The sequence below is a fragment of the Paenibacillus lacisediminis genome (assembly GCF_046567315.2).
On the sequence record NZ_JBKIAX020000016.1, the window covers coordinates 1 to 57,671 of the forward strand.

Here is a 57,671-nt window from a genome sequence, read left to right on the forward strand (position 1 = left end):
GCATGAGGTGTTCCATCCAAGTTGAAACTTTATTCGAAAGAGCGATTAGCTCAATCAGTTACTGACGAGAATTTTAATTCTCATTTAATACTCACTCGTTGTTCAGTTTTCAAAGATCAACTTTTTTGTTCGCCGCCGTATCTCAGCGGCAACTTTTATAATATATCACCCTCCGCAGGAAATTGCAAGACCTTTTTTTCTAGCAACTATTTCTATTTGTTCGGCCGTCTTGCGTTTTGCAGCGGGTGATTATTAATATACCTCAAATGCAGGTGCAATATCAACCCTAGGAAAGAACTTCCTCGATATGCAGCTCTCTTTTCAGTACAAGATTCACGATTTCCCCTTTTACCGAAACCATCGGGCGAGTCGGGTGATTGCGGTCGGAGAACACGATTTCGCCTAAGCTGCCATCGCTAAGCCGTACACGCGTCCCGTTATGAAATTGGGTCACCTTGTCAACAAATGTTTGGACTACGCCGGGATCCAGCTTTCCGAAGGCCTCAGAACGGATTTCTTCCAGCACTAGATAAGGAGACTTGGCTTTACGGTAACGCCGGTTTAACGTCATGGCATGGAAAATATCCGCGACGCTTACGATTTTGGCGTAGATATGGATTTTCTCCCCGGTCAACCGGAACGGATATCCGGTGCCGTCCATCTTTTCATGATGCTGGAGCGCCGTCAATCTGACCCCTTCATTAATCGCCGCCGTTTTGCGCAGCTGCTGATAGCCGTAAGTCGTATGCATCCGCATTTCCTCCGCTTCGGCAGAGGTTAACGGGGACGGTTTATACAAAATCATCGGATCGATTTTCGTATTCCCAATATCATGCAGCAAACCGGCAAAAGCGACCTGCATCCAATCCTTCTGCGGTAATCCGTGCCACTGCGCCAGAAGATAAGACGTCACTGAAGAAAGAATCGCATTGTGGTACAAATAATCGTATTCGTTCATATATTGCGGCGTAAACGTGAGCACATTATAGTGCTTCAAATGGCGGATCAACGCCTCGAACTGATGGCGAAGTTCATAAATCGGGAGTTCGGCGGCCAATACGGATTGAAAAGCGCTTTTCGTCAAATGCAGCATGCGGTCGTATTCCTTATGTAATGCTGCATAGGGGGAGGGCGTCTCGTTTTCCGCAAGCCCGTTCGTAAAAGCAGAAGGAGCGACAGAAACGGAGTACTCCTCTTTGGAAACTTCCTTCACCGTCTCCACAGCTTTACGTTCCGGGAGCTGCTGCAAATCTTCAAGTTCTACCTGTTCGATCATAAAAGCGCGCAAAATATCCAAATCTCTCGGAAGCAAAACCTTTCCCTTTTGCAGCAAAAGACCACCCAATGGGGTGTGCACGTGATCTGACAGTTTGACTCCAGGCTTTAATTCCGTGATTGAGATATTAGCCATCCTTTACTCTCTCCTCAAATGTCCAAACTAAAAATCCGCCTTCAATTCTCCCAAATCTAGGGATAAAGAACTAAGGTCCATCTATTGTCATTATAGTACGGCAGCAAAATAGCTAGCAATCTTTCTTTCTATTTCAGAATCATTTCACACTCTTGCCTAATTCCCGTATTTCTTTAGTTCAACTTATATAACCCCTGTCAAAGGGGAAGAAAAAACAGCCTTCTCGCCCTTAAGGGTGAAAAGGCTGTTTTCGCTTATTCTTCTGCGTTATCGGTTTCTGCGGCCGGCCCGGAGCCCGATCCTTCCGGCGGCAGATTTTCGGAAACGTCCGCTTCTTCGCCTTCTCCCTCCGGCTCGTCCTCGGTTTTGTCCGTCCGGCAGACAGTCCCTACGTAATCATCCTCGCGAATGTTGATCAGCTTCACGCCCTGCGTATTCCGGCCCATCGTGGAAATGCCTTCCATGCTGGTCCGGATCAGCGTGCCGCTGCTTGTGATGATCATCAAGTCTTCCTCGTCCTTAACGACTTTCAGGCCAACGACCGAACCGTTTTTCTCCGTCACGTTGATCGTCTTGATCCCTTTGCCGCCCCGGCTTTGGATCCGATATTCGGAAACCGGCGTACGTTTCCCGTAACCTTTGGCGGTTACGATCAACACGTCCTGACCCGGCACCACGACATCCATGCCGATCAGTTCGTCGCCGTCATCCAGCGTGATACCTTTGACCCCGGTAGCCGCTCTGCCCATGGAACGAACGTCGCTTTCCGGGAACCGGATGGACATCCCTTGGGCCGTGCCCATGATGACTTCCTGCTGGCCGTCGGTCAGCTTCACGTCGATCAGCCTATCGTCTTCGCGCAGATTCACGGCAATCAGGCCGCCTTTGCGGATGTTGATGTAATCTTCGATCGGCGTCTTTTTGACGATCCCCTGCTGGGTCGCAAAGAACAGATACTTGTCCTCATCAAAACGCTCGACCTCGATCACCGCATTTACGGTTTCGCCCTGCTCAATCTGAATCAGGTTGATGATTGGCGTACCGCGCGCCGTACGGCCCAGCTCTGGAATTTCGTAAGCTTTCAGGCGGTAGGCCTTGCCCCGGTCGGTAAAGAACATCAGATAATGGTGGGAGTTCGTCACGAACAGATGCTCCACAAAATCATTATCTTTCGTGTCCATGCCCACGACCCCGCGCCCGCCGCGTTTTTGACTGCGGTAGGTGGTAACCGGCAACCGTTTGATGTAACCGGTATGCGTAAGCGTGATAACGACCTCTTCCTGCGGAATCAGATCTTCGTCGAGAATGCTCTCTTCCCCGACCGTGATTTCCGTCCGGCGAGCATCGGCATATTTCTCACGAATTTCCTGAAGCTCTTCCCCGATAATTTCGAGCACGAGCGCTTCATTGGCCAAAATCTCGCGGTACTCCGCAATCTTTTGCAGAAGTTCGTTATATTCACTTTCGATTTTCTCGCGTTCCAATCCGGTCAGACGGCGAAGTCTCATATCGAGGATAGCCTGAGCTTGGTCAAAGCTCAAACCGAATTGCGTCATCAAACCTTCGCGGGCTTCTTCATCGGAATTGGAAGCGCGAATCAAGGCGATAACCTCATCAATATGATCCAAAGCGATGCGCAGGCCTTCCAGGATATGCGCCCGGGCCTCGGCCTTTTTCAAGTCGAATTCCGTGCGCCGGCGAATAACTTCGACCTGGTGCTGCAAATAATGACTAAGGACTTCCTTCAGCGTCAGCAGCTTAGGCTCATTATTTACGATCGCAATCATGTTAATGCCAAACGTGCTCTGCATCGCCGTATGTTTGAACAAGTTGTTCAGCACCACGTTCGGATTCACGTCGCGGCGAAGCTCGATGACAACGCGCATCCCGGTGCGGTCCGACTCGTCCCGCAAATCGGTGATGCCGTCGATTCTTTTCTCCCGGACAAGCTCGGCGATCTTTTCCACCAACCTGGCTTTGTTCACCATGTAAGGAAGTTCCTCCACGATGATCCGCGCCTTGTTGTTATTCTCCTCGATCGTCGTCCGGGCCCGCATCGTCACGGCTCCCCGGCCTGTGGTGTAAGCCTGCCGAATCCCCGAACGGCCGATCACGTAACCTGCCGTCGGAAAATCGGGCCCTTTAATGTAATCCATCAATTCCAGCGAACTGATCTCCGGATTTTCGATCAAAGCCTGAACCCCGTCGATGACCTCGCCCAAATTATGCGGAGGAATGCTGGTCGCCATCCCGACGGCGATCCCGGAAACCCCGTTTACCAGCAGATTGGGGAAACGCGCCGGCAGCACAACCGGTTCCTTCTCCTCACCGTCATAGTTCGGCATAAAATCGATCGTCTCTTTATTGATATCGCGAAGCATTTCCATCGCGATTTTCGATAAACGCGCTTCCGTGTAACGCATCGCTGCAGCAGAGTCGCCGTCAATGGAACCAAAGTTGCCGTGACCCTCCACCAGCATATTGCGCATGGAGAAATCCTGCGCCATGCGGACCATCGTTTCATATACCGCAGAATCCCCATGGGGATGGTATTTACCAATGACTTCGCCGACGATTCTCGCCGATTTCTTAAACGGCTTGTCCGGATGCATCCCCAGCTCCGACATCGCATACAGGATCCGGCGATGCACCGGTTTCAGACCATCCCTTACATCCGGCAATGCACGGCTGACAATAATGCTCATGGCATAATCCATAAAGGATTCGCGCATTTCCACATTGATGTCCCGGTCAATGATTTGAGAGAATTTTTCTTCCGCCATGCTGGACCTCCTTCATTTCTACCCACATGCCAATCTATGGGAAAAGCCCGAAAAACCGCCACTTTCATTATATTACTTTCACAAAGCAAGCTCAATTAAACGTGGGCCGGTTTTCATCACACATTCCATTCATTAAGACACCAAAAAAATAGGGATGTGTCCACTCCCATCGAAACGTTCGTACATACACTACGGATATAGGCCAAAAAAGCTTATAAAATCCCCATATCTTATGATTATATCATTGTTTATCTCTTCTGTCCTATGTTTTTCGCACTCGGAAAATGATTCGACTAAGAAGATTGCAGAAAGGAAGGATCTCGATTTGGCGATTCAACGTATCGCAAGTAAGTGGGAAAAAACGAAAATTATCCGGCGAAATGAAACTCTTCGTCCCTATATCCCGGATACTCGAAAATTCGCTTTCGAGCCTCTTCGGGATATGTTGATCGAGCACGGTTTCGTCTTTATCAAGCCGGACAATGGAACCTACGGCAACGGCGTCATGAGCGTCGAACTCTGGAAAGACGAACTTGATCCGGACAGTCCACTGCAATACAAGCTAAGGTACGGAACGGAGTCCGAACTGTTCCCGACGGTGGAAAAATTGCATGAGGCGCTTGAGGAAAAAATCGGGCAAACGCCTTATCTGATTCAACAAGGAATTCGCACGCTCACGTATCGGCGGCGGAAATTCGACATACGCGCCCTAGTCCAGAAAACCCCGCGCAAAACCTGGGAAACGACCGGGTTTATCGGCCGAGTGGCGGCCAAACAAAAAGTGATCACCAACTATCACGGCGGCGGCAGCGTGATGCTGATCGAAGATCTGCTGGCTCCTTACACGTCCCCAAAAGAATTCACCAGCCTTTACAAAGAAATGAAATGGATCGGCGAACGGGTGGCAGCCCAGTTGGCCCGCAAGGTGCCGGGTCTGAAGGAAATCGGCCTGGACATCGCCATCGACGAACTGCATCACATCTGGATTTTGGAGGTCAACACGCTCCCGGCCCTGTTCCCTTTCAAATTGCTGCACCCGAAAGAGGTCTATAAAAAAATCCGGCGTTACGCGGTAGCGTACGGACGGTTGAAGGCTTCTTCCAAATAGCGAAAAAGCCTTCACCACGCTTGCTCAATCCATCCGAATTACTTTTACTTGGCCCGTAAACGTTTTGATGCGGATCTCGTTTTGCCCCACATCCACCATTTCGAAGGGCTCACGGGCGCTTTCCGGCGGGCTGATGCGGGCGCTTTTTTTTGCTTTCGGACAAGCCGGGCTGCCGTAAACGGCGGCAATCAGCCAATGGCTTCCCGGGCAAAGACGGCCCCGAAGCGTAGGAATGACGGTCCGCGGATGCAGCACATTCGTGTTGGCGTTCGGGTAAATCAGCTCCGCCCGCTCATATCCGAGCTTTCCGATTATGCCGCTGCTCCCCAGCGAATTGCCGATCAGCAGACCGCCCTCCGGCAGCGTATCGGAATATTCGCTCTGCACCGCCGGTTCAAGCCCCAGGGCAAATCCGCCTTCGGCAACGTCCAGTTCCCGCTCCGTGCTGATCCGGTGCATCCGGTAATGCCACGGCAAACCGGCAACGATCCAAGACTCCACGCAAACGTTATGCCACAGTCTCCACCGGGCATAGATGACGTTTTCCTCAATCCGGGTCTCCTCGTTGCTCCTTCTGACCCGGTATAGATTGTCGCCTTCGCTGAGCGCAAGCATCGAGTCGAAAGCCCCTTGCCCAAGCCCCCACTCCGCTCTTGGCACGCTAAAACCGAAGGCGGTCGAATAGGCGAATTTTTCATATTTGGCGGACGTATGTGTGTGTTCGTTGGTCGAGAGGTGGCCGCTGTTGAACGCGGCGACATGTCCGTTCTCCTCCTGCCGGCAAATGACGAGATGCGGCGGCAGCTGCACCGAGACCGGAGCGCCTGCGGGCAGCGCCTCCTCTTCCGCTTGCCAGAAGGGATGGCTTTCCGGAAAAGCGAGCGGCAAAAAAGCTTTGAAGGCCCAGTACGGCGATCCCGGCGAATTGTAATTTTCGGCCATCACCAGGTTGGGGTAGGCATAGCCGACCGTCAGCAGCCCGCCCGCATCCAAAATCGGCTGCCGAAACCACCAGCGCAAATTCCGCAGAACGAGACCTTTGATCACACCCAGTGAGAAAACATCTACATCAGCATATGCGAGTGCGCCCCAAAAAGCCGACTGGGCGAACCGGTACGTCAGGCTTCTCCCATAAGGCAGCGCCGAACCGTCCGGTGCAAACCACAACGCGAAATCAGTGGCAAACCGCGCCGCCCGGTCCTTAAAGCGGGCTGCCCGCTCCGTGTCCTCATCCCCCATCAGCTTGGCGTACAGCAAACCGTAAAAATGCAGAGCAAACGGAACGTAATAATCGCTATGCCCGCCCGGTCCGTCACTGTACCAGCCAGCGGATAAGTAAAATTCCTCAATCCGGCTTAAATTTCGCTCCATTTGCTCGCGGTCATACGGAAGTCCGGCCTTATGAAACCCGATATTGACGAGCACCTGGAAAAAAAGCCAGTTGCAATCATAGCAGGCGCGGTGATTGATCTGATTCAGCCAGGCGTACAGATGCTTCCTTCCCTGCTCGTCTAACGGTCCCCAGAATCGCTCCGGGACCAGCGCCAACGCAAACCCGAACGAGGCCATTTCCACCAGGCGCTGATCGTAATCGTTCACGTCGCCCCAGTATTCCTCGTGCCCCGGATCGGTACCATGCCGGATCCCCTCCAGGCAGATGTCCCATAACGGGGTTTCCCCGCCCCCCGCCAGAAAAGGCACCAATCCCCACAGCACGCGGGAGAAACCCTCCATCCCGGCGACGGAATCCGGATACCCCGCGGCTGCCGCTCCCAGTTCTAAACGGGCACGACCGACCGTGTAATGCCCCATCAGCGGCCCGGTAAGCTGTAGGAACGCCACCTGCAGGTCCCGCCGCGTGGCCAAGGGATTACCGCGAATGGACTGCGAAATTACGCCCGGTTCCATCCCGTATCCCATTTTCTCTGCCATATTCAAACGCTCCTCTCCGCAAATTCGCCTATTCCCAATAAAAAGGCCCTTTCCCCAGCAGCCGGGCCAGCCCCTCGACATAGAAAAAGTCCCCGTAGATCAGCGGTACATCGACGTTTTTGCCTTCCGGATAATGCCCCGTGCCGTGCAAAATCAAACCTTCCTCGCGCTCATCGTCCCAAGCGCCGTAATTTCGGTACAACGAATCCAGAATGCGGATCGCCGGTTCCCGGTAAACCGCGGACTCCAAAGGATCGACTTGATCCGCCAGCAGCAGCAGACCGCTGGCCGCGCAGGCCCCCGCCGAGGAGTCGCGGATATGCCGGAGCTCCTGCGGCGCCCGAAAATCCCATGGCGGCACCTGGTCTTCCGGCAGCTGGGCCAAAAAGAAATGGGCGACCCGTTTGGCCGCTTCGAGATACGCCGGTTTGCCGGTATGATGAAACGCCAGCGTCAAGCCGTAAATCGTCCAAGCCGTGCCTCTGGACCAGGCTGACTCTGGCGCATATCCCTGGCCGCCGAGGCCTTCGAGGCGCTCGCCCGTCTCCGCATCGAAGCGGACGATGTGGTACACCGAACCGTCGGGGCGGATGAAATGCTCCAGCACCGTATCCATATGCGCCTCCGCGATATGGCGGTAGCGGGGGTCGCCCGTGTTGGCCGAAGCCCAGAACAAGAGAACCATGTTCATACAGCAATCGATAATGGCCACTCCGGCATTGTCCTCGCCTTCGGTCCACGGATTCCAGGCCCGAATATAACGTCCCTTAAAGTTAAAGCGCGCCGCTAAATAATTGGCTGCTTTCAACGCGCGGACGCGCGACGGCTCCTTGCCCAGCAGCTTATAGGAGGCTACGCTCGTTAAAATCCACATAAAGCCGGCGTCATGATCCAGCCTCGCCCATCCGTCGAGCACGCCGTCCAGCGTCTCTTCACACTGCTCGGCCAGCGCTTTAAGGCGCTCATCCCGGGCGTCGTTGTACAGCAGCCATAATATCCCCGGCCAGAAGCCAGCCGTCCACCAGCCCGGATCGGCAAGCTCATATACCCCGTTATGGCTGGCGTGGGGAAATCCATCGCCGATGCGCCCGCTGGTCTTTTGTATTTTCCGGAGCGCCTTGCTCCATGCTTCCTCCGCCCAATCCGTCCGGTTCGTACGTTGCCCATGTTCCGCTGCTTGCATGCCATCCACCTTCCCCTTTCGTTTTTCAAACAAACTCAAATCTCAGCCACACCCGCTCGATCATTCCCGCCTGCTTGACCAGAAAATCGAGCGAATACCAGGTTTCCTCCCGGCCGAAATGATTGCGGAACGTATGCGGCTGTACGGCCGGCTCGAGGCGCCGTCCGTCATAAACGATCCGCAGCGCCCGCTTCCCTTCGCCGCCTGCCGCCAGCTGGACCTCGCCGTTTCCGTTCATCGCCGGCGGAAGCGGCGTCACCACCCGTTCTGCCAGCGTCTCCGGCGGTGAGGCAAACCGGAATTCATCGGTCAGCTCCAACGCCGGCAGCTCCGTTTTGTCCCAGGCAAACGAGCGGGTGAGCCGCTCAAGTCCCGCTTCATCATCATAGGCTCCGGTCAAATCAAGCCGCAGCGTATCCCGCGTTTCGCCGGTGGCCGCCTCCAATACGACTGCCGCATGCTGTTTCCCCGCCGCTTGATACCGGCCGTTGATGATCGGCACCGAATGGCCCTGCGACCCGTTGCAATCATAGCGGTACCGGCCTGCTCCGAAATAATCGGCGGTATATTCGCCGCTGCCCAGATCCGCGGCAAAGGTGTCCCCACCTGCGATCAGGATGAAATGCCCCAGGTCGTTATGGTTGTGCGGTTCCCCATTGTGCCCGCCCTTGGCGGAAAAACCAAATGCTCCGGCCGCGCTCCGGTGCCGGGAGACCAGCCACTGGGCATTGGGCAAATCATAGCTCGCCGCCGGCCAATCGCGGTCCGGCTCCCCTTCCGCCGTGCCGTTCTTCCAGAGCAGGTTGCGGAAAGCCGGCGCCCAGCGGCTGCAATGGTCGTCCCGGTAATCGGCCCGCAGGCCGGGCGGCGGGAGCTGCACGCTTTTGTAGCGGCGGGCCAGTTCATGGGACAACCCGATCTGCACGCGGCAAGAGGGAACCGCATCGGAGAAATTGGCGACCCGGTCGCCGCCGAGGTAGCATTTTTGCTGAAACTCGGCAATCCGCCGCACCTTGTCCTCGGCTAACCAGTCGGCCTCTCCTAACGTACGCCGCGCGAGCAAATCGGCAAAATACACAAAATAGCCGAACCCGTAGTTCCAATACCCGGCCCCTTCCAGGCAGGCCCCATCCGCGCCGAAGCCTTGCAGGTAGCATTCGAGGCTGGCCTGCACCCGCTGCAGGATAGCGCTCAGGGCCTCCGGGTCCCGCAACAGCAGCAGCGCGGCGGCGCCGACAGAACCGGCGCATACGGCCGCCCAGTTATGTGTGGCCGTCTCCCATTCGTACGGCCCGCTTCGCAGGAAAGGCTCAAACAACCGCCGGTTCACCTCCGCCTCAATGCGCGATTGCAGCAGCCGGGGCAGCCGCCCTCGCAGCAGCAAGGCAATTTCGCCGAGCGTAAACCCGGTTTCGGCTGCAAATAGGTCGATGGCCCGCTCATGACCGTCCTCGCCCAGATGAGCCGGCAGGCACCACGTGTACTCGCCGCAGACGGACCAGATCATGTCCAGCAGCTCATGTTCCGCATCCTGATCGTCCGGATCAAGCAGCGCCAGCAAAGCGAACGTATTCAACCGCCGTCTCCGCTCAAAATACACCCGCTCATACTCCAGCCGCGTCCCCTGCCGCGCAAAGATCGCAAACAACGAGAAGGTGAGTTCCGGATTTTTTTCGTGTCGCAACCGCTCCGCTTCCGCCCGGATTTCCCGGACTTCTTCGCGGTACTCCCCGGACTCCCGCACCCGCCGCCAAAATGCATCCTGATCTCCGTCCGGATAATACAACCGACGATCGGCCGGAGCCATACGGCTGACGATCGCCAGCCAACCCTCACGTTCCAACGTTCGCCCCAACGAATTCATGATGATCCCCTCCTCCACTTCAGCGCTAGATTCCAAACGCTCCTCATCTCCGGTATTCCATAGGGGTGGCGCCCGTGTAACCTTTAAACGTTTTGATAAAATAACTCTGATTGTCGTAACCGAGCATTTCGCCGATCTCTCCGACGGAATGCCTGGTCCCGTCCAGCAGTTCTTTGGCCCGCTCCATTTTCATGTGCGTAATATACTCTATGAAGGTCATGCCCGTTTCCTTCTTGAACAGCCGGCTGAAATAGCTCGGGTTCAAATGGAGATGTCCGGCCACCTCGTCCAGGCTGATCCGCGTATGGAGGCGAAGGGAGACGAACCGGCAGGCCTCCGCCACCTCCGTTCTCCGGCTCGCCCCCGAGCCCGCCTCCGTCAGGGCGGCAATCCGCTCCAGATGAAGCTTCAACCAGGCGCCAAGCTCGGACAGTGAATAAATATCGACCAGTTCCTTGTGCAGGGACTCGGCGGAATAGGACGGGCGGATCGAATGCAGCGAGTGCAGCTTCAATTTCAGATCGAGCAGCAGCTTCAGCGTCCAGTCTTTGACGGTCTCCGGCGCATAACGCGCCCGGCCGATCATGGACATCCATTGGTCCGCTATACTACCGGCCAGGGACGGATTTTTGCCGAGCAGCGCCTCCCTCAGCTCCGCGTTGGCCCGGTCATAAAAAGCAAACAGATTCGGCCGCTCGCTATCCCCTGCGCTATCCAATGTCTTTTCGCTCCGTTTGGCAATTTCCCCGGGTTCCAAGTAAAACCGCACCTTCTCGCCGTTAAGCAGCTCGCCAAGCTTCTGTTTTAGCCCCTCCGCACCGCCGCAGCTTTCTCCCAAAACAAAGGACATGCCAACCTTAAGCACGCGGCGCAGCGTGGATTGCATCTCCCGCAGGCACGCGGCCGCTTCGCCCGCGGCATTCCGCTTCAGTGAAGGCGTATGGGAGAACAGCAAAATCGAAGTCCCGACGCCAAATCTGACGTGAAGACCTTGCAGCGGCAGCTCGTTCCACACTTCTCCCAGCACATTGCCGATCGCAAAATGCAGCGTCCGGTCCGATGCGAAGCGGTGCTTCACCATCTGGTAGTTCTCCACGTAACCGATCGCCGGCAAACAGGACTGCCCGGGCAGAAACAAGCCGTATTCCCTTGCTTCCTGCTCCCACTTTTGCGCGGAGAAAAGCGGCTGATCGATCAGGCTCGCCAGCATCTGCTCCTTGCGCAGCTCGCTCGTCTCCACGACCAGATGCTTTATCCGCGACTGCTCCCAGCCGTTGTGCGCCTCTTCGTCCATATGGTCCTTGAACCGGCGCAGCACCGCGGCCACATCCTCCGGATCGAGCGTATCCTTCAGCAAATAATCCTGCACATTCAGCCGCATCGCCTGCTGGGCGTATTCAAATTCGCTGTGGCAGGACAAAATGGCGATCCGCACATGCGGTGACATCCGCCGGATTCGGGCCGACAGCTCCAGTCCGTCCATCCTGGGCATCCCGATGTCCGTGATCAGAATGTCCGGCATTTCCCGCTGTGCCTGCTCCCAGGCACTCCAGCCGTTTTCGTAGGAGCCCATCAGGCGCAGCCCCAGCCCTTCCCAAGGAATCGCCTCCGACAGCAATTGGGTCACGGGATAATCGTCGTCCACCAGCATCACGTTATACATCAGCGCTCTCCCCTATCGTGAGGAATGTACATCTCGATCACCGTTCCGAGTCCCGGTTCACTGCGAATTTCCACGTGGAACATTGGCCCGAACCTCAGGCGCATCCGCTCCATCACATTGTGCAGACCCATCCCGGAAAAATGGCCTTTCGGCTTTAAACCGCCTAGCTCTGCGGCTGCCCTCGTATCGTTCATCCTGCGCAGCGTGGCTTCAAGCTTCGCCTCTTCCATCCCGGCGCCGTCATCCGCGACGGTAAGCAGCAAACCGTCCTGTTCCATCGAGGCGGCGATCCTGATGACGCCGGCTTGCTGTGTGAGTCCGTGGATCAGCGCGTTTTCCACCAGCGGCTGCAGGATGAGCCGCGGCACCTTCACGAGAAAAGCCTCCGGCCCAACCGCGAACTCCAGCGTCACTTCCTGCTTCTGGCGCAAATTCATCAGCCGCACGTAATGCGAAACGAGCTCGATTTCTTCATGCAATGTAATTTCATCCTCTTCGCGGCTGATCGTCATCCGCAGCAGCGTGGACAACGAACCGATCATTTTAGCACTCTCCAGATCACCCTGCTTCATCACTTTCATCCGAATCGAGTTGAGCACGTTAAACAAAAAATGCGGGTTGATCTGCGCCTGCAGCATTTTCAGCTCCGCCGTCCGTTTGCGGGCTTGAGTGGCGGAAATCTCCGCGATCATTTGCTTTACCCGGTCCAGCATCTGGTCGAACAGCAGCCCCAGCCGCCCGATTTCGTCATTGCCGCGAACGCCGGAACGCACCTCCAGGTTGCCCCGCTGCACCGCCGAAGCCGCCTTGCCGAGCCGCACCAGTGGTCTAGTGAACGTTCTGACCAACACGATCAGCATCGCCATGAACACGATAAACGAGATGATCTGAAACAAGAACACACGGTTGAAAATCGAGCTGATATTAACCGTCGCCTCCTGGTAGGGTTGGGTAAGGATCAGCCGCCAGCCGTTCAGGGCGATGCTCTGCTCGACCACAAGCCGCGTTTCCCCAACGTCCCGCGAAACAAAGGCGGTTTCCGCCGCCGCTTGCCCATGCCCAGCCCCAAACCCCAGCCGCTCCTGCTTCCCGCCGGGATACATGCCGCCGATGTTGTCCTTGTTCCGGTCCGCCACAACCCTCCCTGCGGCATTCACCAAACGCACCTCCTGGCCCGCGGTCAGTTCGCTGAAAATATCGCTGACCTGATCCTCCATCACCGTCACGACGACATACCCGTAAATGTCCGAGTTGGCCAGCCGCAGCGTACGCGCCACCGACACCTGGTACGGATGGTCGAACCGGTCGTACTTAAATTGCGTTGGCTCCGCGCCAATCCAATAAGAATCCAACCCCTGCAGCTCGTCGAGCTGTTCGAACCAGGGCTCCTGCAGCAAATCGCGCGGATTGTAATCGCTTACGGAATAATTCATGAAATAAGATCCGTCGGTGAGCAGCACCGTTACGTAGCTTTTTTCGCCAACCACGGTCAGGCTGTCCAGCTGTTCCAGCACGCGGTTCGCGTCGGTAAATTTCCGGTAAGGGTCCGGCTCCTGATATCCGGAGGCCACCAGCTTGAAATACGTGTTCAGCCCCGCATTGACCTGGATGTAATTGGCGATGTCCAGCATGCCTTTTAATAAATGGGTCACCGAGCCGTTTACCAGTTCGAGCGAATTTTCCGCATTGGCGATGGCCTGCTGCTTGACCGCCTTTTGCGTCAGCGCATGGTACACGTTTAAAGTGAAGGCGGCGGGAACGAGAATGCAGGCCACCGCAGCCAAAATCAACTTAGCGCGAATCGACCGGGGCGCAAAGTGGCTGAGCCGCTTGAACATTTCACTTCTCCCCTTAGCGAAAAGGGGGACGATACCGTCCCCTGTTTTGGATCATTTTACCACTCATTTTTTGTTGGATTCAATAATTTGGTTAACGCGCTCCTGACAATTTTTGATCGTCATATCGATATCCTGGTTGCCCAAAATCAGTTTCTCGTACTCCTCGTTGATCGCCTTGTACACCTCAGCCTGGTAGGAGGAAGGCGGAATGATCGCGGAAGCTTTGGAGGCCATAAGTGTGTTCACCAGCGATTCTTTGTCGACCTTCTCCGGATTTTTCGTGCCCGCCAGAATCGTATCGATGATGCCGGTGATTTCCTCAGAGCTTACGCCGTTCCACGCCGGAATGTTTTTGCCCTGCACGACTTGCCCTTCCGTCGTATACCAGCGGACAAAGCGGTAAGCCTCTTCCTTATGCTGCGATTTGGCGGCGACGGCCACATAATCGGTGGTCACCGGCGTCAGGCCGATTTCATCCTCGGGGTTGTTTTTCGGGAACGGGGCAACCGCCACGTTAAAATTCAACGGGACTTTGTCGGTGCCGCCGATTTCCGTGTTCATCCAGCTCCCGATTGTCAGCATGCTGGCCGATTCGTTGAAAAACTGCGTCCGGTAAGCGAGCTTTTGCGAGATCATATCGGTATACGGCACGGAAGACTGGTCTTCTTTCTCCATCCGCACGCGCAGCTCCAGCGATTTGCGGAAATTCGGGTCATCCAGATTGGACGAGCCGTCCGCTTTGAGGAAATCGGCATTTTGCGGCTGGTTCAGCATCATCAGCTTGATGTATTCCATCCATCCGCCGGCTTGCGGCCCGTGAAAATAAGTCCCGTACCGTTTGTTTGCACCTTCCCCTTGGGTCAGCTTTTTCGCATAATCGGCATATTCGTCCCAGGTCCAGTCGGCAGGCACCGGAAGTCCCGCCGCTTCAAGATGATCTTTGTTCAACAGCACGTACCATGGATTGAACTTCCCTGGAAGCGCATACACTTTACCGTCCAAATGAGTGTCCACTTTGTAATCCTCTTCCACGGTGTACCCGTCTTTGGTGATGTAATCGTCGAGCGGCTCGGCCATGCCCAACGCCACACGCTGTGCGTATCCGGCGGCATCGCTGAACATCAGGATGTCCATCTGCGCCGACGAGGCCGCTTCCAGGTCCAGCTTTTTGAACGCCTCCTGGGTGTCTCCTTTTTCGCTTAGCTGCACCAGTTCGACCGTCACGCCCGGATTAGCCTGCTCATAGGCCTCCAGCGTGTGCTTCCAGTTGTACGCTTCCTCGGTCCCGTAGGTGTACAAGCGAAGATTGACCTTGCCGCCGCCATCACCGGATTTCCCTCCTTCTGCAACTTGAGAGCCCCCAACGTTGCCTCCGTCTCCCTGATTGGCACTGCCGCCCCCACAGCCCGCCAGCAGCCCGATCAGCAGCAGCATGGCCAGCACGGCCGACCATAACTTTACCTGCTTTGCCCCCGTTTTCCGTTTGTTCATGTGTTACCCCTCCTTGGTCAGGATATATATGGATTCCCCCGGACGGTTCGTATGTCTTTTCTTATGCCTTTAACCTTTCACCCCGCCGAGAGCAATTCCTTCAATCACGCTTTTTTGCCCGATGATGAAAATAATCAGGAGCGGAAAGATCGCGGACACCGCCCCGGCCATAATCAGCGAATAAAACTCCCCGCTCATGGACGTGAACTTCTGCATCACCAGCGGCAGCGTAAACCATTTATCGGTCCGTAGAAAAATCAGCGGATTCTGATAATCGTTCCACGTCCAGATAAAACGCAAGATCGCATAAGTCGCCACGGCCGGCTTCACCAGCGGCAGACCGATCGAACGGAAAATCCGGAAATGCCCGGCCCCGTCGATTTTCGCCGACTCGATGAAATCCTGGTGTACGCCCATAAAAAACTGCCGCAGCATAAACGTCCCCAGCACGCTGAAGCTGCTGATGATGATCAGGCCGAGATGGCTGTCAAACAGCCCGATGTTACGGTACAAAATAAACTGCGGCACCAAAATCGCCTGGCTCGGAATCATGTATGTGGCCAGCACGATCAGAAACAGCCACTGACTGGCGGCAAACTTGATCTTCGAGAAGCCGTAAGCCGCCAAACTGGAGATCAGGCTGGAAATAAACGTCGTAGCCACGGCCACCTTAATCGAATTCCAGTAATACACATAAAACGGATAATCGCCGAACCACACCTCTTTGTAATTTTCCACCGCGTTCCAGGTCCGGGGAATCCACTCAATCGGGTAGACGAACACCTCGGTTTCGATTTTGAACGACGTCATCAGCATCCAGAAGAAAGGAAGCAGAAACAGGATGCTTGCGGCAAACATCAGCAGCGTCAGAACAGCCCTCGGCCACTCGATACGGCGGCTCACCATCATCTAAGCCCACTCCTTTCCTCAGTAGTTGACCCATTTTTTCTGGGCGATCCATTGAATGAACGTAATCAGCATGACCAGCCCGAACAGCACGGTGGCGATGGAGGACGCGTAGCCCACCTTCAAATTCACGAAGGCCGTATCGTACAGATACCACACCATCATCGTCGTCGAACCGATTGGTCCCCCCTGGGTTAAAACGGCGATGACGTCAAACACTTTAAACGTGGAAATGATCCCGGTGACCATTAGGAAAAAAGACGTCGGCGACAGCAGCGGAAACGTAATGCGGCGGAATTTCACCCACCCGTTGGCGCCGTCGATATCGGCGGCTTCGTACAGATCCTTGGGGATCGATTGAAGTCCGGCAATGTAAATGATCATGTTGAAGCCAATGGAGATCCAGACCGTAATCATCATGATCGAGATGAGCGCATAGTCCGGATCGGCGATCCACTTCGGCGGATTGGCAAAGCCGATCGTCTTCAAAAGCTCGTTGATCGGGCCGTAGGAAGGTTGAAACAGCACCTGCCAGACAACGGCCACGGCGACGATGTTGGAGATGTAAGGCATGAAGTAAGCGACCTTGAAATAGCCCTTCATGTACACGTAACGGTCGATCAAAATGGCCAGCACCATCGAAATCAGCATATAGGCCGGGACGGTCAGCAGAAAGAGCAAATTGTTGCGGAGCGAACGAATAAACATCGAATCTCCCATCAGGTTGCGGAAATTTTCCAAGCCGACAAAGCGGATGCCGTCCCAGCCCTGCACGAAATTCCAGTCCGCAAACCCGAGCACCAGCGTGGCGAGAATCGGCATCAGTACCAGCACGGACACGCCCAACAGCATCGGGCTGACGAACAATATTCCGGCGATCGTTTCGCCGCGCTGCAACGATTTCATCATAGAAATCACCTCGGAAAGGAGTAGTAAGCTCTTGCGTACCTCCATATTAAAAAAAATACCGCCACCACAGTGACGGTATTTTGATCAATTTCACGCTGATTTTTACTTTTTCGCCCACTCGCCCCCGTGAAGTCCCCCTGATACTTTATATCCGCCGCCGAATTTCCCCCTGGCATGCAGCACGGTCATAACGACTTCGAGCGTCGATTTCTGCAGCTTCTCATTCAGCGGATCACCGTGCAACACATGCTGTATAAATTCGGTGTCCACCCACACCGATTGAGACATACGTTCTGCCGTGAACTCGTCAGCACCCCCGGTATAGATATCGCCACGGTCGCGGAGCTGGCCGGACACGCCGACATTAACGTAACCCGGCGATACGCGAAACCGACAGAGGCAGAAATCATAAAGGCGGTTGATCAAGCTTTTACGTAAGCCCTGCCTACAGTGAAAAGACGAGTAAAGGTGGTATCCTTTACTCGTCTTTTTCTATTTATCCCAAAACCATAACTTGAATATTCAATTCTACCTATTAGTTGTTTGGACCCCAATCATAGGCTGAAATATCTCCATACGCTTTACCAACAACTTTAAAATGCAATTTCTTACCAACTGGCAAATCTGTAAAGTATTTAGTTGTTGAGGTGTCACCTAAATTAATCGTATCAAGAACAATATCCTCATCAAGCCAATTTTTTTGTATCACTTGCAATTTAAATTTGTTACCTGTACCACTCGGTGACCAAACCACTTTAATAGAGTTGTTATTCAATGTGAAATATCCAAAATCATAACTATTAGAAACTTTGAGACTCCCATTTACAATAAGTCTCTCATTACCCATGTAAGGCACAATCACACTTTGCCCACTAAGAGAATTATTGTCACGAGGGATAAAGGAGTCATTGGCAGATGCATATATAGGTCCAGCCAATGAAGATACCACTAAAGCAGATGCAATTGTAGCTACTACTCTTCTTTTAAATCCTTTCATGAGTAACTCTCCCAATACAGGAATATTATGGTACAATATTAATTATAGAATATATTTACCATGAGAGCAACAAGAAAGGATAAATTTTCAAAATGGTGAAAATTTTAAGGAAAAGAAACCTAATGATTTTAGGTTTCATAATCCTTCTATTTGGAGTGTACACGATTGATTGGAGCGGGACGCCACAACCTGTAAAAGTAGTTAATCACTATCTAATGTTAGTTCAAAAGAAAGATGCTCAGGACGCCTATCAAATGTTGTATATCAAAAACAGTAAAAGTAGATTATATTTTGAGACGTACAAGGAGAGTGTATACAGCGATCCATTGATCGAGTACAAAATTAAAGGCTCTTCAAAAATAAACAAAAAGACGTATAACGTATCGACATATATAAATATGGATGGTTGGAAAACAGATTATACCTTCGAAGTAAGGAAAATCGATGGTAAATGGAAGATTGTATACTAAAGCAGCTGTTGTGGGCTAAGAAAATAGTAAGACCCCCGGCGTGGATTGCCACATCACGGATTGGGCCGGACACGCCGACATTAACATAACCAGGCGATACGCCAAGCCAACGGGGGCTGATCAAGCATTTATGTAACCTCTTCTTGCGGTATAATGTGCTTGTTAATTCCGGTCAGAATCCCGACCAGCTTCGGCACCCCGTCCAACAGCTTCAAGCACAATTCAAGAATGGACACGGCCTCACCCCCTTTAGGGCTGGCTTCGCCGCATCCATCCACCGGTGCACCATGTCCATTTTATTATACAAATCCTTGAAAAGGATAGAAGCTAATTCGAAGGGCTGACACTCTCCGCACTATCGGGTCCGTCGCTGCGTGTGTCTGTATACATAATCGGGTTAAGCCGGTGAGCTGCATCCTGAAAAAATGTATACAAAATTAGACCTGCCATGCGCAATTATTTCATAGCTCGAAGTAGTTGGCTGACTCTCGACGGCGAAACGCCGATCCTTTCCGCCCACTTAGATTGATTTTCAGACGGGTAGGTAGCCATCACTTCATTGAGTTTTCGGATTAATTCACTCGTCTTTTGCCGGGGTCGCCGTGCAGCTCCTGCGACTGAATCGCTTTGATTTCCCAACGCCACCGCTATTTCCTGGTTCGCCGTTTTTTGACTCCCAGCTTCTTTCATAGCACGAAGTAGTTGGCCAACTCTCGACGGTGAAACGCCGATCCGTTTCGCCCACTTAGATTGATTTTCAGACGGATAGGTAGCCATCACTTCATTAAGCTTTCGGATTAATTCACTCGTCTTCTGCCGGGGCCGCCGTACAGCTCCTGCGTCGGGATCGTTTCGATTTTCCAACGCCACCGCTATTCCCATGATGGCCGTTTGTTGACTCCCAGCTTGCTGTGTAGGGAACAGTTCCCGTAAGCATGCCGCGCAAATGAAGCGTTCCCGGAAGTATATAAGCTGCTCCATCGATTGGCAGAACAGGCACTCTTGCGTCCGGTACGGGCGCATCATGATTCTTTGGGATTCATTGTCAATAAAAAACTCTATGGTATCGCCCTGGCCTATCCCAATAAATCGGCGTAATTCAATAGGGATAACGATTCTCCCAAGCTCATCAATTGGCCTGACAATCCCGATGCTTCTTATCATTCCTGATTCCCCCGCTTCCGGTAGAAAAACCACCGGAGCCTTGTGGAATCCGGTGGTTTTAGCTGATATATAAATTATAGCGACTTGCCATCTAAAAATCACTTTGTTTCGAATTAACCATAATGCCAGCCGAACGTCCCCATAAGTGGTCCTGCACTTGCTCCTACACTTACCACCAATACGAACAAAAAACTAATTGCGTACAACAGAGTATTTTTTTTCATGGCCATCCCCCATTTCCACTAATTGATGATACTCTACTTTCGATTCAGCCGACGCAACGTTTCTAAAACGTTCAAACAATCTCATACACCGAAGCATAGAGCTTTCGTCATTTATCATAGTAGATTTTTTTAGGCCATCTATCAAGAATTTAAATCCTTGTCTGTGATCCCCTTTAATTAAATAATAATCAGCTAATTCACACAGAAAACCAACGAGCTGATCGTCGGTATTTTGCTGGTTGTATATTTCGTTTTCTTCCTGTTCTAGGACGTTAGACAATACGCTTTCAAACTTAGTGAGAATATGATCGACGTTAATTTTGTATCGGTTAGCTACTATTATGATATTCCATAAACCCGTGAGTATTTCATTTTCCTTCGTTTCGAAGTAATTCACATATTCCGGAAGCAACTCTATATTGCCAGCCATTAACTTAGTCAACAAAATATTCGCTTGAGTCCATTCCTGAAACAAGTTCTTCCAGTGTAGTGTTTCTTTATCCGTCTCTTTAACCCAATTTAAATCAGCAGCTTCATCAGCAACTTGCAGAGCAGCTTCATAATCCCCTTGTTCATAATACGCATGGCCTATTAGCATATTACTAAAGGTAATATAAGAAAATAATGGTCTAGGTAGTTTCTTAACAAGGCCTTGATCCATCTTTTTCCGGGAGTGGGATAAAGAGTACTGAATTTTAGCCAGTTGCTTTAACTTTTCACCAATTTTATAGAGCTTATCCCAGCGACGCAAAGAACGATAAGCATCAGCCAAATCCTTCAATGCTACCAGTTGGTCGATTTCATCAAGCCGCTCCGCGAAAGGCTCAAACTGGATCGCTGCCTGGTAATTTTGTTCCTGATCGGGGCCAAGTCTAGTTAAAAACAACTTGTACTGGCAATAAGCTAACCGCTCCGAATGCTGACTTTTTTCGCTTAGAGCTACACTCTCGTAAAGAATCGCTGCTGCCATCCGTTTTCCTTGCGCAATTAAATCTTCTGCTACCTCAAACAGGGGAGATGAATATAAAGGGTTATCCAGCAATAGATTTACGATTTGCTTAATGCAATCCAACTTGTCCAGCTCTGCGCACCGGTAAAAGAAAGGTTTGATTCTGCGCCAATTCGGCGCCGCTTCATTCAAATACTCCTGGATGTACTCCTCATAAAAATGCCCATCGGGTAGATTCATCACCGTAGTAATCCGGTCTAGTTGATGCACGGAAAGCACTCTCTGACTGTTTAAAATAGCACTCATCGTACCCGTATTCAATCCGGCCCGATTGGATAGTTGACTAAGATTTAACCCATTCTGTTTTGAAAATTGCTCCAGCGCTCCGAGAATCGTGGTTGTATTTTTCAAACAAACCACTCTGATAAATTTTGGGAATATATTATAAATATAACCATCTTTTGAACAATGGTCAATACAATTTACGCAGATTGTACGAATGCTTACGCTTTTGCCTCACCAGTTGCAAAGCTTTCATCATCTGTTAAAATAAAGGGGCGAGCAACCCAGCAAAGTTTCTCGCCCCTAAGTCGATTGTTCACGCAATCGGCTTTTTTATGTTACGAATATGAAGCTGGTAATACTGATTAATGAGTTCATCAAGGATCATAGATTGATGAATCACGCGCGGATGTCCAAACTGTCCATTGTATTTTTCCGTTAATACATGCAATTTGTTTCGCTCTCGCTCAATCCTTGCCTGAATACCATCTTCATTCATTGGCGTGTACCTCCCTAGTGTAATATCCTAGGGAAATATGCCTTTTTTTGAATTTTTTTATAGGAGACAAACCTCCCCCTCTTTACTATCCGGCAAAAAGTGCTTTCAAGCCAGAGGTGATCTGGCTTTTTTTATTATACAACTAAAAATAGTTGACGCAATATTTTTCATGAAAAATTTGACGTGATTAAAAATTTTCAACTCCTCTATCATAAAAAGAAGAGACGGAATAAAAATGAGGAGCTGTAGCATTTGAGGATCAAGGAAGCAAGGGAAGCCGCAGGGTTTACCCAAGAATCACTCGTACAACACATCAACAACACCATGAAATGCACATTGCGAAACTATCAGAATATTGAGTACGGTATTGTGATCCCGAACGCCACCTTAGCGCTGTTGATCGCCCATGTGCTGCATGTGGACCCGCGAGATATCGACGAATGGAAGTTTAAAACCCCAAACACTGATTTGTAGATATGTAACGCTGGATGTGTTATACTAAGGACAAATTATGAAGGAACAACCCCTATGTCATATCTTCATCTGCATGTGGGTAAAATAAAAATAGCCGTGATGTTGGTAGCATCACGACTATTCCGACAAAGCTCCAGTGGGCAACCACGGCGAGATTTTCATTCAAAGAGAAGAAAAACCACCGGTCAAGGGCCCAACCTATCGCCGGTGGTTTTTCTTGTCTCTACGTGCTTTCTTCTGTTTTTTGCCGCAAATCAAAGTCTGAAGGCCAGCAAAAATGCCAACCACTTATTTCATTTTACGGCCGCTGGCGGCATGAGGCCGCTTCACTGCCGGTTGAGCCGGACCAGCCATGGATATCACCTCGGAAAAATACCGCCACCACAGTGACGGTATTTTGATCAATTTCACGCTGATTTTTACTTTTTCGCCCACCCGATTAGATATCGAGGTTCTTGACGTATCTGGCATGCTCGTGAATGAAATCGCGGCGCGGCTCGACGTTGTCGCCCATCAGCGTATCAAAAATCGCATCCGCCTGAATGGCGTCGGCGATCGTTACCTGCTGCATCGTCCGGCTTTCCGGATCCATCGTTGTCTCCCACAGCTGTTCGGGGTTCATCTCGCCCAAACCTTTGTAGCGTTGAACGTTGACTTTGACGCCTTCGCCGAATTCGGCGATGATCTCATCGCGTTCTTTCTCCGATTGGGCGTAGCGCACCGTTTTGTTGCGTTCGATTTTGAACAGCGGCGGCATCGCAATGTAAATGTAACCGGCCTCGATGATTTTCCGCATGTAGCGGAAGAAAAACGTCAGCAGCAGCGTGCGGATATGGGCGCCGTCGACGTCGGCGTCGGTCATGATGATGATTTTATGGTAACGCGCCTTCGCAATGTCGAACTCCTCGCCGATCCCGGTGCCCAGCGCCGTGATGATCGCGCGGATTTCGGCGTTGCCGAGGATGCGGTCCAGACGCGCTTTTTCCACGTTCAAAATTTTACCGCGCAGCGGCAAAATCGCCTGGAAGTGACGGTCCCGCCCCTGTTTCGCCGAGCCGCCGGCCGAGTCGCCTTCGACGATGTACAGCTCGCTGATCGAGGCGTCCTTGGAGGAGCAGTCCGCCAGCTTGCCCGGCAGAGCGCTGACTTCCAGGGCGCTCTTGCGGCGCGTCAGCTCGCGCGCTTTACGAGCCGCTTCCCGCGCCCGCGAAGCCTGCAGCGATTTCTCCAGGACGCGCCGGGACACGGATGGATTTTCTTCCAAAAATTCCTGCAGCTTTTCTGCAAACAGTGATTCCACGATCCCGCGCACTTCGCTGTTGCCGAGCTTTGTTTTCGTTTGGCCTTCGAATTGGGGCTCGGGAATTTTTACGGAAATGATCGCCGTCAACCCTTCGCGCACATCGTCCCCGGTCAAATTGTTGTCATTGTCCTTGATCATCCCGGCCTTGCGGGCATAATCGTTGATGATGCGCGTCAGCGCGCTCTTAAAGCCGGACTCGTGGGTACCGCCCTCGTGCGTATGAATGTTGTTGGCAAACGAATAGATACTTTCGGTATACCCTTCGTTGTATTGCAGGGCGACTTCCACCTGAATCATGTCGCGTTGGCCTTCCACGTAAATCGGCTCTTCATGCAGCACTTCTTTGTTATGGTTCAGGTAAATCACGTATTCCTTGATGCCGCCTTCGTAATGGAACGAATCGCTGGCCCCGGTGCGTTCATCGGTCAGGGAAAGATTGATGCCTTTATTCAAAAAGGCCAGTTCCCGGATCCGCGTCAGCAGCGTGTTGTAATCAAATACGGTCGTTTCCGTGAAAATTTCCGGATCAGGGTAAAATCTCGTCTTCGTCCCGGTTTCATCCGTGTCGCCAATGATCCGCACATCGTATTGAGGCACGCCGCGGTGATACTCTTGCTGATAAGCATGCCCGTCGCGGCTTACCTCAACAACGACTTTCGTGGACAAGGCGTTGACGACGGAAACGCCGACCCCGTGAAGTCCCCCTGATACTTTATATCCGCCGCCGCCGAATTTCCCCCCGGCATGCAGCACGGTCATGACGACTTCGAGCGTCGATTTCTGCAGCTTCTCATTCAGGCCGACCGGAATGCCCCGGCCGTTGTCTATGACAGTCACACTGTTATCTTCATGAACGATGACGTCGATTTTGTTCGCATAGCCGGCAAGCGCCTCGTCTATACTATTGTCTACGACTTCCCATACCAGATGGTGCAGACCGCGGACGCTGGTGGATCCGATATACATCCCCGGCCGTTTCCGGACCGCTTCCAGGCCTTCGAGCACCTGTATGTTACTTTCGTCATACGTTTGTTCGTTCATCGACAATGCCTTCACCTACTTCTATAGATTCAACCACATCATGTAAACCACTGAACTTATATTATAACGCTAAACCGCTAATATAACGTTAGCCTTTTTTTTCAACGTCGCCGAGGAAATGGGCGAATAGTATATTTCATTTTGGGTCACGACGATCGACTTGGCCTCTTCTTCGCCGATGCGCACAACGTTTTTTTCCTCAAGCGCGTGACTGATAAACTGTTTGGATATTTTCGAAGACTGCTCGATGGAAATATCAAAAATCGCAACCAACTCCGAAGAGAGGATGACTTTTTCTCCGCCCAAATGAATATACATTTTACTCCTTCGCCCCTCCTTGGACTTGTCCGTCCTGAACATGAAAAATGCTGGCGTCCCGCAGCCGGCTTGCATTGATGCTTTCGATGCCAGTCGCCGTAATGAACGTCTGCACTTTGCTCTGAAACGTTTCGATCAATTGGGTTTGGCGGTAAGGGTCCAGCTCGGACAATACGTCGTCCAACAGCAGGATGGGATATTCCCCGATCTCCTCATGAATGAGCTCGATTTCCGCCAGTTTCAAAGATAACGCCGTGGTCCGCTGCTGCCCCTGCGACCCGTATACTTGGGCTTCGTTCCCGTTAATATAAAAAGAGACATCGTCGCGATGGGGGCCGCAAAGCGTCATGCCGCGGCGGATTTCCTGATCCTTCACTTGTGATAACTTTATCATAAATTGCTGTAATAAGACAGCTTCATCTTCTTCTTCGGCTTCTCCGAACGAGGGAAGATAGGATAATTTCAGCTTTTCACCGCCGCCGGTGATGCCTTCGTGGATCTGCTCCGCCCATTTTTGCAGTTTTCTTATAAATTGTTTCCTTTTTTTGATGATTTTAACACCATGCTCCGCAAGCTGCTCATTCCAGATTTCCAGCATCGTAGAAAGCTCGGGTCCGGCGCCCCAGGCTTGCTTCAGCAGGTTGTTCCGCTGCACCAAAATCTTCTGATATTGCTGAAGATGATATAAATATCCTGGCTGAACTTGGCCGATTTCCATATCGAGAAAACGCCGCCGCACTCCCGGAGTGCCCTTGACGATTTCCAAATCCTCCGGGGCGAACATCACGACGTTCAGCGCGCCGATGAAATCGCTGAGCTTGCGCTGCTCCAGACCGTTGAGCTTCGCTTTTTTGCCCTGCGAGGTCAGGCGAAGCTCCAAGCGAACAGCTCCGTATTTTTTCTCCACTTCCGCCTCTACCATGGCGTGATCGCTGCCGAACGAAATCAGCTCCTTGTCTTTGCCGGTCCGGTGCGATTTCGACAAAGCCAGCACAAACAAAGCTTCGAGCAGATTCGTTTTGCCTTGAGCGTTGCGTCCGATGATCAAATTGACGGCGCCAAACGAGTTTAGCGAAAGCGTATCATAGTTCCGGTAGTGCTGCAGTGATAATTGATTGACATACACAATAGCTTAAGCCCCCTCGTTTTCCGCTTGCTTCGCGCGGATTTAAGGCTGTGGTGCAGCCGGTCAGGGAGCCTTTGGTCCGGCCACCTGGAAGGATCCGCTTCCTTCCACCTCGACCTTGTCGCCGGGATAAAGCTTCCGGCCCCGGCGTTCTTCTGCTTCCCCATTGACTTTGACCGCTCCGTCCGCCAACAGCGCTTTGGCCATGCCTCCCGTCGGCACGCAATCCGCCAATTTTAAAAATTGATCTAATTTAATATATTCACTGGAAATGGAGATTATTTTCATGGCGCCGATTTCCTTTCAAATCAGTGGGTAGTCCGGTATGGCAAAATCAGATACAGGCTCTGCGTGTCGTCCACCGGCTTGATAATGATCGGGCTCATCGCGCCCGTAAATCCGATATGCAACTGTTCGCTCTCTACGACTTTGAGCACGTCCAGCATATATTTCGAGTTGAAGGAGATGCGCAGCGGTTCCCCGGTGAATTGGGCGACCTCCATTTGCTCGGTAACTTTCCCCAGTTCCGAGGAGCTGGAGGAGATTTCAATGGAGCCGTCCTCCAGCGTCTGCAGGCGCACGATGTTCGTTTTTTCTTCGCGGGACAGCAAATAAGCGCGGTCGATCGAATCGCTTAATTTTTTGGTGTCCAAAATCAGTTCTGTTTTATAGTTTGTCGGAATAATCTTAGAAGTATCCGGGTATGTCCCGTCGAGAATACGCGTATAGAACAGGACGCGGTCGATTTTGAACAGCACCTGGTTGTCGGCAACGACGATCTCGATGCGCGTATTTTGGTCAGGAATGATTTTGCTCAGCTCGTTCAGGGTTTTGCCGGCAATAACGATATTGCTGAAGCGTACCCCTTCGGCATCGTCAAGCCCGGCCACGCGGCTGGCCAGCCGGTGACGGTCCGTCGCCACGAATTTGAACTGATTGTCGCTCAAGTTCCACAATACCCCGGTCAAAATCGGCGACGTTTCGTTGGTGGAAATCGAGAACACGGTCTGCCGGATCATGTTTTTCAGCAAATCGCCGGGGATGGTAATGACCTGGTTCTCCTCGATGCTTGGCAGTACCGGGAATTCCTCGGGATCAAGGCCGACCATTTGGATGTCTGTCGAACCGGAGCGGATGAACGTTTGGAAGCCGTCCTGAACCTCCATTTCGATATCCTCCGAAGGCAGCTTTTTGATAATTTCGACGAAAAATTTAGCGGGCAGCACTACGCTGCCGGGACGTTCGACTTGAACGATCTGCTTGTCCTTGTCTTCCGCCGGAATATAGGCCTGGATGGAGATGTCGGTGTCGCTGGCGGTTAAGGTCATCCCTTGAAAATTCACTTCCAGCTTGATCCCCGTCAAAATCGGAATCGTCGTGCGGCTGGAAATCGCCTTGGATACGTGCTGAATCGACTCGTTAAGATCATGTTTTAAAACGCGGATTTTCATAAATTCAACTCCTAAAAGTTTTATGGAGCTTGTGCTCCTTTAGAAATGACTTCGCAATAAAATCTTCGAAAGCATAAGCTTAAGTTTTATGGAGCTTACGCCCCTTTGGAATAACATCGCAATAAATCTTACTTCGGAAACTTTAGCTCTATAAGTAATAAAACTTGCTCTATAAGCATAAGCTTGTTTTATGTAAGGGGATTATTCCCTCGTTTTTTGGGGTGATGCAAAAGCGCGGAAGCGCTGGTTGCGTTGTCCCCAAAGTTAGGTTGCTCGCTACCACTTATTAAGATGTGTATATTTAAATATATTTAGAAGAAGTAGTAGGGGCCCTGAATATGTGGATAACAACCCGGAAAATATGAAATGAAGCCTATCCACATGTGCATATCATGTGCATAGGCTTATCCCTTATTCAGGTGGCGTTTTTTATTTTCTCGGTAATGTTGTTTACGATCTTGTACAGTTCCTGGTCGTTCTTGAGCTGCTGGGTGATTTTCTCGTGTGCGTGAATAACCGTCGTATGGTCCCGTCCGCCAAAAGCGTCGCCGATCTTCGGCAGCGAAAAATCGGTTAATTCGCGGGCCAGATACATGGCGATTTGCCGCGGAAAAGCGATCGCTTTGGTTCGTTTGCGCGCTTTGAAATCATCCAGTTTCAAATTATAGTAATCGCCGACCCTTTGCTGAATGTCCTGGATCGTAATCATCTTCGGACGGCTGGAAGGGATGATATCCTTGAGCGCTTCCGCCGCCAGATGGGTGGTGATGTCCTGATTGATCAGGGAGGAATAAGCGACAACCCGGATCAATGCGCCCTCCAGCTCGCGGATGTTCGTATCGATTTGATTGGCGATGTAGATCATCGCTTCGTTCGGAATATCGAGATTTTCGGCTTTGGCCTTTTTGCGCAAAATCGCGATCCGCGTCTCCAAATCCGGCGGCTGGATATCGGTGATCAGTCCCCATTCGAACCTCGACCTCAGCCTCTCCTCCAGCGTTGGAATCTCTTTTGGCGGCCGGTCGCTGGAGATAATGATTTGTTTCCTCTCTTCATGCAGCGCGTTAAACGTATGGAAAAATTCCTCTTGGGTCGATTCTTTGCCGGCCAGAAACTGAATATCGTCGATCAGCAAAATATCGATGTTGCGGTATTTGTTGCGGAAGCTTTCCGCGCGGTTATCCCGGATGGAATTGATGAATTCGTTCGTAAATTTCTCGGAAGAAATGTATACGACTTTGCTGCTGGGGCTATGCTCCAAAATATAGTGACCGATCGCGTGCATCAGGTGGGTTTTGCCGAGTCCTACGCCGCCGTAGAGAAAAAGCGGGTTGTACGCGCGCGCCGGCGCTTCCGCGACAGCCAGGGAGGCCGCATGGGCGAACCGGTTGCCGGATCCGATGACAAACGTGTCGAACGTATATTTCGGATTGAGCATGTTGGAAACGCTTTCCTCGCTTGGGACGGGAGCGGGTGGTTCCTTGTATACCTGGGTTTGTTCGGCCGGAGCGGATTCCTCAATGACGAAGGAGACGTCAAGCTGTTTGTCGGTAAATTCGAAAATCGTCGTTGCGACCAGCTTCGTGTAGCGGCTTTCCAGCCATTCCACCGCAAACGTCGTCGGCGCGGAAATGACGATCGCTTTGTCGGTCATGGAGACGATTTTCGTTGCTTTAAACCAGGTATCAAAGCTGGGTTTGCTTAGTTTGGTATTAATAATTGCTAAAATTTGCTGCCATATTTCCGAGGTATGGCTGTCCACAGACTGTCACTCCTTTTAAAACTTCCAAGTGTGGCTTAAGCCATGCGAAAGAAGTCGAAAAAACATAAAGAATGGGGAAATTTATCCCCATAGTCCAGTTCCATATGATTATTATAAACGTGAATAAATTCGAATTGTTCACAATTTTATCCACAGGTTGTGAATAAACGATACTCAAAACTTAGATATTCACAACAAAAGCAATATAATCATAGCAAACCAAGGCTTATATTTCAATGTATTGTCTGCTTTTATCCACAAATTCAATAACTTGTGCATAATTATCATGCACACCACTACATATTGTTTATAATTTGTTTAGATTTCGACATGATCAACGAAAATCTCAAAAAAATTATGCACAGGTTATTAATGGCAAGCCCTGACGGGCCTCTATTAACCTGTGCATATATTTTTTTAATAGGATAACCGTCCATTAGAAAATTTGAGTGGCTAGAAAATGTATCTTGTCAGATCAGATTTGATGCAACGCTAGTGGAATAACGCCCTTTTTTGCCCTTATTTTTCTGCTGGAGTGTTTCTGGACGCCTGGTTTTTGCAGCAGGGTAGCAGAAATCATCAAGAATTCAATTGTTACCTTTGCCACAATCGATACAGGAGGACCAAATTAGTAAAATTCATTTTGCCTTGGAGGAATTGGATGATTAAAAAACAAGCTTATACGGTAGAATTGCGAGGAACGAATTATGAAATTGGCCGCGACTTTGGCGAATTTACGAAGGAAAACCCTGCGCTCAGAGCTGTTCACACCGCCGGGTTTGACCATTTTGACGAAGCTGAGGCGAAGAAAGCGGCCGAATTGTTCGACCGCTGGTGTCCCGGCCTTGCCGAGGAATTGCAGGGATTTGCCGACGCGCTCGAGGTCAAACCGTCGCAAATCGTCTATTACGCCATGACTTACTTGCGTCCGCGGTGCAGCCAGATCGCCGTGCTGCCGGGGATCTCCGCAAGCGGGAACCCGCTGCTCGCCCGAAACTATGAATTCAGCCCCGATGCGGAGGATTTTACGCTGGTGAAAACCTCCGTGACCGGGAAGTATGTCCATCTTGGTACCAGTGTGCTGCATTTTGGACGTGATGACGGTTTTAACGAATGCGGGTTGGCCGTGACGATGAGCTCCTGCGGCTTTCCGGTAGGGGCGCTGCCGTACATGCGTAATCCAAAGCTGACCGGTTTGCAGTTTTGGGCGGTGATCCGCGCGCTCCTGGAAAACTGCAAAGATGTTCCCGAAGCCTTGGACTACATGAAAGACATGCCGATTGCTTTTAACATGAACCTGATGCTTGTAGATAAAAGCGGCAGGGCCGCGCTCGCGGAAACGCTGGATGGCCGGATGGCCGTTAAGCAAATCGACCGTTCCAGCGCAGACCAGCTTCTTTATGCGACCAATCACCCGCTGCTGCCCGAGCTGGTGCCTTATGAGCCGCAGGCGATGCGCAATTCCCTGCAGCGATACGAACTGATCGGGCGTTCTCTTCAGGGGAAGGGCAAAATTACGGAAGATGATTTGAAGCAGCTGCTGCTGGAAAAATTCCCGGCCGGTCTTAGCTGCCCGTATTATGAAGACTTTTTCGGCACCACCAAAAGCATGATCATGAACCCGGCCAAAGGGACTGTTGAACTGTGCTGGGGCGGACGGAGCGAAAACGGCTGGCACCGCTACGACATTCGCGAACCGCTTGCCGACAGCGTGCTGGACATCGAATTGCAGGCGGAAGCAGCATATCCGGAATTTTTCGAGTCCGTGCCTATTTCGGCGAATTGATGGGGGGGGGGCATTGGGGGACCGTCCGTCCAGGTCATATGCGCGGATAGCGGTAAAAATGGTCGCTATTTTGGTTTGCAGAGCTATATTCCGATCATTAGCGGAATTTTTTACCGCTATTTTTTGGTTATCTCGACGAAAACGCCTTTTGCCGCCGTCATCTGGGAGAATAACGCCATAAAATTCCGCTATTTTGCCAGCAAGCCTAAAATGACAGAGATAGCGCCCTTTTTTACCGCTATTTTTCAAGCTAACATGCGTGCAGAAAAGCCTGCCAGTCCCAAAAAGGACAGCAGGCTTTTCTCTTAATGCTCCTCGCTCACCCCTCAGTCAGATGGCGTTGGAGCTTGGCGATCGCATCGTATTCTTCTTCCAATTTGCGCGAAATGCGGATATAGATCGGCAGTATCTGTTTATAAACCGCGGTGTGCTTCTCATTTGGCGTATGCATGTACGTTCCCCCGACCATCTCTTTGACGACATCGAAGGAATCGATTTCGCCCAGCGCGTACAAACCGAGGACGGCCGCGCCGAGACAAGAGCTTTCGATGCTTTCCGGGATCACGACCTGCTGGTCGAAAATATCGGCCAGCATCTGCCGCCACAGCGGGGAGCGGGCGAAGCCGCCGGTTGCCTGGATTTTGCGGGGCCGTCCGATCTGCTCTTCCATCGCCAGCAGCACCGTGTACAGGTTGTAAATGACGCCCTCCAATACAGCGCGGATCATATGCTCTTTCTGATGATGCAGCGTCAGCCCGAAAAACGAACCGCGCGCGTTCGGATTCCACAGAGGCGCCCGTTCACCGGCCAGATAAGGGTGGAAAATAAGGCCATCGGAGCCGGGATTGACACGCTCGCCGATTTTGGTCAGCACATCATAGGGGCTGATGCCAAGCCGTTTCGCGGTTTCCACCTCGGAAGCGGCGAATTCGTCGCGCACCCAGCGAAAAATCACCCCGCCGTTGTTGACCGGCCCGCCGATTACCCAGTGTTTGTCCGTGAGCGCATAGCAGAAAATCCGCCCCTTCGGATCGGTTTTCGGCCGGTCGACGACGGTGCGGATCGCGCCGCTGGTGCCGATCGTGACGGCGACGACCCCGGGATCGATCGCGTCCACCCCGAGATTGGACAACACACCGTCGCTCGCTCCGATGACAAATGGGGTCGAGGCGGATAAGCCCATATCGTCGGCGTATTTTTGCGAAAGCCCCTGCATGATATGCGTCGTTGGCACCAGCTTCGACAGGTGCTCCGGCGTAATGCCGGCCATGCGCAGCGCTTCCTCGTCCCAATCCAGCTTCTCCAAATTCAGCAGCCCCGTGCAGGAGGCGATCGAATAATCGATTACGTATTCTCCGAACAGCTGGAGAAAAACGTATTCTTTAATGGAAATAAACTTCCGCGTTTTCTGAAAAATGTCCGGTTGCTCTTGGCGCAGCCACATCAGCTTGGTCAGCGGGGACATCGGATGGATCGGCGTTCCGGTGCGCAGATAAATCTCATGGCCGCCCAGCTCGTTTTTGAGCCGCTCCGCGTAGTCCACGCTCCGGTTATCGGCCCAGGTGATGCAGCGCATCAGCGGTTTGCCGTCTTCACCGACAGGTATGACGCTGTGCATCGCCGTGCTGAACGACACGAAGCCGATTTGCTCCGGAGCCAGCCCGCTTTTTTTCATGATTTGGCGAACCACCGTAACGACGGCGGAGAAAATTTCTTCCGGATCCTGCTCGGCGATGGAAGCGGAAGGGGTGTATAAGGGATATTCTTCGTTGGCGGAGGCGATCACTTTGCCGCTACGCTCGAATAAGACTGCTTTGGTGCTGGTCGTTCCAATATCCAGGCCGATCATATAGTTCAAGGAATTCATTTTAAAACCTTCTCTCTGCGTTTAATCTGGTTAACTCCATTGTAAACATGATTTTTTTAGAAAATAAAGCTCAGCAGCAGGATCAATACCAGTCCGACGACAGAAAGAATCGTTTCCATGGCTGTCCAGGACTTTAAGGTTTGCGGAACGGACATATTGAAAAACTCCTTCACCATCCAGAAGCCGGCGTCGTTGACGTGGGACAGCACGATTGAACCGGCGCCGGTGGCGAGCACGGCCAGTTCTACATTCGCTCCCGGCGTCAGGGCGAGCACGGGCGCGACGATGCCTGCGGCCGTCGTCATGGCGACGGTGGCCGAGCCGGTGGCTACGCGGATCAACGCAGCTACAAACCAGGAGAACAAAATAATGTTGATATTCGCTCCGGTGGCCAATTCGGCAATCGCCTGGCCGACGCCGCTGTTGATCAGCACCTGCTTAAACGCGCCGCCGGCGCCGATGATCAGCACGATCGTAGCGATCGGCGCCAGACATTCGCTCGTAAATTTGGAAATGTCGTGCTTCGTAAATCCGCGGCTGTATCCGAGCGAAAAGAAGGAGAACACGACGGCGATCAGGAGGGCCATAATCTCATGGCCGATAAATTCGCAAAACAGCGTCACCGGGCTCGTTGCCTGCGGATCGATGATGCTCGCGATCGAACCGATCAGCATCAGAATCACGGGCAGCAAAATCGTGAACAGCGTCAAGCCGAAGCTCGGCAAATTGCGGCCCTCCTTGACGGCAAATTGTTGGGCCAGCTCAGCGGGGGGCTGCAGGGCGATGCGTTTGCCGATATATTTGCCGAACAAGGGGCCGGCGATGATCGCGACCGGCAGCCCGACGAGGAGCGAATACAGGATCGTCCGGCCCAGATCGGCCCCGTAGGCGTCAATTGCAATCATGGGCGCCGGATGCGGCGGGACAAGTCCATGCACGGTGGACAAGCCGGCCAAAATCGGAATACCAATCTGCAGCAGGGACATTTTTGTTTTTTTGGCTACGGTAAATACGATCGGGATCAGCAAAATGACGCCGACTTCAAAAAATACGGGGATGCCGACAATAAACCCAACGAGCATCATCGCCCAATGCACTCTTTTTTCGCCGAAACGGTCGATCAAGGTCGTGGCAATCCGCTCGGCGCCGCCGGATTCGGCCATCATTTTGCCCAGCATCGTGCCGAGCCCAATGACGATGGCGATCGTGCCCAGCGTACCGCCGAGGCCGCCCGTGATCGAACTGACGACGTCGAGCGGCTTCATGCCGGCCAGCAGCCCGAGCAGCAGGGCGGAGATCAACAGCGTAACGAACGGATTCCATTTATATTTGGAAATCAGCAAGACAAGAAAAACGATCACAATTAATGTCCATAACAGCAGCGTGGCGTTATGGCTCATTCCGAACAGCGTATCCAAATTGAAGTTCCTCCTTTTATAGTTAATTCCCAGATTGCAACGCTTTCATTTCAATAGATTGATTGGAATTTATTATGAGCTAAAAACAGATTTTCAATAGTGTATACTTGTCGACAACATAAGTAATCAAAGGCCGCACAAAGCCAGCCTCATTTGGGGATGCTCTTATTCAGCGTACGGCGGGAATCGGCAAAATACTCCTCGATGTTGCGCTGAATGGTCTCGCTGTCCCGCGATTTAAAACTTTCCAACAGCTTGCGGTGCTTGCCTACGACGTATTCGATTTTTTCCTCGTCTTGCGATAATACCTCGCGAGTCGTAATCAGCATAACCGTCATCACAATTTGCCGGATACTGGTCCATAACTGCTCGATTCGCGAGTGATGGGCTCCCGTAATGATCGTTTCATGAAAACTTAGGTCCTGAAAAGCAAATTCCACCGTATCCCGGTGTTTTCCGGCCAGCTCCATTTTGTCAACGATTTTGTCCAATTGGGACAACAGCTTCTCCGGATCGGCGGCGAGGCGCTGCCAGGCGAAGCTTTCAATCAAATAACGGACATCGTAAAGCTCTTCGATATCCTGCAAATTAAGGCCGCGAACGACAGCCCCCATGCGCTGCAAAGTGATCAGGCCTTCGCCGGAGAGCGTTTTCAGCGCTTCCCGGACGGGTGAGCGGCTTGTTCCGAAATCCGCGGCGATGCGGTTTTCGGACAAGATCTCGCCCGGTTTGATCGTTCCGCCGATCATTTGCAGCCGCAGCTCGGCGGCGATTGACTCGCCTAATGAGCCGCTTTTTAGCCATGAAGCAGGAAATTGCATTTATCATATCTCCTATTCAGATGAAATCTCCCGAGTGATCCTCTTCTCGTGAACACTTCGATCATAGCATGAAAGCGCCCCGGCAGTCAGCCGATATCCGCATGTTTTAGCTGCTTATTTCGCCGATTCTATCGCGTGTCCGCCGAATTCGTTGCGCAGCGCGGCGACGACTTTGCCGTGGAACGAGTCGCTATCCAGCGAGCGGTACCGCATAAACAGCGACATGGCGATGACCGGCGCGCTGGCCTGAAGATCAAGCGCCGTTTCGACCGTCCATTTGCCTTCCCCCGACGAATGCATGACTCCGCGAATGCTTTCGAGCTTCGGATCTTTGGAGAACGCATTCTGCGCCAGTTCCATCAGCCAGCTGCGAATGACCGAACCGTTGGACCATACGCGCGCCACCTGCTCGAAATCGAAATCAAACGGGCTTTTGTCCAGCACTTCAAAGCCTTCGGCAATCGCTTGCATCATGCCGTATTCGATGCCGTTGTGCACCATTTTAAGAAAGTGGCCGCTGCCGGATTTCCCCGCGTACAAGTAGCCGTTTTCAACCGCCAGATCGCGGAAAAGCGGTTCGATATGCCGGAAGGCCGTTTCGTCGCCGCCGATCATAAAGCAGGCGCCATGCTCCGCACCTTCAACGCCGCCGGAAGTACCCACATCAAAGAAGTGAATGCCTTTCTCCGCAAGCGGCCCGGCCAGGGCCAGCGAATCTTTGTAATGCGAATTGCCGCCGTCGATGACCATGTCTCCTTGTTCAAGCAGCGGGGTAAGCGTTGTTACGACCGAATGCAAAGGCCCGCCGGCGGGGACCATCGCCCAGATAACGCGCGGGGCCTCCAAGGAAGCGACCAGCTGTTCCAAGCTGTTTGCGGGAACGGCTCCTTTATCGGCGGCATGGGTGACGGAATCAGGATTCATGTCGTAAGCTACGACCTCATGTTTGTGCTCGAGCAAATTGGAAACCAGGTTCATGCCCATCTTGCCAAGGCCGATCATGCCAATTTTCATGATAATGAAGCACCTCTTTCTTTTATCAGTATACTTGTATACAACTTCTCTTGTTCAATATACTCCTTAGCCCGAAACCTGTAAACCGGGGACGCCGGAAATTTTGCAAATGGAAGGGCGCAAATCCCGTAAACATACTTTTCCACATGTGCATAACTAATATGCTCGGCCGAATTTTTAATTTAATTGTGGACAACTTTTTTAGCAAAAACGGATTGTGGATTGTGTATAATTTTAAGCCAAAGAAAAAGCCCGGAATAAGGAAGGGTTCGGTTGACTTTTTGCAGGCGGTATGATTAAATGGAAAAAGGCATTTTCTGTGGATATGAAAATGATGAAATCGATAGTGAATCCTGTAAGGGGGTGCGATAGATGAAACCGACTTTCAAACCGAATGTGAGCAAGCGTAAAAAGGTTCATGGTTTCCGTAAAAGAATGAGCACGAAAAACGGCCGCAAGGTTCTCGCTGCTCGTCGTCTCAAAGGCAGAAAAGTATTGAGTGCGTAAAGCGTGCGTTAAAGACCACTGCGGTGGTCTTTTTTTTGTATGCGGCGTTATTTGCGGAAATGTTGGTCTATAATACTTTAGAAGTTACGCCCTTTGAAATCGATTAGGAAGTTTGAATCAAGGAGACAACTCGTGCATAAAAAACTTCGTTTAAGAAACCGGGCCGACTTCAATCGGATTTACCGGTTCGGAAAGTCCTTCGCCAACCGCCAGCTTGTCGTTTATTGGTCCAATAAGCCGGATATCGAACGGTTCCGGTTAGGGGTATCCGCCAGCAAAAAGATCGGCAACGCCGTGGTCCGCAACCGGATGCGCCGGCTGCTCAAAGAAATCGTCCGCTTGCATGAAGCCGAGATTCGCGACCATGTCGATCTCATCTTAATCGTCCGCAGCGGGGCCGTCGGGATGGAATATAAAGAACTGGAAAAAAGCGTGCTCCATGTGCTGCGGAAAGCCTCGTTGCTGCGGGCTTCCGGACGTTAGGGAGGCTTGTTTCTTTGTCCTTTTAAATATGTTATGATTTACGTTGAATGGATAGGTTAAGAGAGGGGTTTTGAAGTGTCGCGATTGATGACGAACAGAAGAAGATGGCTTCTTCTCCTTCTTGCGGTCGGGCTGGTGGCGGTTCTTGCCGGCTGCGCTCCGCAAAATGCTCATTTGGCTACCACGACGGAAAGCATGAGAACAAGCGGATCGTGGTGGACCGCAAACGTCGTTTACTATTTTTCGTTGGCCCTGGATACGTTTGCAAAATGGTTTAACGGTGAATACGGGATCGCTATCTTGATTATGGTTTTGATCGTGCGGACGCTGATTTTGCCGCTAACGTTAAAACAGGTGAAGAGCTCCAAAGCGATGCAGGCGATCCAGCCTGAACTCCAAAAAATCCGTGAGAAATACAAGGATAATCCCGAGAAGCAACAGCAGGAAACCATGCAGCTGTTCCAGGAGAACAAAGTGAACCCGATGGCGGGTTGCTTTCCTTTGATTATCCAGATGCCGGTGTTTATCGCGTTGTATAACTCCATTTATTACAATTCGGCGATCCGTGAGCATTCCTTCCTGTGGCTGCAGCTCGGAGAACCGGACAAGCTGTTTATATTGCCGGCCATTGCGGCGATTACGACATTTATTCAGACCAAGATGATGTCGAATATCAATCCATCGGGCATGCAAGGGCCTATGGCGTTCATGATGTGGGTGTATCCGATCCTGATTTTTGTCATGGCGTACAATTTTGCCGCAGCGCTTCCGCTGTACTGGATTTTCAGCAACCTGTATACGATCGCGCAAAACTTCTTCATCTATCGTAAGAAGGACCCGGTTCCAGCCATGGCAACCGCCGGCGGCGGTGGGGGGAGTTCTTCTTCCGGCAAGAAGCGGGGCGGCTCGAATTTGAAAGCCGGTCATCCCGGCAAAGGAGCCAAGGAGGCCAAAAAATCGAAATGAATAAAATCGTGACGTCGGGAAAAACCATTGAAGATGCTGTAAGACAAGGACTGGCCAAGCTCGGCACCACCGAGGACAAAGTCGCCGTAAACGTGTTAGAGCAGCCGTCAAAAGGATTCCTGGGATTGATCGGGGTGAAGGAGGCAAAGGTGGAGCTTACTTTGCTGAAAGCGCCCGATTCAGTGCCATCCCCGCAAGGGAGCGCTCCGGAACCCCCGATGTCTTCTTCCGCAGGAGCGGAGGAATCACATCAGAGGAATAAGGAACCCTATGAGGAGGCGGCGTCATTTGTACGGGACGTCGGCAAAAACATGGGCCTGGATCTCAACGTCGAGACCATCCATGGCAAAGACAGCACCGTGCTAAACATTTCGGGCCATGATTTGGGTCTCTTGATTGGGCGGAGAGGGCAAACCCTCGATGCTCTGCAATATTTGGTGAATATTATTGCCAACCGTTATTCAGATAGTTTCATTCGCATTGTATTGGATGCGGAGAATTTCCGCGGGCGCCGCAAAAAAACGCTGGAAGACCTAGCCGTAAGGCTGGCCGGAAAAGTCGTTCGTACGCGAAAAGAAGTCACGCTTGAACCGATGTCGCCGCAGGAGCGCAAAGTGATTCATTCCAAACTTCAGGATCATCCGGAGGTCAAAACGTACAGCAAAGGCGAGGAGCCAAACCGGCGGGTCGTTATTACACTGAAGCAAAGCAAATGAATGGGACGCAATGACGTTTGCTCGGCGTGAAGCCTGGGAAAACGTTGTTGCGTCCTTTAATATCTCAACCCTCCCAAACCCTCCCTTACCGTAAGGGAGGGCTCCCAAGGGCTCGCTGCCCTTGGGGATCCCGCAAATTGGAGTAACGTGGGAGGAAGAGAGGTGCTCCTGCTCGCTGTTCCCTGCGGGAATGCGCTTTAGCTGCGTGCTTGGAATGCTTTTCCCCCTTCGGGTACGTCTTACTTTGAGTGCTCCCGGGTAACCTGAAAACATGCTGGAGGCACTGCTGCTTTCGAAGTACCCGGGGTTACAGTGGCGAGCGGCTCGCTTGTCGCCCCTTCGGGGCACGCTCTACTTTTGGTGCTCCTGCCTCTATGCGGGAAATCGCAGGGAAGCGGGAGTATAGAGTTACTGATGCGCGTGGTGGAGCGACTACCTACAAGAAGGCCGCTGTCCCTGCGGGATGCGCTTAGAATGGAGCAAGGCGCTTGGGTTGATGCTTCGAAGAGCCGAGGTGCTACGGTAACGGAGTGGATGGACTGTCGTGCAAGGAGGCGCTGTCCCTATGGGATGCGCTTAGGGTTGCGTTGTCGGCCGGATCGAGCTTTGCGATGATCCGGGAATATGCCTGGCGAAACATTTTTGTGAGCCGGCGTTTGTGCAGGAACAATTGAGTGAATGGAAAATAGCGGAGAGGGTCGTTTGAATCTGGAGAAGTGAAAGCTTTCCGAAGGAAAGCTGCATCGGAAGCATATGCTGCGTTCGCCTTTGCAATCGGAAGATCAAACGAGCAGCGCAGCGTCACATTCACGAATCAGTTTTATAAAATAGCGAGGTGAACAAAAATGCTGAGCGATACGATTGCAGCCATATCCACCGCCGTAGGTGAAAGCGGCATAGCCGTCATCCGCGTCAGCGGGCCGGAGGCGATCGCCGAAATAGGGCGCGTGTTCCGCGCCAAAACCCCGCTGCCGGAGGCAGAGACCCACACGGTCCATTACGGGTTTATCGTCGACCCGCAGACGGGCGAGAAGCTCGAGGAGGTGCTGGTCAGCGTGTTTCGGGCGCCCCGCTCGTTCACGACGGAGGACGTGGTCGAGATCAGCACGCACGGCGGGATCATCTCCGTCAAACGCGTGATGGACCTGCTGCTGCTGCAGCCCGGCATTCGCCTTGCGGAGCCGGGGGAATTTACGAAGCGTGCGTTTTTGAACGGGCGGATCGACCTGTCGCAGGCGGAAGCGGTGATCGATCTGATCCGCTCCAAGTCAGACCGGGCTTTTTCAGTGGCGCTAAAGCAGGTGGAAGGCGATTTGTCGCGGAAAATCAAAACGTTGCGTCAGACGCTAGTGGAGACGTTGGCGCATATTGAGGTCAACATCGATTACCCGGAGCATGATGTGGAGTCGATGACGATGGCGTTTATCAAGCAAAAATGCGCGGACGTGTCGGAAGGCATCGACGGACTGTTGAAAACGGCCAGTCAGGGCAAAATTTTGCGCGAAGGCATCACGACGGCAATCGTGGGACGACCCAATGTGGGCAAGTCCTCGCTGATGAACGCTCTGGCGCGGGAAAATAAAGCGATCGTGACGGACATTCCCGGAACGACGCGGGATGTAATCGAAGAGTACGTGACGATCAACAACATCCCGTTGAAATTGCTCGATACGGCGGGGATTCGCGAAACGATGGACGTGGTCGAGCAAATCGGCGTGGAGCGCTCGAAGGCGGCGGTAAACGAGGCGGATTTGATCCTGCTCGTGCTCAATAGCGCGGAGGAGCTGCATGAGGACGAAATCGCTCTGATGGAGCAGCTTGCCGGCCGGTCCACGATCGTGCTGCTTAACAAAATCGATTTGCCGCAGCAGTTGGATCGGGAGATTGTGCGGCGTTATTTTAATGAGGAATCGGTTGTGGAATTGTCGGTAAAAACGGAGGAAGGGCTGGGTCATCTGGAGGAGGCGATTGCCCGCCTGTTCTTTGGGGGTCAACTGGAATCCAACGATTTGACTTATGTCAGCAACGTCCGGCACATCTCTTTGCTCAAGAAAGCGAAGCAGTCGCTGGCCGATGCTTATGAAGCGGCGGATAGCGGGATACCGATCGACATTTTGCAGATTGACGTCCGGCTCGCCTGGGAGCAGCTTGGCGAAGTGATTGGCGATTCGGCGCCGGATGCGCTGATCGATCAGATTTTCTCGCAATTTTGCCTGGGAAAATAAAGATTCCGGACGTATCAGCCGAGTCTGTTCATGGTATGATGATACGGAAGATTTTAATTTTTTATTTTTTAAAAATAAGCAGATGGAGATTCCTCTTTCTGTGGGATATAAGGAGGTTGTTTATAATGGGGTATGCTGCCGGAAGCTTTGACGTCGTCGTCGTCGGCGCGGGTCATGCGGGCTGTGAAGCGGCTTTGGCCGCGGCGCGGATGGGCTGCCGTACGCTGATGGTGACGATCAATTTGGATATGATCGCTTTTATGCCGTGCAATCCTTCGATCGGAGGTCCGGCGAAAGGCCATGTGGTGCGTGAAGTGGACGCGCTGGGCGGGGAAATGGGCCGGAATATCGATAAAACGTTCATTCAAATGCGGATGCTGAACACGGGGAAGGGGCCGGCTGTACATGCGCTGCGGGCGCAGGCGGACAAGTTCCTGTACCAGCACACGATGAAAGAGACGATGGAAAAGGAACCAAACCTGACGATGCTGCAGGGGATGGTGGAGGAACTGATCGTGGAGGACGGGCAATGTGTCGGCGTCATCACGAAAACCGGCGCGGAATACCGGGCCAAAGCGGTTGTGGTGACCACCGGCACCTATTTGCGCGGCAAAATCATTATGGGCGAACTGATGTACGAGAGCGGACCCAACAATCAGCAGCCGTCCGTCAAGCTGTCGGAAAATCTGCGGGAGCTAGGGTTTGATCTGATTCGCTTTAAAACCGGCACGCCGCCGCGGGTGCATAAGGATACGATCGATTTTTCCCAGACGGAAATTCAGCCGGGCGATGCAAAACCGAAGTTTTTCTCTTATGAGACGAAAAGCTCCGACAACGAGCAGTTGCCTTGCTGGCTGACCTATACCTCGGAAGAAACACACAGAATTATTCAGGATAACTTGCACCGCGCCCCGATGTTTTCTGGCGTGATTGAAGGTACCGGACCCAGATACTGCCCATCCATCGAGGATAAAATCGTGCGGTTCAGCGACAAGCCGAAGCATCAGATTTTTCTGGAGCCGGAAGGCAAAAATACATCCGAGTATTACGTGCAAGGCTTTTCCACGAGCATGCCGGAAGAGGTGCAGTTGAAAATGCTGCGAACGCTCCCGGGCTTGCAAAACGTGCAAATGATGCGGACCGGTTATGCGATCGAATACGACGCAATTGTGCCGACGCAACTGTGGCCGTCGCTGGAGACGAAACGGCTGCTAGGCTTGTTTACGGCAGGGCAAATCAACGGCACATCCGGTTATGAGGAGGCGGCTGGTCAAGGGATCATGGCTGGGATCAACGCGGCACGCAAGGTGCAGGGCAAAGAGCCGGTCATTTTGGACCGTTCGCAAGGGTATATCGGCGTGCTGATCGATGATTTGGTCACCAAAGGGACAAACGAACCTTACCGTTTGCTGACGTCCCGTGCGGAATACCGCTTGCTGCTTCGCCATGACAATGCTGACCTGCGGTTGACGCCGATTGGGTATGAGATCGGATTGATTACCCAGGAGCGGTACGACCGTTTTCTGGATAAGAAAAATAAAGTCGAGCAGGAAATCGAACGCCTTAAGGTGGCGAAGGTCCGTCCCTCGGAAATCAATCCGTTGCTCGAGTCGGTTGGTACGGCTCCGATCCAAGACGGCAGCAATCTGCTGACCATTTTGCGTCGGCCGGAAGTGACGTATGCGCATATCAGCTCGCTTTCTCCTTCTGACGTGGAATTGGATGAAGAAATGCAGGAGCAGGTTGAAATTCAGATCAAATATGCGGGATATATCGAAAAACAGCTGCTTCACGTTGAGAAGTTACAGAAAATGGAAAAGAAAAAAATCCCGGATAATATCAACTATGAGGATGTTCAAGGGATTGCGACGGAAGCGCGTCAGAAGCTGGCGAAAATCCGCCCAATTTCGATTGGGCAAGCATCGCGGATTTCCGGGGTCACTCCTGCGGACATTTCCATTTTGCTGGTGTATCTGGAACACTATAATCGTGTGACCGCAGCGGGAGGTTGAGGTAACCATTGGATTCGATACAATCGGAGTTCCTTGCTCTGCTGAAAGATCATGACATTGAACTTTCGGAAAACCAATTAAGCCAGTTTGAGACTTATTTTAAGGAACTTGTTTCCTGGAATGAAAAAATGAATTTAACCGGGATTACCGAACGGCATCAAGTGTACATTAAGCATTTTTACGATTCCGTTACCCTCGCTTTTCATATTCCGATGGGGGAGATTGTTACGATGGCGGATATCGGGTCTGGTGCCGGTTTTCCCGGAATCCCTTTGAAAATTTGTTTTCCTCATTTGCAGCTGACGATCATCGATTCGTTGAATAAGCGGATCCAGTTTTTGCAGCATGTTGTCGATCAGCTCGGACTGCAGAACGTTCAGCTTCTGCACGGCAGGGCGGAGGATTTGGGCCGCCAGGAGGGATTAAGGGATTCGTATGATTTGGTCACCGCGAGAGCGGTCGCACGAATGGCGGTTTTGAATGAATTTTGTTTGCCTTTTGTCAAAGCGGGTGGTGTTTTTGCGGCGATGAAGGGCAGCGATCCTGAAGAAGAGGTCAAAGAAGCGGCTTTCGGCCTGTCGCAGCTTAATGGCCAATGGGTGAACACCGTACCGTTTACGTTGCCGATGGAAAACTCCGATCGTCATCTTGTCATCATTCGCAAAATAGGCCCAACGCCTAAAAAGTATCCACGCAAAGCAGGAACTCCGGTCAAGTCTCCACTTGTATAAATTGTTTCACCCTCTTAGCAAAATGTTCCACGTGAAACATCCCGCTAAGAGGGATTCTTTTCTGCAATATTCTTTTAAGTTCTCAAAAGAAGATAATAGGATTATAGAGGAAAAAGTGGTAGAATAGATATATCGGGTTCGTGTTGAGATCATTCTACATAGAATAGCGCCTATTTTGCCATTTAGGCTTTATTGGGCGTGTTGTGGTTCGTGATGATCTTAACCTTTAAACTATTTTTTGATTGTACTGCTTTTCCATCCCATATCGGGATGCTCCCCGTAAGGCTTGGCCTTATGTCACTATGAAACTAGGTGGTAATTGACGGAATGAAAGAACAATTTTCTAAATTGTTTGGTTTAACCGAACGGAGCAGCGGCGATGAAGTAAAGCAAATCCCGGTGGGGGAAATTGTCGGCAGTCCTTATCAGCCCCGGACCATTTTTGACGACGAGAAGATTGATGAATTATGCCAAACGATTAAGACTCATGGCGTCATCCAGCCGATTGTCGTTCGTCAGCGCAATGACAAGTATGAGATCATTGCCGGAGAGCGGCGTTGGCGGGCGGTCAAAAAGTTAGGGTTGGAGACGATCCCGGCTATTTTGCGCGATTTCAACGATTCCCAGGCCGCTTCGATCGCGTTGATCGAAAATCTGCAACGGGAAGGTCTTACCTCGATTGAAGAAGCTATGGCTTATCAAAATCTGATTGATCTTCATCAATTGACGCAGGAAAGCCTGGCGCAAAGATTAGGGAAAAGTCAGTCGACCATCGCTAACAAAATTCGTTTGCTTCACCTTCCGGAAGCTGTGAAAACGGCGCTCATGGAACGGAAAATTACGGAACGTCATGCGCGTGCTCTACTTTCCTTGGACTCCGAGGAACTGCAATTGAAAGTCCTGGCTGAAATTATCAGTAAGGAATTGAACGTGAAACAAACCGAAGCCAGAATTGCTTTTTATAAGGAAGTTTCGAAAAACAAAAAATCGGCTTCCAGACGGATCTCGTTTACGAAGGATGTCAGACTGGCCTTGAATACGATCCGTCAATCGATCGATATGGTTTCCGGTTCAGGATTGCAAATTAAAACGGAAGAAAAAGATCACGATGATCATTATGAAATTGTCATTCAAATCCCTAAGCGTTCCTAGAATGCTCGCTGACCCTTACCGCGAGGTTTGCTGGTCAGCTTCTTTTTCGCAAATTCAGCCACATGCTCATGGAATGGAACGTTTTCCTCGCCAAATCATTCGACAGGATCAATCTGTTTCTATTCCATAAACCAGCTCACGGTTTTTTAGGAAATCAACACTCGGATGGAATACGCCCGGGGGGCTTTTTGGTCTTTTTGTAGCTGCAACTTGGCGAATTCGAACATCTTTAAGAACTACAAGAAGATTCTTCTATTATATTGAGGTGAACTGGATTGTCTAAAATCATTGCCATAGCGAACCAAAAGGGGGGCGTCGGAAAAACGACGACTTCCGTCAATTTGGGAGCTGGACTTGCTGCGATTGGAAAAAAGGTGCTGCTCATCGACATTGACCCGCAGGGGAATACGACGAGCGGCGTTGGCATCAATAAAGCGGATGTAGCAAACTGCATCTACGACGTCCTTATTAATGAAGTGCATCCTAAAGAGGCCATAGCGCATACTGAAATCGAAAATTTGGACATTATCCCCGCGACGATTCAGTTGGCCGGTGCTGAGATTGAGCTTGTGCCTACGATATCCCGTGAAGTTCGTTTGAAAAAATCGCTTCAACCGGTTCGTAAATTGTATGATTACATTCTCATCGATTGCCCGCCTTCCCTTGGCATTTTGACGATTAATTCGTTAACGGCCGCCGATTCCGTGTTGATCCCGATTCAATGCGAATATTACGCCTTGGAAGGGCTAAGTCAGCTATTGAACACCGTTCGGCTGGTACAAAAACATTTAAATACTTCGCTGCAAATTGAAGGTGTATTGTTGACTATGTTTGATGCACGCACCAACCTTGGGATTCAAGTGATTGAAGAGGTTAAAAAATATTTTCAGCAAAAAGTGTACAAAACGGTTATTCCGCGCAATGTTCGGTTGAGTGAGGCGCCTTCTCATGGACAATCGATTATTACGTACGATCCACGCTCTAAGGGTGCGGAAGTATATTTAGAGTTGGCAAAGGAAGTGGTCTCTTATGAGTAGCAAACGATTGGGGAAAGGATTGGACGCTCTCATACCGTCGCTTTCTATTCAAGACGATGACAAGGTCATTGAGATTCCTCTCAACCAGCTTCGTGCCAATCCGTATCAACCACGTAAAACTTTTGATGAAGAAGCTATACGGGAACTGGCTGAATCCATTCGCCAGCACGGAGTGATCCAGCCGATTATTGTGCGCAGCGTGCTGAAAGGTTATGAAATCATTGCCGGGGAACGCCGATTCCGTGCTTCACAATATTGCGGGAATACGACGATTCCAGCGGTGGTAAGGAGTTTTTCCGATCAACAGGTTATGGAAATCGCACTGATTGAAAACTTGCAGCGGGAAAACCTGAATGCGATGGAAGTGGCGGTAGCTTACCAAGGATTGATGGATCAATTTCAACTCACCCAAGAGGAGCTGTCCTTGAAGGTGGGGAAATCCCGGTCCCATATCGCTAACTTTTTGCGGCTGCTGACATTGCCGGATGAAGTTAAAGATTATGTTTCACGTGGAACATTGTCGATGGGACATGCTCGTGCATTGGTTGGATTAAAGGATCCGGCGACGATCAAACAGCTGGCCAAACAGTGTATTGATCATGAGTGGAGCGTTCGCGACCTGGAGGAAGCCGTTCAGCAACTCGATCGCAAAAAACAGGAAAAACCAAAAAACACCAACAAAAAACGTGATCCTTATATTGAAGAAGTAGAAGAGAATTTGCGGGAACGTTATAAGACGACCGTCAAAATTAAGTCGAACAAGGATAAAGGGAAAATCGAGATCAATTATTACAGCTTGCAGGACTTGCAAAGAATCCTTGATATGTTGAGTTAACCGGGCGATGACATATTCATCTTTTCCGTGAAGCGGCTTGCTTTAAAGGGGAGAGGAATATGTCATTCTTGGTCTGACGTAAAAGAACTGGGGAGGATGTGGGGGACGAATGAAGGATCGGCCGGTGATATACCTGGATCATGCAGCCACATCTTGGCCAAAACCTCCTAGGGTAGGAGAATCCATGTTGGAAATACTAAATGGACCAGCTGCCAATGCGGGGCGTGGAAACCACAGCATGGCGCTGCAAGCGGGACGGGTGTTGTACAAAACGCGGGCCCAGCTTGCAACTTTGTTTCATATCTCAAACCCTAATGACATTGCGTTCACCTCCAATGCGACCTCAGCTTTGAACATGGCGATCAAAGGATGGGTCAGGCCGGGAGACCATATCATCGCGACCATGGTTGAACATAACTCGGTGAGAAGACCGCTTGAATATTTGCGGCGAACCCAAGGCGTGATGGTGGACTATGCAAAAGTGAATCCCCAGGGCGGAATCGATCTTGATCAATACCGGTCCATGTTTCGTCCCACCACAAGACTGGTCGTTTGTACACATAGTTCAAACCTGCTAGGATGCATTTTGCCTGTAAAAGAGTTAAGCACCATAGCCCATGAACAAGGGGCAGTTCTGTTGCTTGACGCTTCTCAAACCGCCGGCTCCTATCCGATCGATGTCAAGGAGTTGAGGATCGATATGCTGGCGTTCCCCGGACATAAGGGGCTTTTGGGACCCCAAGGGACCGGAGGACTTTACATCGATCCGGGCATCGATTTGGAGCCTTTGCTGCATGGCGGGACAGGAAGCCAATCAGAGGAGCCGGAGCAACCGGCAGTTCGGCCGGATCGCTATGAAGCCGGTACGGGGAATGCGCCTGGAATCGCCGGTCTTGGAGCGGGAGTGGGCTATGTGCTTAATGAAGGAGTCCAAAATTTATACCGTAAGGAATGGGACTTAACCCAGAAATTAATGGAACAGTTGCTTGCGATAAAAGGCGTGTCCATATTAGGTCCGGAACCGGGGGAACCTCGTACAGGCATCGTCGCTTTTACGATAGCTGGACGAGATGCCTCAGAGTTGGCTTTTACACTGGATCGGGAATTTGGCATCGCCGTGCGGGCCGGTTATCATTGCTCGCCGCTTGGGCATGAAACGGCCGGGACCTTGGAAGGTGGAGCGGTTCGGGCCAGCGTAGGGTACAATACGACGAACAGCGATGTCGAGGCGCTAGTTGCGGCCTTGAAATCGATCACCAAGTCATTTTAGGCATAGGGGAGTAGACATTAGCATGCGGGATTGGAATGATCTCATCTTAGACCAGTTGTTTCCGATAGTTGGCATAATTATCATTTTGTTTGTTTGGTTGTTCATCTGGAATTTGGTCCAGGGCGGAAAATTGCGGAAAATGAGAAAAAAATACGATCTAATGATGCAGGGGAGCGGCGTTGAAGACCTGGAAAGCCTACTCATTGATCTGAAAATGCAGCAAGGTAAAATTGAAGATATTCAAGAAACTCAAGCGCGGCAACTAGGTGAATTGCAGCGTTTGATGCCGAAGCAAAAAGCAAAGATCGGGATTAAACGGTATAACGCCTTTGGTGAACGAGGAAACGACCTGAGCTTCTCAATTGCTTTTATCAACGAAGAACAGGATGGGGTTGTGCTTACCGGAATATTCAACCGGGACGGTTCCTTTGTATATGCCAAGTCTTTGTCGAAGGGCGAATCATCGCATGCGTTATCTCCGGAAGAACGGGAAGCTATTGCCCTCGCCGCGATAAAGGAGTAAGGTTCCGATTCCATTCTTTGATCGCGGTGTAAACGCAATTGGCAATGATATCCGAAAGCCGCATCACAAGACTAAGCCGCGTGTTTTGCAATACAAAATACTCCATAAAGCCGCCGACATTGACGATGCCCGTTAGATGGATATCGCCGACCGGCGGCAGTTCTTTATTTACCCCCGCGCCGGGACGCAGCGGCCCTTGAACGACCTGGATCGACCCGACGCTCGACGTTTGGCCGAGGCAGGCATCAATACCGATAATAAATGGGGCGGCGAAAGTCCGGTTGATGAGCTCGAGCGTATCCTTGAGATTCATGGCATGAACAGGCTCGTCAAGCGTCCCGAAAAGATGGAAATCTGGGCAATTATATTTTGCGAGAGAAGTGCCTACCAATGGGCCAAGGCAATCTCCGGTCGAACGGTCTGTCCCAATGCAGATGACAACGATCTCCTGTCCGGGAGTCATTTGGGCAAAATGCAGCAGCAGGCGATGGATGATGGCGGAATGAATTCCTGGTTCGGTATGGGCGATTTTTAAATGCGGGATTTGTTGGTCTGAGATTGACGGCTGAAGCTGTGACATGGAATCTCCCTTTCTTCGAGTAAAATAAGTGTCAAAACAGTTCGTAGATTTAGTAGATAGTATATGGAAGAAACCGGGATTATATACTCGGACTATAGTCATGTATTCAAAAAAGGGGGAACGTCAGTGGGGGAAGCGTGGCTGGTGATGGCCTTTGATTCAACGCAGCAAGCTTTGCGTGCGGAAATGCTGCTGGAATACGCCGAGATAGACATCGATTTGTGTCCGACGCCCAAGGAGATTACCGCAGGCTGCGCCTTATCGATCCGGTTTCCGTCAGAGGCTCTGGAAAGGGTAAAGGAGATCATTCGCAGCGAGACGGTGGAAATTCGGGGCATTTACTCGCCGCAGCCGATGGGCTATGATAGCATAGAGCTGTAATCCGTCAGGATTTGTTCGAAAGGATGATAGATGCAATGTGGTTGGAGACGCAAACGGATGAAATGCTGAATGCCGCTGTTACCTGGAAGGATAAAGTTTGGAACTGGTTTTTAGATATGGATATGTGGCAAGGCGTGCTGATTTCCGCATTGAAAATACTGCTTATCTTTATTTTAACCCGTTTATTTGTGAAGGTGATCTATCGCCTGATCGATCGTTCCTTGGAGCGAAGGGAAAAGAACCGGCTGCAAATGAACCCCCGCAGACTGGTGACCGTAGGGGAGTTAATGAAAAATATAACGTCCATTACGGCGAACTTTATTTTGTTGATGCTGGTGTTGGGGGAGATCGGTTTTGAACTGGGGCCGTTGTTGGCGGGTGCCGGCGTGTTGGGATTGGCGATCGGTTTTGGCGCACAGGCTTTGGTGAAAGATGTGATTTCCGGTTTTTTCATTATATTGGAGGATCAGTTTGCGGTTGGGGACGTCATTCAGACCGGCACTTATAAAGGAACGGTGGAGATGATTGGTCTGCGTTCAACGCGGCTGGTCAGTTGGACCGGAGAGGTGCATATTATACCGAACGGCACGATTACCAATGTGACCAACTATTCCATCGGTAACGCGTTGGCCGTTGTTGACTTATCTTTTAGTCAAACCCGCAGACTGGAGGAAAGTATAGCACTGCTGAAAGCTGCGATGGAGAAACTGAAGAAGAACCATCCTGATATTTCCCAGGTGCCCAATGTGCTTGGCATTCAATCCATGTCGTCCAGTGAATACGTCATTCGGATCGCGGCGGAATGTTCGCCATCGAAACGTACGGAGGTGGAGCGCTTGATTCAAACCTTCGCGAAGGAAGCTTTGGAGGATGAGGAGATGGGGAGAGGAAGTGCAGTAAGTCAGTAGAGTTAAGGGGATTAATGCGTGTAGAAAGGGGAAAGGCCATGGAGCGAAAATCTTTTCAATTGGGCGATATTGTGCAAATGAAAAAAAACCATCCGTGCGGGAGTAACGAAATGGAAATTATCCGCATGGGGATGGATATCCGCATTAAATGCGTGGGCTGCAAGCACAGCGTACTGGTGCCTCGCGCCAAGTTTGAAAAAAACATGCGCAAGGTGCTGCGTTCCGCGGCGGCGCCGCAGGAAACGGAGCAGCAGCCTCCAGAGCAGGGGGATTAAGGGCCTTCGGGACATGTGTAAAACAATTTGTAGAACATTTTACCCGGCTGCCCGTATGCGTATCATCATTAGTTCAACTTATATAGTTCCCGGCAGAGGTGGTTTGACGCTTATGGCGCCGAATGCACCTCTTTTTTACATAATTTGAACAAAAGGCTCGCATTTCCTTAATATATAGGCAGTATGCTAAGTTCAGAACGGGGAAGAGGTGAGAAGCATGAGTGGCTACCCAATTATCGCCTCCATTACTCAAGACATCATGATCTCTGCTGCTGTAGACGGTAAAGTCGAGCGCGTTATTTTGATGGCGGGCAACATAATGACGCTGGATGAGATCGTCAAGCAATTACGCAAAAAGAACAAGCAGATCTACGTTCATGTCGAAATGGTGGGCGGAATCGGCCGGGATGCCTCGGTGATCGAGTATTTGGCCGAGATGTTCGCCATCGACGGCATTGTCACGACAAAAAGCAATATGGTTGTGGCGGCAAAACAGGTTGGCATCAAGTCGATACAACGGGTATTTGCGATTGATTCGGCAGCGGTGGAAACGGCAATTCGCATGATCCAACATTGCGAGCCGGATGAGGTGGAACTCATGCCTGGGCTGATGCCGCGCATTATCCGCGAGTTTAAGCAGAGGATCGGCCAGCCGTTGATAGCGGGAGGGCTAATTCGCAATCAGGAGGAGATTGACACAGCCTTCCGAAGCGGGGCCAGTTATGTGTCGATCGGAAATCCCGATTTTTGGAACGATTTTGCCACCGGCAGCATGCCGAAGCAGCATTTGTCCCAAAAGTGAATAATGCCTAAGGGTGGAGACTCTGAGAAAACCCAAAAGCAGCCTTCCTTGCTAAAATATGCACGGTGTAGGTTGTTTTTTTGTTTTTGGCGTTTTTTGCTGTTTTGGCTGAGGATGGGATTTACATAATTTGGATGTTGTTTGATTTGCGTTATTCTATTGCATTGGTACAAGATCTATGATACAATAAAATTCGCTGTGGAGAGGTACCCAAGAGGCCCAAGGGGGTTGACTCGAAATCAACTAGGCGTCGCAAGGCGTGCGTGGGTTCGAATCCCACCCTCTCCGCCATTATACACAAACCGCATCAATATGGTTTGTACATACCTGAATGATTCCAAGCCTTCTACGTTAAAGTCGCGTAGGAGGCTTTTATTATGGATAAATGAAATGGAGAGAAGACGTTAATTTTTAGCGCTTGACAGTCAAACCGGTAACCGATCGTGGCAAGAAATATCGGAAGGGCGTTGAAAGCTTGAGAGCTGGGAGGACCGGTGGGTTGGTCGGCTGATCAACATCCACTGCCCGGACGCTTTGCATGATTATCCCGTTTGATCTGGAAGCAGAGAGGATGGTAAATTCAGGAGAAGAAAATAGGTTTGGGAGAAGCAGACATGCTCGAGATCGTTAGACAGGTTTGTGAGAAGGAGGTTTAGGAGAAGTGAAGCAGACCTGACGAGAGGAGCGGGGCAAGACACCAGGAAAAATGAAAGGACCGTGATTAGCCCCCACTCTCTACCCCCTGAACTAAAGGGATAATCCTGCAAAGCAGCATGCAGGATACCAAGACACGAACGCTATAGACAGCCACCTCAGAGCCAAAGTCATAATTTATTTTGTCAAGCACTGATCTCGGTTTTGAGCCAGTATCTAAGTTACTTCAAGGGATTTAGCAAAAATTTACCGTAAATTCCACGAAAAACGCACTATAAAAAGCTGCGAACTCAACAGTCGACGGCCGGTATGTACATTTTGCATATTAATAGGTTTGTTTTTTACTGACAAGTGAAAAAGGCCTACTCCTTTTCTAATACGATCAGTTCTGATATGTCATCGACTTCGAGCGCGTCAGCGATCTTCGCTAAGTGCTCCTTATTGATTACTGTTCGCGAATCTCTGACTATTTCGCTTATCGTGCTTGGACGGAGCTCCGCTTTTTCCGCGAGTTGTAATTGAGTCATTCCTCTCCGCTTGAGAATTTCTCCGACCCTTGAAACAACTGTTCGAGCCATAAAATCGCCTCCATAACGTTATTTTAAAATATCGAAATAGGTATTGACAATGCCGGGATAACGGTTGGTAAAAGCTGTAATGTGTTACTAGCTATATACGAATAGGCAATCCTTCACTGATAATAGCTTTAACGAAGATTAAAGGCTTAGAAGTAGTTATTATGAGCGTAAAGGAGAAGAGACAGATATGATTAGTGTTCACGAACGTTTAACTGAAATAAATAAAAGAGTCGATTCGATTATTGATGATATCTGGGTAAAAGCAGAACTAAATTACAAAAAACTAGAGGCCGAGTACAATAACAAAAGTGCTTCATCACGAGAAAATGGGGAAGTTCTTAGGTGTTCTACATTAAACGGATATAATGAACTATTTTGAAAGGTTCAACCTAGAAACCGGCACTCGACTAATAGTCAGGTGGGTAATCCGTCATTTGGAGCAAACGGTCCTGCATTTCGGAGCTCCAGTATGTCGCTAACGGTTGTGAGCGAGCTTATTTGGCCGAAAAGACGGGACTTCAATTTCTAACGGTTGTAATCGCGCTTATTTGGGTGAAATAGGCACGAATCCGCAGAAATACGGCAAATAAGCTCTGTCGCAACCGTTAAAATTATTTTCCCCTACAATTTAACGAAATAACGTCGTTTACAACCGTTAGAATGACGGCCCCGCTATTTTGAAACGGTAAAACGCCAGACTGGCAGAATCCCACTGCAGTTTTGGCGTTTTTTATGTTCAGACAACTTTTTAATTAAGGAGCTTAGCAGGAGGGAGGTCGTGACAATTAAACGCAAACCCTAAAGCCCAAACTCCAAAATAAAGAAGGACCCTTGCGGGCCCTTCCTGGTTGACGGCGAACTGGATTTTTGGAAATCTTTTCACACAAGCCAGAGAACCATTCGATACTGCCTTAGCATACGCGGATTGGAGAAGAGGGGTCTTATCCAACCCGCGCTCTTACGCTTCTACAAGCAGTGACAAGATACTCCTGATGGTTTGTTTCCTGCGGATTGATCCAACGGAACCACACCTCTCTTGCTCGCCGTCTGAGTATATTATGTGCGGGTTGCCGTTTTTTATACGGAGCAAAAAATTGGAAATTCATCCTTAATGAACCCGAGCTTTTTCTTCCTTTTTCCACTTCCGGTTTTTGTTCGTGGTTTCCGGGAATTTGTCGCCTTTTTCAAGCGTTATCCGCTTGGGGTTTTCAATTTGCGTATGGAAGCTGCGTCCTTCGCTGACTTCAACGTATACGCCGGGATTGGGGGCTCGCTGTCCTTCTTCAAATTCGGTTTGTTCACCCATTGCAGCTTGTTGCCTCCTTTCAGTTCTTTTGAGGAATGATGTAACGTTTTTAGGTTATGTGGCGGGATTCTAATTTAAACCCAAAGTCCGATTTACAAATTATAGAAAAAGTAGTACTATAAGCAAGGAAACTGGAAAATTAAAATAAGTTTCCGTACATGTAGAAATTAGTTGGAGAATGGGGGGAGGCAGGCTGCGGGAACGGATTATCGAAACAGCTTCTCAGCTTATTGGCCGGCATGGTCTGCGGAGGTTTACGCTTGACGATTTGGCCGCACAGCTTGGCATCAGCAAGAAAACCATATACAAGTACTTTTCGGGGAAGGACGAAATCATTTCCGTCTTTTTCGATGAGGTGTTGGGGAGCGATCGAACCAGTACGCTTCAGGAAATGGACAGAGCCACGGAATGGCGGGATCGATTTCGCGCTGCCGTATTTTCCTACCATAAATACAAATTGCCTTTACCCGTTATTGAAGAAGCCCGCCTGATCTATCCCCGGGAATGGGAAAAGGTGGAGGCGTACCGCCGCTTTAAAGTGCGGTTGCTTACCGATTTATTAAACCGGGCTGTACAGCAAGGCTTGCTAAGGCCGACGATCCGTCCGGAAATTCTCATCTATATGATTGAGAAGACGAGTTCCATCATCTATGAGCACCAGTTTCTCCAGGATCATGGTTTGACCTTGAAACAAGCTTGGGAAGAAGTGTATCAGGTTCTGATGAAAGGAATTTGCGAATAAAGGGATGATACAAAGATGATTACGAAACAGCGCTTGACCGGGCAATTGTATGAAAATTACAACGCTTTTCGTGAGTCACTTACCGACATTGAAAAAACACAACAAAATTTACTTATATCTATCATACGCAAAAATGAATCGACTGAAGTGGGATGCAGATACCGGTTTGCTCAAATCCGCGAGGCGGCTCAGTATCGCCAGGCCGTACCGGTTAGAAGTTATAACGAATACGCCCCTGATTTGGAGGAAGCGCAGTGGAAGCCGGGGGTATTAACCCGCGATCCAATCTTTTACTGGGCAAAAACCAGCGGTTCATCCGGCACGGCCAAGCTGATTCCGCATACCCGGGAAAGCCTCGACGTGTGGTTTTGCGCCGCTATGCGCAATTTAATCGGGTATATGGAGTCCGGCGGCGGCTTATTATTGCCGCCCGACGGAAAGGTTTTATCGACGGCGGGGCCGAGGCGGGTTGGGGAAATCAACGGGATCCCGGTTGGCTATATTTCCGGCATCATGAGCTCCTATCACCCAAGGCACAAGGATATCAATCCGGTTCCCGATTCGGTGATGGGGCTGGACAATTATGACCGCAGAATGTTTGAAACGGCCAAGTACGCGCTAAAGCATAATATTGTCGGCATTGGCGGGATTACCAGCTTCTCGCTGAACTTATTGAATTATATCAAATACCGGAGCGGCAGCTTGTTTTCGTGCTTGCCCGAATACCGTGAGACGGTGCGGGCGGCGATGGACGGTGATGGCAATATCGATTTATTGAAGTTGTGGCCCAACTTCCGGGTGATGTTGTCTACCGGCGTACTTTACGATACGTTTATTCCGCAAATCCGGCAATTGTTGGGCGACGGCATATGGGTCAGCGATTTTTATTCCGGCACCGAAGGGGCGTATGGTTGCGTTTATTCCGAACAGGACCCGGGGCTTACGCTGAACGCGGATTTGTATTACTTTGAATTTCGCGACCTGGAAAGCGGCAGCGTGTGCCCCTTGGCGGACGTGAAGCGGGACGTGCCTTACGAAATGATCATTACGGGTTCTAATGGGTTGTACCGCTATACTACTGGTGATGTGGTGAGATTCGTGTTGGCCAATCCGCCGCAGGTCAAAGTCGTCGGACGGACGGTGTCCATGGTCAATATAACGGGGGAGAAGCTGAACGAAGCAGAGATTGCCCAAGCCGTAAATCAGGCTGCCGCCCGGCTTAACCTGAAAGCGGGGCCTCATCTGTTTTTTGGCTGGATGGACCAGGATTGCTTTGTCCATCATTGTCTGGGAATTGAAATGGGGGAGGCTCTGCCGCAGGAGACAATGACCGGATTTATGGACGTCTTTGCGGCGGCATTGAAAGAAATCCGCATTGCCTACCGCAACTATTCGCAAACGATCATTAAGCCGCCGCATTATGTACAATTCCGGCCGGGGACGTTTGCCGCATTGGAGCGGCAAAGAAGCGAACAAACGGGAATCACGGGCCACATTAAAGTTAAGGCTGTAGTTTCGCCGCAATTTTTCCGGGATCATATCGATAAATCTTGGATCGTCAATCAAGATATGCCGCAGGATTGGGAGCAGACGGTTCAATGAACGGCATCGACAAACGCACGACAGAAGGTTTTACAAGAGCAGGGCTGGCTTTTCTGCTTATCCTTAGCACCGCGGTCAGTATCCGGCAGGTCGCAATGACGATGGTGATGCCGTTTATCTCGGTTTATTCCAAATCGCTGAGCGGATATACGCCGACGCTCGCCGGAATGGCGCTGGGCATATTTGGTCTGGCGCAGGCGGTTTTTCAGATTCCGTTCGGATTATGGAGCGATAAAATCGGCAATAAAAAGGTTATTTTGATCGGATTTGCCCAGGTTATCGTCGGGCTTGTCCTCGCTTATTACGCCACCAGCATCTACTGGCTGATTGCGGCCCGCGCGCTCCAGGGGAGCGGGGCGGTCATAGCCGTGGTATTTTCCTGGATATCCGCCGGGTTGGACGAACGGCTGCGTCTGAAGGCGATGAGCATCGCGAGCGCTAGCATCGGCTTTGCCGCTGCGGCTTCATTTGCCTTCGGACCGATGGTGCACCGGATATTGACCGTCAACGAAATGTTTTTGGCATGCGCCTTGATTATTGCCGTAAGCTGGCTGCTTATTTTGTTCTTTTTAAAGGAGCCTGAGAGGGAGCCAAAGGGGACGGCGACAGGCCAGCCTGCAGGGGATAACGTTCCGCTCGGTTTAAAACCGTTGGTGAAGAGTTTGCTGAAAAATACGGCTTACTTAAAATTAAACGCAGCTGCCTTTATCAACAATTATGTTATGGTCGCCGTGTTTTACATTGTTCCGATGTATCTGCAGACGATTACGGGAACGGACGGAATGTGGAAGGTGTTTATGCCGGCGGTGGCCATAGCGATCATCGCTTTAAAATTTTCCGGCCGAATCGCAGCCAAAGGGTACCGCTATGTTTTGCTGCAGGCTGCTTTTTTGCTCTGTGCCGCCGGCATCGCTTTGTTCTATAAGCCGAGCTACGGGTTTATTTTGGCGGGAAGCGTATTGTTTATGGTTTGTTATATCTGTGTGTCCACGATCGCCCAAAGCTGCGTCAACGATATGGCCGACGCCGGCTATCGGGGGACGACCAACGGGATATTCAACAGCATCCAGTATCTGGGGTCATTTATCGGCTCGCTCGTTACGGGCGCCGCTTGGGAAATCGGCCCCCATCTCGCGCTGGACATAACTCTGGCGGTTGCTGTCTTGGGGATTGCCGTGATGCGGGGAACTTACGGCGTGAAGTCCAATAAATTCAAAGATTTGACGGGTGCGGGAAAAACGGAAAGCCAGGGCGGGCGTTAAACCGAAGCAGTCTATATCTCGGGGCCGCCTTGGCCCTTTTTAGGCTTATGCTTGCAGTAGCACGGGCAAT

At 51.0% G+C, this 57,671-nt stretch carries 51 protein-coding genes and 1 tRNA gene; 25 read left to right on the forward strand and 27 right to left on the reverse strand.

The features are described 5' to 3' along the window. Positions 1–286 precede the first annotated feature (286 nt). Positions 287–1,411, reverse strand: a complete 1,125-nt coding sequence (locus tag ACLD72_RS24430) for an HD-GYP domain-containing protein (RefSeq protein ID WP_411000887.1) — start codon at positions 1,409–1,411, stop codon at positions 287–289. Positions 1,412–1,665: 254 nt separating this feature from the next. After that, the gene (gyrA, locus tag ACLD72_RS24435; RefSeq protein WP_411000885.1) at positions 1,666–4,194 is read right to left on the reverse strand and encodes a DNA gyrase subunit A; all 2,529 of its coding nucleotides are present in this window, start codon (positions 4,192–4,194) and stop codon (positions 1,666–1,668) included. Between the two features lie 325 nt (positions 4,195–4,519). On the opposite strand from gyrA, the gene ACLD72_RS24440 reads away from it, so the two are divergent. Next, the gene (locus ACLD72_RS24440; RefSeq protein WP_411000883.1) at positions 4,520–5,302 is read left to right on the forward strand and encodes a YheC/YheD family protein; all 783 of its coding nucleotides are present in this window, start codon (positions 4,520–4,522) and stop codon (positions 5,300–5,302) included. 24 nt (positions 5,303–5,326) lie between these two features. Here the strand turns inward: ACLD72_RS24440 and ACLD72_RS24445 are convergent, their stop codons facing one another. From ACLD72_RS24445 to ACLD72_RS24480, 8 genes are all read right to left on the reverse strand, one after another. Next, the gene (locus ACLD72_RS24445; protein ID WP_458476191.1) at positions 5,327–7,234 is read right to left on the reverse strand and encodes a DUF2264 domain-containing protein; all 1,908 of its coding nucleotides are present in this window, start codon (positions 7,232–7,234) and stop codon (positions 5,327–5,329) included. Between the two features lie 28 nt (positions 7,235–7,262). Continuing rightward, positions 7,263–8,417 (reverse strand): glycosyl hydrolase, encoded by a 1,155-nt coding sequence (locus ACLD72_RS24450; protein ID WP_411000881.1) that lies wholly within the window; start codon positions 8,415–8,417, stop codon positions 7,263–7,265. Positions 8,418–8,442: 25 nt separating this feature from the next. After that, positions 8,443–10,281 (reverse strand): hypothetical protein, encoded by a 1,839-nt coding sequence (locus tag ACLD72_RS24455; RefSeq protein ID WP_411000879.1) that lies wholly within the window; start codon positions 10,279–10,281, stop codon positions 8,443–8,445. A 43-nt stretch (positions 10,282–10,324) separates the two neighbouring features. Then, positions 10,325–11,944: a helix-turn-helix domain-containing protein gene (locus tag ACLD72_RS24460; RefSeq protein ID WP_411000877.1), complete on the reverse strand. Its 1,620-nt coding sequence runs from the start codon at positions 11,942–11,944 to the stop codon at positions 10,325–10,327. Then, on the reverse strand, positions 11,944–13,782 hold the full coding sequence (locus tag ACLD72_RS24465) for a sensor histidine kinase (protein ID WP_411000875.1): 1,839 nt from the start codon (positions 13,780–13,782) through the stop codon (positions 11,944–11,946). Before ACLD72_RS24465 ends, ACLD72_RS24460 begins: the two co-directional genes overlap by 1 nt. A gap of 63 nt (positions 13,783–13,845) precedes the next feature. Next, the gene (locus ACLD72_RS24470) at positions 13,846–15,273 is read right to left on the reverse strand and encodes an extracellular solute-binding protein (RefSeq protein ID WP_411000873.1); all 1,428 of its coding nucleotides are present in this window, start codon (positions 15,271–15,273) and stop codon (positions 13,846–13,848) included. Positions 15,274–15,342: 69 nt separating this feature from the next. Continuing rightward, complete coding sequence (locus ACLD72_RS24475) at positions 15,343–16,182, reverse strand: carbohydrate ABC transporter permease (RefSeq protein ID WP_411000871.1); 840 nt, start codon at positions 16,180–16,182, stop codon at positions 15,343–15,345. Positions 16,183–16,200: 18 nt separating this feature from the next. Beyond that, positions 16,201–17,085 carry a carbohydrate ABC transporter permease gene (locus tag ACLD72_RS24480; protein WP_458476192.1) on the reverse strand — a complete coding sequence of 295 codons (885 nt, stop codon included), beginning with the start codon at positions 17,083–17,085 and terminating at the stop codon, positions 16,201–16,203. A 249-nt stretch (positions 17,086–17,334) separates the two neighbouring features. Here ACLD72_RS24480 and ACLD72_RS24485 point away from each other — a divergent pair, with 249 nt between their 5' ends. After that, complete coding sequence (locus ACLD72_RS24485; RefSeq protein ID WP_458476208.1) at positions 17,335–17,526, forward strand: tyrosine-type recombinase/integrase; 192 nt, start codon at positions 17,335–17,337, stop codon at positions 17,524–17,526. Between the two features lie 97 nt (positions 17,527–17,623). Here ACLD72_RS24485 and ACLD72_RS24490 read toward each other — a convergent pair whose 3' ends face one another. From ACLD72_RS24490 to ACLD72_RS24505, 4 genes are all read right to left on the reverse strand, one after another. After that, on the reverse strand, positions 17,624–18,085 hold the full coding sequence (locus ACLD72_RS24490) for a hypothetical protein (protein ID WP_411000865.1): 462 nt from the start codon (positions 18,083–18,085) through the stop codon (positions 17,624–17,626). 926 nt (positions 18,086–19,011) lie between these two features. Then, positions 19,012–19,719, reverse strand: a complete 708-nt coding sequence (locus ACLD72_RS24495; protein ID WP_411000861.1) for an AbrB/MazE/SpoVT family DNA-binding domain-containing protein — start codon at positions 19,717–19,719, stop codon at positions 19,012–19,014. Between the two features lie 192 nt (positions 19,720–19,911). Continuing rightward, positions 19,912–21,312: a transcriptional regulator gene (locus ACLD72_RS24500; protein WP_411000859.1), complete on the reverse strand. Its 1,401-nt coding sequence runs from the start codon at positions 21,310–21,312 to the stop codon at positions 19,912–19,914. Positions 21,313–21,490: 178 nt separating this feature from the next. Continuing rightward, positions 21,491–21,673 carry an aspartyl-phosphate phosphatase Spo0E family protein gene (locus tag ACLD72_RS24505; RefSeq protein ID WP_326044531.1) on the reverse strand — a complete coding sequence of 61 codons (183 nt, stop codon included), beginning with the start codon at positions 21,671–21,673 and terminating at the stop codon, positions 21,491–21,493. A gap of 252 nt (positions 21,674–21,925) precedes the next feature. Here ACLD72_RS24505 and ACLD72_RS24510 point away from each other — a divergent pair, with 252 nt between their 5' ends. Next, positions 21,926–22,147 carry a helix-turn-helix transcriptional regulator gene (locus ACLD72_RS24510; RefSeq protein ID WP_036618197.1) on the forward strand — a complete coding sequence of 74 codons (222 nt, stop codon included), beginning with the start codon at positions 21,926–21,928 and terminating at the stop codon, positions 22,145–22,147. A 439-nt stretch (positions 22,148–22,586) separates the two neighbouring features. Here ACLD72_RS24510 and gyrB read toward each other — a convergent pair whose 3' ends face one another. The 6 genes from gyrB to dnaA form a co-directional block, all read right to left on the reverse strand. Next, positions 22,587–24,491, reverse strand: a complete 1,905-nt coding sequence (gene gyrB / locus ACLD72_RS24515) for a DNA topoisomerase (ATP-hydrolyzing) subunit B (RefSeq protein WP_411000857.1) — start codon at positions 24,489–24,491, stop codon at positions 22,587–22,589. A gap of 69 nt (positions 24,492–24,560) precedes the next feature. Next, positions 24,561–24,809: an extracellular matrix regulator RemB gene (gene remB / locus ACLD72_RS24520; protein ID WP_411000855.1), complete on the reverse strand. Its 249-nt coding sequence runs from the start codon at positions 24,807–24,809 to the stop codon at positions 24,561–24,563. A gap of 1 nt (position 24,810) precedes the next feature. Next, complete coding sequence (gene recF / locus ACLD72_RS24525) at positions 24,811–25,935, reverse strand: DNA replication/repair protein RecF (protein ID WP_411000853.1); 1,125 nt, start codon at positions 25,933–25,935, stop codon at positions 24,811–24,813. A gap of 63 nt (positions 25,936–25,998) precedes the next feature. Continuing rightward, positions 25,999–26,223: a S4 domain-containing protein YaaA gene (yaaA, locus tag ACLD72_RS24530; RefSeq protein ID WP_328270946.1), complete on the reverse strand. Its 225-nt coding sequence runs from the start codon at positions 26,221–26,223 to the stop codon at positions 25,999–26,001. Between the two features lie 20 nt (positions 26,224–26,243). Then, complete coding sequence (gene dnaN / locus ACLD72_RS24535) at positions 26,244–27,386, reverse strand: DNA polymerase III subunit beta (protein WP_411000851.1); 1,143 nt, start codon at positions 27,384–27,386, stop codon at positions 26,244–26,246. A gap of 415 nt (positions 27,387–27,801) precedes the next feature. Then, positions 27,802–29,148, reverse strand: coding sequence for a chromosomal replication initiator protein DnaA (gene dnaA, locus ACLD72_RS24540; RefSeq protein WP_411000849.1), 1,347 nt, complete (start codon positions 29,146–29,148; stop codon positions 27,802–27,804). 661 nt (positions 29,149–29,809) lie between these two features. On the opposite strand from dnaA, the gene ACLD72_RS24545 reads away from it, so the two are divergent. Both ACLD72_RS24545 and ACLD72_RS24550 read left to right on the forward strand, forming a co-directional pair. Continuing rightward, on the forward strand, positions 29,810–30,934 hold the full coding sequence (locus tag ACLD72_RS24545; protein WP_458476193.1) for a C45 family autoproteolytic acyltransferase/hydolase: 1,125 nt from the start codon (positions 29,810–29,812) through the stop codon (positions 30,932–30,934). A 75-nt stretch (positions 30,935–31,009) separates the two neighbouring features. Next, positions 31,010–31,243: a hypothetical protein gene (locus ACLD72_RS24550; RefSeq protein WP_411000845.1), complete on the forward strand. Its 234-nt coding sequence runs from the start codon at positions 31,010–31,012 to the stop codon at positions 31,241–31,243. A 10-nt stretch (positions 31,244–31,253) separates the two neighbouring features. On the opposite strand, the gene gntK is transcribed toward ACLD72_RS24550, so the two are convergent. The 4 genes from gntK to gnd form a co-directional block, all read right to left on the reverse strand. Beyond that, positions 31,254–32,801 (reverse strand): gluconokinase, encoded by a 1,548-nt coding sequence (gene gntK / locus ACLD72_RS24555; protein WP_411000843.1) that lies wholly within the window; start codon positions 32,799–32,801, stop codon positions 31,254–31,256. A gap of 56 nt (positions 32,802–32,857) precedes the next feature. Further along, on the reverse strand, positions 32,858–34,219 hold the full coding sequence (locus ACLD72_RS24560; RefSeq protein ID WP_411000841.1) for a GntP family permease: 1,362 nt from the start codon (positions 34,217–34,219) through the stop codon (positions 32,858–32,860). Between the two features lie 149 nt (positions 34,220–34,368). Further along, positions 34,369–35,040, reverse strand: coding sequence for a GntR family transcriptional regulator (locus ACLD72_RS24565; RefSeq protein WP_251594758.1), 672 nt, complete (start codon positions 35,038–35,040; stop codon positions 34,369–34,371). Positions 35,041–35,154: 114 nt separating this feature from the next. Beyond that, the gene (gene gnd / locus ACLD72_RS24570; protein WP_411000839.1) at positions 35,155–36,054 is read right to left on the reverse strand and encodes a phosphogluconate dehydrogenase (NAD(+)-dependent, decarboxylating); all 900 of its coding nucleotides are present in this window, start codon (positions 36,052–36,054) and stop codon (positions 35,155–35,157) included. Positions 36,055–36,426: 372 nt separating this feature from the next. On the opposite strand from gnd, the gene rpmH reads away from it, so the two are divergent. From rpmH to ACLD72_RS24630, 12 genes are all read left to right on the forward strand, one after another. After that, positions 36,427–36,561, forward strand: coding sequence for a 50S ribosomal protein L34 (gene rpmH / locus ACLD72_RS24575; protein WP_009223341.1), 135 nt, complete (start codon positions 36,427–36,429; stop codon positions 36,559–36,561). 132 nt (positions 36,562–36,693) lie between these two features. Then, positions 36,694–37,044 carry a ribonuclease P protein component gene (gene rnpA, locus ACLD72_RS24580; RefSeq protein ID WP_036618220.1) on the forward strand — a complete coding sequence of 117 codons (351 nt, stop codon included), beginning with the start codon at positions 36,694–36,696 and terminating at the stop codon, positions 37,042–37,044. Between the two features lie 75 nt (positions 37,045–37,119). Continuing rightward, on the forward strand, positions 37,120–38,010 hold the full coding sequence (locus ACLD72_RS24585; RefSeq protein WP_411000837.1) for a YidC/Oxa1 family membrane protein insertase: 891 nt from the start codon (positions 37,120–37,122) through the stop codon (positions 38,008–38,010). Then, positions 38,007–38,726: an RNA-binding cell elongation regulator Jag/EloR gene (gene jag / locus ACLD72_RS24590; RefSeq protein ID WP_411000835.1), complete on the forward strand. Its 720-nt coding sequence runs from the start codon at positions 38,007–38,009 to the stop codon at positions 38,724–38,726. The genes ACLD72_RS24585 and jag overlap by 4 nt, the downstream gene beginning before the upstream one ends. An 845-nt stretch (positions 38,727–39,571) precedes the next feature. Further along, positions 39,572–40,951: a tRNA uridine-5-carboxymethylaminomethyl(34) synthesis GTPase MnmE gene (gene mnmE, locus ACLD72_RS24595; protein ID WP_411000833.1), complete on the forward strand. Its 1,380-nt coding sequence runs from the start codon at positions 39,572–39,574 to the stop codon at positions 40,949–40,951. A gap of 125 nt (positions 40,952–41,076) precedes the next feature. Next, a complete protein-coding gene (mnmG, locus tag ACLD72_RS24600; protein WP_411000831.1) occupies positions 41,077–42,963 on the forward strand; it encodes a tRNA uridine-5-carboxymethylaminomethyl(34) synthesis enzyme MnmG in 1,887 nt (628 codons plus the stop codon). 8 nt (positions 42,964–42,971) lie between these two features. Beyond that, positions 42,972–43,694, forward strand: coding sequence for a 16S rRNA (guanine(527)-N(7))-methyltransferase RsmG (rsmG, locus tag ACLD72_RS24605; protein WP_411000829.1), 723 nt, complete (start codon positions 42,972–42,974; stop codon positions 43,692–43,694). Positions 43,695–44,021: 327 nt separating this feature from the next. After that, complete coding sequence (gene noc / locus ACLD72_RS24610; RefSeq protein ID WP_411000827.1) at positions 44,022–44,846, forward strand: nucleoid occlusion protein; 825 nt, start codon at positions 44,022–44,024, stop codon at positions 44,844–44,846. A 275-nt stretch (positions 44,847–45,121) separates the two neighbouring features. Continuing rightward, positions 45,122–45,883, forward strand: coding sequence for a ParA family protein (locus tag ACLD72_RS24615; protein WP_316560449.1), 762 nt, complete (start codon positions 45,122–45,124; stop codon positions 45,881–45,883). After that, the gene (locus ACLD72_RS24620) at positions 45,876–46,718 is read left to right on the forward strand and encodes a ParB/RepB/Spo0J family partition protein (protein ID WP_411000825.1); all 843 of its coding nucleotides are present in this window, start codon (positions 45,876–45,878) and stop codon (positions 46,716–46,718) included. Before ACLD72_RS24615 ends, ACLD72_RS24620 begins: the two co-directional genes overlap by 8 nt. Before the next feature lie 109 nt (positions 46,719–46,827). Further along, positions 46,828–47,988: an aminotransferase class V-fold PLP-dependent enzyme gene (locus tag ACLD72_RS24625; RefSeq protein ID WP_411000823.1), complete on the forward strand. Its 1,161-nt coding sequence runs from the start codon at positions 46,828–46,830 to the stop codon at positions 47,986–47,988. 22 nt (positions 47,989–48,010) lie between these two features. Beyond that, entirely contained in the window at positions 48,011–48,511 is a 501-nt protein-coding gene (locus ACLD72_RS24630; protein WP_251594781.1) for a DUF4446 family protein, read from the forward strand. Here the strand turns inward: ACLD72_RS24630 and yyaC are convergent. Continuing rightward, positions 48,483–49,091 (reverse strand): spore protease YyaC, encoded by a 609-nt coding sequence (gene yyaC / locus ACLD72_RS24635; RefSeq protein ID WP_411000899.1) that lies wholly within the window; start codon positions 49,089–49,091, stop codon positions 48,483–48,485. The two genes, ACLD72_RS24630 and yyaC, sit on opposite strands and share 29 nt — an antisense overlap. A gap of 147 nt (positions 49,092–49,238) precedes the next feature. Between yyaC and ACLD72_RS24640 the strand changes: the two genes are divergently transcribed. The 5 genes from ACLD72_RS24640 (at position 49,239) to ACLD72_RS24660 (ending at position 51,748) form a co-directional block, all read left to right on the forward strand. Beyond that, positions 49,239–49,472: a DUF3343 domain-containing protein gene (locus ACLD72_RS24640; protein WP_411000897.1), complete on the forward strand. Its 234-nt coding sequence runs from the start codon at positions 49,239–49,241 to the stop codon at positions 49,470–49,472. A gap of 23 nt (positions 49,473–49,495) precedes the next feature. Then, the gene (locus ACLD72_RS24645; RefSeq protein ID WP_458476194.1) at positions 49,496–50,380 is read left to right on the forward strand and encodes a mechanosensitive ion channel family protein; all 885 of its coding nucleotides are present in this window, start codon (positions 49,496–49,498) and stop codon (positions 50,378–50,380) included. A gap of 38 nt (positions 50,381–50,418) precedes the next feature. Beyond that, positions 50,419–50,655, forward strand: a complete 237-nt coding sequence (locus ACLD72_RS24650) for a DUF951 domain-containing protein (protein WP_411000819.1) — start codon at positions 50,419–50,421, stop codon at positions 50,653–50,655. Between the two features lie 217 nt (positions 50,656–50,872). Then, entirely contained in the window at positions 50,873–51,457 is a 585-nt protein-coding gene (locus ACLD72_RS24655; RefSeq protein ID WP_411000817.1) for a glycerol-3-phosphate responsive antiterminator, read from the forward strand. A 200-nt stretch (positions 51,458–51,657) separates the two neighbouring features. Next, a tRNA-Ser gene (locus ACLD72_RS24660) sits at positions 51,658–51,748 on the forward strand. 725 nt (positions 51,749–52,473) lie between these two features. Here the strand turns inward: ACLD72_RS24660 and ACLD72_RS24665 are convergent. Next, complete coding sequence (locus tag ACLD72_RS24665) at positions 52,474–52,689, reverse strand: helix-turn-helix domain-containing protein (RefSeq protein WP_316560419.1); 216 nt, start codon at positions 52,687–52,689, stop codon at positions 52,474–52,476. A gap of 1,108 nt (positions 52,690–53,797) precedes the next feature. After that, positions 53,798–53,995, reverse strand: a complete 198-nt coding sequence (locus tag ACLD72_RS24670) for a YjzC family protein (RefSeq protein ID WP_128630846.1) — start codon at positions 53,993–53,995, stop codon at positions 53,798–53,800. Between the two features lie 178 nt (positions 53,996–54,173). Here ACLD72_RS24670 and ACLD72_RS24675 point away from each other — a divergent pair, with 178 nt between their 5' ends. Genes ACLD72_RS24675 through ACLD72_RS24685 form a run of 3 tightly spaced genes read left to right on the forward strand, consistent with a single transcriptional unit; the run spans position 54,174 to position 57,601 of the window. After that, complete coding sequence (locus ACLD72_RS24675) at positions 54,174–54,737, forward strand: TetR/AcrR family transcriptional regulator (RefSeq protein WP_411000813.1); 564 nt, start codon at positions 54,174–54,176, stop codon at positions 54,735–54,737. Positions 54,738–54,752: 15 nt separating this feature from the next. Next, a complete protein-coding gene (locus tag ACLD72_RS24680) occupies positions 54,753–56,339 on the forward strand; it encodes a GH3 family acyl-acid amido synthetase (protein ID WP_411000811.1) in 1,587 nt (528 codons plus the stop codon). After that, positions 56,336–57,601, forward strand: coding sequence for an MFS transporter (locus ACLD72_RS24685; protein ID WP_411000809.1), 1,266 nt, complete (start codon positions 56,336–56,338; stop codon positions 57,599–57,601). The genes ACLD72_RS24680 and ACLD72_RS24685 overlap by 4 nt, the downstream gene beginning before the upstream one ends. The last annotated feature ends 70 nt before the right edge of the window (positions 57,602–57,671 follow it).

Coding starts and splice junctions, on each gene's coding strand:
- ACLD72_RS24430 (WP_411000887.1), bottom strand. CDS start 1,411: ATGGCTAATATCTCAATCACGGAATTAAAGCCTGGAGTCAAACTGTCA.
- gyrA (WP_411000885.1), bottom strand. CDS start 4,194: ATGGCGGAAGAAAAATTCTCTCAAATCATTGACCGGGACATCAATGTG.
- ACLD72_RS24445 (WP_458476191.1), bottom strand. CDS start 7,234: ATGGCAGAGAAAATGGGATACGGGATGGAACCGGGCGTAATTTCGCAG.
- ACLD72_RS24450 (WP_411000881.1), bottom strand. CDS start 8,417: ATGCAAGCAGCGGAACATGGGCAACGTACGAACCGGACGGATTGGGCG.
- ACLD72_RS24455 (WP_411000879.1), bottom strand. CDS start 10,281: ATGAATTCGTTGGGGCGAACGTTGGAACGTGAGGGTTGGCTGGCGATC.
- ACLD72_RS24460 (WP_411000877.1), bottom strand. CDS start 11,944: ATGTATAACGTGATGCTGGTGGACGACGATTATCCCGTGACCCAATTG.
- ACLD72_RS24465 (WP_411000875.1), bottom strand. CDS start 13,782: ATGTTCAAGCGGCTCAGCCACTTTGCGCCCCGGTCGATTCGCGCTAAG.
- ACLD72_RS24470 (WP_411000873.1), bottom strand. CDS start 15,273: ATGAACAAACGGAAAACGGGGGCAAAGCAGGTAAAGTTATGGTCGGCC.
- ACLD72_RS24475 (WP_411000871.1), bottom strand. CDS start 16,182: ATGATGGTGAGCCGCCGTATCGAGTGGCCGAGGGCTGTTCTGACGCTG.
- ACLD72_RS24480 (WP_458476192.1), bottom strand. CDS start 17,085: ATGAAATCGTTGCAGCGCGGCGAAACGATCGCCGGAATATTGTTCGTC.
- ACLD72_RS24485 (WP_458476208.1), top strand. CDS start 17,335: ATGCTGTATAAATTCGGTGTCCACCCACACCGATTGAGACATACGTTC.
- ACLD72_RS24490 (WP_411000865.1), bottom strand. CDS start 18,085: ATGAAAGGATTTAAAAGAAGAGTAGTAGCTACAATTGCATCTGCTTTA.
- ACLD72_RS24495 (WP_411000861.1), bottom strand. CDS start 19,719: ATGATAAGAAGCATCGGGATTGTCAGGCCAATTGATGAGCTTGGGAGA.
- ACLD72_RS24505 (WP_326044531.1), bottom strand. CDS start 21,673: ATGAATGAAGATGGTATTCAGGCAAGGATTGAGCGAGAGCGAAACAAA.
- gyrB (WP_411000857.1), bottom strand. CDS start 24,491: ATGAACGAACAAACGTATGACGAAAGTAACATACAGGTGCTCGAAGGC.
- remB (WP_411000855.1), bottom strand. CDS start 24,809: ATGTATATTCATTTGGGCGGAGAAAAAGTCATCCTCTCTTCGGAGTTG.
- yaaA (WP_328270946.1), bottom strand. CDS start 26,223: ATGAAAATAATCTCCATTTCCAGTGAATATATTAAATTAGATCAATTT.
- dnaN (WP_411000851.1), bottom strand. CDS start 27,386: ATGAAAATCCGCGTTTTAAAACATGATCTTAACGAGTCGATTCAGCAC.
- ACLD72_RS24545 (WP_458476193.1), top strand. CDS start 29,810: ATGATTAAAAAACAAGCTTATACGGTAGAATTGCGAGGAACGAATTAT.
- gntK (WP_411000843.1), bottom strand. CDS start 32,801: ATGAATTCCTTGAACTATATGATCGGCCTGGATATTGGAACGACCAGC.
- ACLD72_RS24565 (WP_251594758.1), bottom strand. CDS start 35,040: ATGCAATTTCCTGCTTCATGGCTAAAAAGCGGCTCATTAGGCGAGTCA.
- gnd (WP_411000839.1), bottom strand. CDS start 36,054: ATGAAAATTGGCATGATCGGCCTTGGCAAGATGGGCATGAACCTGGTT.
- rpmH (WP_009223341.1), top strand. CDS start 36,427: ATGAAACCGACTTTCAAACCGAATGTGAGCAAGCGTAAAAAGGTTCAT.
- jag (WP_411000835.1), top strand. CDS start 38,007: ATGAATAAAATCGTGACGTCGGGAAAAACCATTGAAGATGCTGTAAGA.
- mnmE (WP_411000833.1), top strand. CDS start 39,572: ATGCTGAGCGATACGATTGCAGCCATATCCACCGCCGTAGGTGAAAGC.
- mnmG (WP_411000831.1), top strand. CDS start 41,077: ATGGGGTATGCTGCCGGAAGCTTTGACGTCGTCGTCGTCGGCGCGGGT.
- noc (WP_411000827.1), top strand. CDS start 44,022: ATGAAAGAACAATTTTCTAAATTGTTTGGTTTAACCGAACGGAGCAGC.
- ACLD72_RS24620 (WP_411000825.1), top strand. CDS start 45,876: ATGAGTAGCAAACGATTGGGGAAAGGATTGGACGCTCTCATACCGTCG.
- ACLD72_RS24625 (WP_411000823.1), top strand. CDS start 46,828: ATGAAGGATCGGCCGGTGATATACCTGGATCATGCAGCCACATCTTGG.
- ACLD72_RS24630 (WP_251594781.1), top strand. CDS start 48,011: ATGCGGGATTGGAATGATCTCATCTTAGACCAGTTGTTTCCGATAGTT.
- yyaC (WP_411000899.1), bottom strand. CDS start 49,091: ATGTCACAGCTTCAGCCGTCAATCTCAGACCAACAAATCCCGCATTTA.
- ACLD72_RS24640 (WP_411000897.1), top strand. CDS start 49,239: ATGGCCTTTGATTCAACGCAGCAAGCTTTGCGTGCGGAAATGCTGCTG.
- ACLD72_RS24645 (WP_458476194.1), top strand. CDS start 49,496: ATGATAGATGCAATGTGGTTGGAGACGCAAACGGATGAAATGCTGAAT.
- ACLD72_RS24650 (WP_411000819.1), top strand. CDS start 50,419: ATGGAGCGAAAATCTTTTCAATTGGGCGATATTGTGCAAATGAAAAAA.
- ACLD72_RS24655 (WP_411000817.1), top strand. CDS start 50,873: ATGAGTGGCTACCCAATTATCGCCTCCATTACTCAAGACATCATGATC.
- ACLD72_RS24665 (WP_316560419.1), bottom strand. CDS start 52,689: ATGGCTCGAACAGTTGTTTCAAGGGTCGGAGAAATTCTCAAGCGGAGA.
- ACLD72_RS24670 (WP_128630846.1), bottom strand. CDS start 53,995: ATGGGTGAACAAACCGAATTTGAAGAAGGACAGCGAGCCCCCAATCCC.
- ACLD72_RS24675 (WP_411000813.1), top strand. CDS start 54,174: ATGGGGGGAGGCAGGCTGCGGGAACGGATTATCGAAACAGCTTCTCAG.
- ACLD72_RS24680 (WP_411000811.1), top strand. CDS start 54,753: ATGATTACGAAACAGCGCTTGACCGGGCAATTGTATGAAAATTACAAC.
- ACLD72_RS24685 (WP_411000809.1), top strand. CDS start 56,336: ATGAACGGCATCGACAAACGCACGACAGAAGGTTTTACAAGAGCAGGG.